Genomic DNA, 57,671 nt, shown 5'->3' with positions numbered 1-57,671 from the left:
TTGTAAACCGCCCGGAGCCGGAGCTGTAATGTGGTAAGCATCACCATTGCTGCCGTAACCGATTACTTCAGCGTAGATATGAGCACCACGCGCTTTAGCATGTTCTAATTCTTCAAGCACAACGATACCGGCGCCTTCACCCATAACGAAACCATCACGATCGGCATCAAATGGACGGGATGCTTTTTCAGGTTCATCATTGCGGGTAGACATAGCTTTCATAGCTGCGAAACCGGCCACTGCTGCTGGAGATACAGCTGCTTCAGTACCGCCGGCAAACATAATGTCTGCGTCACCGCGAGCTACGATGCGGAATGCATCACCAATGGAATTTGTACCGGATGCACAAGCTGTAATATCCGTAATAGCCGGACCACGAAGACCGAGTTCGATGGACACACGGCCGGATACCATGTTAGCAATCATCATAGGTACTGCAAAAGGACTTACACGATTAGGTCCTTTCTGGAATAATGTAACATAAACATCGTGGATGGAGTCAATCCCACCGATACCGGTACCAACTACAGTACCGCAACGGTCGCGATCTTCTTTATCCAAATCGAGATCAGAATCGCGTAAAGCAAGAACTGCTGCGGCGATTGCAAATTGAGAGGAGCGGTCCATACGACGGGACTCTTTCTTCTCTACACCATACTGCGTAATATCAAAATCCTTAACTTCACCGGCAATGCGGGTAGCATATTCAGAAGCATCAAAATGAGTAATCGGGCCAATCCCGGATTTACCCGCCAATAAAGCTTCATAAAAAGCATCTTTACCGATACCTACAGGCGTTACAGCCCCTAAACCGGTAATAACAACACGTTTTTCCAATTATTTCACCTCACATGTAAACTATGCATTGAAATACATTAATCAATCTGAGATACTTCCGCTAACAAGCGACGGAAAATCTCCTTAACCGGCAAAATCTCATCTACTTTGCGCATATTATTGCCGGAGAATACCAAACCGGTTTCCACATCACCTTGCTGCGCCCGTTCTAAGGCTTTAATCAAGCAAAATTTGTGAGAACAATGCTTTAAGCAACGGTCACATTCAGTTGGTGGCGGTACAGTACCGTCCAATACAGAAGCAGCGAATTTGTTACGAATCGCCTGCCCCGGCAATCCTACCGGACTCTCTATCAATACAACATCTTCAGGCGCTTTAGCACGTAAGTACATTTTTTTAAGCTCATCCGATGCATTGCATTCTTCACTAGCTGCAAAACGACTACCCATTTGTACGCCGTTTGCTCCTAATTTCATCATTTCGACAATGTCTTTCCCGTCGAGAACGCCACCTGCTCCTATTACCGGGATATTTTTAACGGCCTTCAACACCTCCGGTACAATCTCACGCGATGAGCGATTTGTACCTAAATGACCGCCGGCTTCACTGCCTTCAACGATGACAGCGGCCGCACCCAAGCCTTCGGAAATACGAGCCAATTTCCCGGAGGACACAATCGGAACAATGGGAGTACCCGATTCTTTCCCCATACCAAACATATCACGAGAAAAACCTGCACCGGCTACAACGAGGTCAATACCTTCTTCAATAGCCGTTCGCACTAGGCCAGCAAACTCGGAAGCTGCTACCATTGCATTTATACCAATAATACCCGTAGGTGATAATTTTCGAGCTAATTTAATTTCATAACGTAATTCATCAAATGGCATACCGGAGGCCGCAATTAGACCGATGCCACCTTCATTAGCTACAGCTGCTGCAAGACGAGCCGTAGACAATCTGATTGCCATGCCGCCTTGAATGATTGGCACCTTTGCCACCAGATTTCCGATGCGAAGTTCAGGGAGCTTCACTATAAATTCCTCCTGTTACGTATACCGACTAGGAGGCGTTGCCGCCTCCTACCGGTGCACAAGTAAGTCTTACGCTTCTTTGATAGAATCGATGTATTCTACCGTATCTTTCACTGTTTTAATTTTTTCAGCTACATCATCAGGAATTTCAACATTGAATTCTTCTTCGAAAGCCATGATCAATTCAACGATGTCTAAGGAGTCAGCTCCTAAGTCGTCAATGAATGTAGAATCAATCTTAACTTCAGCTTCGTCAACGTCTAACTGTTCCACAACGATCGCTTTAACTTTATCAAACGTGGTCATTGTGATTTCACCTCCTTTCATTGTTTGCTCTCTATATATTAGCTACATTACCATGCCGCCGTCAACATTAATGACTTGACCCGTAATATAACTCGACATATCGCTGGCTAGGAAAGCAGCTACAGCCGCTACTTCATCCGGCTCTGCCATACGGCCCAACGGAATCGTGTGAACCATGGCGTCTTTCACTTTATCAGGTAAAACATCCGTCATGTCGGTGTGAATAAAACCCGGTGCAATCGCATTCACGGTAATACCGCGAGATGCCAATTCTTTAGCACAAGTTTTAGTAAAACCGATTACGCCGGCTTTAGAGGCACTGTAGTTGGCCTGGCCTGCATTACCGGTCACACCTACAACCGATGTCATATTAACAATTTTACCGCTGCGCTGTTTCATCATAATTTTGGAAACCGCTTTGGTCATCAGATAAACACCTTTCAAGTTGATGTTGATAACATCATCCCAATCGCTGTCTTTCATACGCATGAGCAAACCGTCGCGGGTAATGCCGGCGTTATTTACTAAAATATCGATACGACCGAAAGTTGTGTGCGCTTCGTCAACCATAGCCGCTACTTCTTCGGCATTGCCTACATTGGCTTTAATTTTGATAGCCTTGCGGCCCATAGCCAAAATAGCATCTACAGTTTCTTGCGCAGCCCCTTCGCTGCCGCTGTAATTCACCACTACGTCGGCACCCTGTTTAGCCATTAACAAAGCAATGGCACGGCCAATACCGCGAGAGGCACCGGTAACTAAAGCAACTTTATCTGTTAACTGCATTTTATCGAACCCCTTCTAAAAATTCAATAGTTTTCCCTAAGGAATCTACATCTTCTACATTAGCCAATTGCATTTCTTTGTTAATTTTTTTAGTAAAGCCGGTCAAAACTTTGCCCGGACCTACTTCTACGAAGTTGCCTACGCCATAATTAATCATGGTAGCTACGCAATCTTCCCAAAGAACAGGATGAGCCGCCTGGATAACGAGGGATTCTTTAATAGCGTTCGCATCGGTCAAAATTTCACCGGTTACGTTAACTACTACAGGAATCTTGGCGTCGTTAACGGTTACTTTGTCCAATTCGTCTTTCAAACGGGCCGCAGCCGGTTCCATCAAACGACTGTGAAACGGAGCACTTACCGGTAACATAACGGCACGTTTCGCACCGGCTGCTTTCATTTCTTCAGCAGCTTTTTCTACGGCAGCCGTAGCACCGGCAATTACGATTTGACCCGGGCAGTTGAAGTTTACTGCCTGAACGGAACCGACTTCTTTGTCGATTTTTTCACAAATCGCCACTACTTCTTCACGAGGCAAAGCCAAGATAGCCGCCATGGCACCTTCGCCCAATGGAACAGCATCCTGCATGAACTCACCGCGTTTATGAACGAGGTAAACAGCATCTTTAAAATCAAGTACGCCGGCTGCCACTAAAGCGCTGTATTCGCCCAAGCTGTGACCACCTACGATATCAGGAGTAAAGCCCTTTTCTTTCAATACTTCATAACAAGCAACGCTGGCTGTCAAAATAGCCGGCTGTGTGTTAGCCGTTTTAACCAATTCTGTATCAGGACCTTCAAAGCAAAGCTTCGTAATGGAGTAACCCAATGCTTCATCAGCTTCAGCAAAACGCTGTTTTACAATGTCATAGGCATTATATAAATCTTGAAGCATACCTACTTTTTGAGAACCTTGGCCAGGAAATACAAATGCTGTTTTCACTAGTAACGCCTCCTGTATTATTTAATGATCTTTTGTAAGCCGCCGATTACGGTTTCGGTTTCGGCCATAATATCGCGAATGATTTGAGCACAAGGTTTTACATCCTGTAACATACCGGAAATCTGCCCAATCATAACGGAACCGTTTTTAACATCCCCTTCAATAGCCGCTTTACGAAGTGCACCGGCACCCAAAGCTTCTAATTCTTCTTTAGGAGCACCGCTGAATTCCAATTCCTGGTACTGATGGGATAATAAGTTTTCTAAAATACGAACCGGATGACCTGTCGTAAGACCTGTCATAACGGTGGAACGGTCTTTCGCTTTTAATACGGCTTCTTTGTAGTTAGCGTGAGCAATACATTCTTCGGATAATACGAAGCGTGTGCCCATCTGTACCGCACTGGCGCCTAAAGCGAAGGCCGCAGCCGCACCGCGACCGTCAGCAATACCACCGGCAGCGATAACCGGTACATTTACAGCATCGGCAATCTGAGGAATTAAACACATAGTTGTGATTTCCCCAACGTGACCGCCCGATTCGGTACCTTCCGCAACAACCGCATCAATACCGCCGCGCAATAAGCGTTTTGCAAGCAATACGGAAGCAACTACCGGAATAACTTTAGTACCGATTTCTTTTAATGCAGGCACGTATGTACTCGGATTACCCGCACCGGTTGTAATTACCGGAACGCGTTCTTCCAAGACAACTTGCATAACTTCTTTAACAAACGGCGACATCAACATGATGTTACAGCCGAAAGGTTTATTGGTACGTTCTTTTAATTTATGAATTTCATTACGGAATACGTCCGGTGGCATATGTCCGGCACCGATAATACCGAGACCGCCCCCTTCGGACACAGCCGCAGCAAGTTCAGCGGTACCAAGCCAAGCCATACCACCTTGGAATATAGGATACTCAATCCCTAACAAATCGCAAATATCAGTCTTAATCATGATGGTTGTCCTCCTTAGTACCATTTCATTACCAAGCCGGCCCAAGTTAATCCGGCTCCGAAGCCGGCAAAGGCGACTGTATGATCTCGTTCAACAAAGCCGGATCTCACTGCTTCATCTAAAGCAATAGCTACCGAAGCGGCCGATGTATTGCCGTATTTCGGCAAATTAACAAACACTTTCTCTGCCGGCATTTTCAACCGGTGTGCTGCGGAATCGATAATCCGTGTATTGGCTTGATGAGGAATGAAACGATCTAAATCTTCTAACTGTAAACCGGCTTTTTCTAACGCATTAAGCACGGTGCGTCCCATGATTTTAACCGCGAATTTATAAACTTCGGCGCCATCCATGTGAACATAGGTCAAGCCTTCTTCGATACGTTTATCATTAGGCACCATCGCTGTACCGCTGGATGGAATGCAAATTGCCATACCGCTGGCACCGTTGGCACCCATATCCATACCCAACATACCATAACCTTCAGGTACAGATGACACTACTGCTGCGCCGGCGCCATCGCCGAACAGGATGCAAGTACTGCGGTCCTTCCAATTAAGTACGCGGGACATAACTTCTACACCGATTACAAGCACATTTTTGAAGAAGTTATTATTCACATAACTGCCTGCCGTAATCAATCCATATACAAAGCCGGAGCAAGCAGCGCCTAAATCAAAAGCGGCCGCATTGGTAGCTCCTAAATTAGCTTGTACTAAACAAGCCGTGGAAGGAACCGACATATCACCGGTTAAAGTTGCTAAAATGATACAATCAATATCTTCCGCCTTCAAGCCGGCTGCGTCCAAGGCACGTTTAGCCGCTTCCGTTGCCATATCGGAAGCATTCATACCTTCCGGAGCAACGCGGCGCTCTTCAATGCCGGTGCGTTCACGAATCCATTGGTCATTCGTGTCTACGATTTTTTCCAAATCAGCGTTGGTTACGATATTATCCGGTACAAAACTTCCGGTACCGATGATACCTACCGGTTTAGTCCACATCGTCATATTTAATAGCTCCTTCTTCTTCTATACTGTGTTGAATGTTTTCAATAATCTTACGATCAACTATATCGCCGGCAATTTTAATAGCTGTCAAAATTTCTTTAGCCTTGGAACTACCATGCGAAATCATGAATACGCCGTTTACGCCCAATAATGGTGCGCCGCCGTTTTCCGTATGGTCAAGGCGTTTACGAATCTTCTTGAACACCGGATAAATCAGGAATGCCCCCAGTTTGGCTAATATACCGCCATCCTTGATGCCTTCCTTAACAAGTTGCGTCATGACCCCTACAAGGCCTTCCGCCAACTTAAGAACTACATTGCCCGTAAAACCGTCACATACAACAACATCGACCGTGCCTTTAGGAATGTCACGACCTTCCACATTACCTTTAAAGTTAATGGTTTTAAGTTGTTCCAACAACGGATAGCTGCTTAAACACAATTCATTACCCTTAGTAGATTCTTCGCCGATATTCAACAAACCGACGGTAGGGTTTTCATGGCCAAACATAAGTCGTGCATATTCGGAGCCCATAATAGCCCCCTGCACCATATGTTTTGGCTTGCAATTCGCGTTAGCACCCGAATCAAGCATAACGGTAACACCCTGTGGTGTAGGAATCGGCGTGGCAATCATAGGTCTGTCAATCCCCTTGATACGTCCTAAGCCGAACAAAGCTGCCGCTACGGCTGCCCCGGTACTGCCCGGCGCAATGACCGCATCGCATACTTTTTGTTTAACTAAACGCGTAGCGACAATGACCGATGCGTCTTTCTTCTTGCGCACAGCTGTGCCGGGATGTTCATTCATTTCAATTACTTCACTGGCATGGTGAATAATGAGTTGCGGATTTTTTTCCTGCCCGAATTCTTTTAATACTTCATAAATTCGTGCTTCGTCACCCACCAAAACTACTTCAATATTAGGGAAGGCTTTAACCGCATCAATTGCACCACGCACAATTTCAAACGGTGCAAAATCACCACCCATAGCATCTAATGCAATTTTCATATTTTACACCCTATTCTGAATGGGCTCCATTATGAATTTCGCCCGAAAGACTTCCTTAACTTTATCTTTGATTGTGACCCAAATAAAATACTTCTCGCCTCGTTGTCGCATGACCGAGGCTTTGGCCACCAAATTACAATCTGCTTTAACAGGATTCTTATACTTTATATTGCCGACACCGGCTAATGAAGCGGGGATACCCAGCACAGCCTTGGCCAATGAATCAGCCTGCGCATATAAATACTGAGGCTCCACATAGCCGCTGGAATCGGTCATGTCATCCGTCGTCCGCAATATACTCAGACCTTGTTCACCGGCGGTGAGATCTATAAGCTCACCAACCACTTCAATATGGCTGTGATTATTGCCACTTGGCGTCAGTCCGTCTACTCTGGATTTAATGCGCTCCCGCAATTCAGGAATGCCTAACTCCAATCGATCCAAACGAATCGTCGGCACACTGACATTAAAATAGATGGCCAACTCTTCGTCAGTAACGAAGGGCGTATTATTCAGTTTTTGTTGCAATAACTGTTGTCGCTCTTGTTTTTTTATCCGACTCATGGTACCACCTTTTATGACCAAGTAATAATACTTCGTTACAATTATATGTCACAATGGCCATTTATGCAAGTAAAATTTATGAACCCTAAAAATTCAACAAAAATACGGCGATTATGTAGCCTCAGCTACTGAAAACTATTTTCAACTTCATTATAATAAAAACATGATCATAACTCAACCGTTGGGACCATATATTACAACAAAGTATCCCTATATATATTTTAACTATTAATTGCAGTAATACGCAACCGAAAAAAGGAGAAGAACTATGACATCTATGAAAACAGCCTTAGGCTTAAACAACAACCAACGCCTCGAAAAAATGATTGAAATCAAAGACAGCTATTTAAGCGGTCAGTTAAGTTTAAAAGAAGCCCGCGCTCTGTTAAAAGATCACATCGGCACTTGCACACCGGATGAATTTGCTTACGGCGAGCAACAATTAAAAGGTTCTTACACGGACGAAGAAATCACCCACCGCATGGATGAACTTCTCGAATTATTCGACGGCATCCTCATCCGTGCCGAAAACACCTATCCTGAAAACCATCCGCTCTGGGTATATATGCAAGAAATCCAAGCAGGCCTCGCTGTTATGGATGAAGTAGACGCTTTATTAAAGGCACCTCATTTTATTAAAAATCCTTGGCTTGGTATTTATGACAAATTGTCACAATGGTCCCGCCATCTGTCCCGCAAACAAAATCAGCTCTACCCGGCTCTCGAAAAATACGGCTTCGACCGTCCTACCAAAATCATGTGGACCTTCGACGACAAAGTGCGTGATTTAATCAGCGAAAGCCGTCGCCTCTTACAAGCCGATGACAACGCAAAATTCTTGGAACTACAACCTAAAATGGTCGATGCCTTCCGTGACTTGGCTGATAAAGAACAGGAAGTCCTCTTACCGACAGCGTATAAATTGGTGAAGGATAACGAATTCAGCCATATGAGCCGCGGCGACCACGAAATCGGTTTTGCCCTCATTACACCACCGCCATTCTACGGCAATGCAACCGGCAGTACAGGCAGCTCTAACGGTACCGCTACGGATTTAACCTCCCCGTCCGGTGAGCAGAACTTCATGTCGGAACTCGCCGCTTTACTCGGCAAATACAATGTAGCCACCACCCCATCCCCTGAAACGGAACTGGATGTGGCGACCGGTAAATTATCCTTAGAACGCATTAACCTGCTCTTCAAACACATGCCCGTTGACCTCTCCTATGTGGACGAAAACGAACTGGTTAAATTCTACAGCGACACCAAACACCGTATCTTCCCGCGCAGCGCCAATGTCATCAGCCGTGAAGTGCGCAACTGTCATCCGGCTAAAAGTGTTCATTTAGTAGAAGAAATTATTGAAAAATTCCGCTCCGGCGAACAGGACAAAGCGGAATTCTGGATTAACAAACCGGAAGCCTTCATCTACATCCTCTACACGGCCGTGCGCGACGAACAAGGCAACTTCAAAGGCGTCCTCGAAATGATGCAGGACTGCACCCGTATTCGCAGCCTCGAAGGTTCCCGTACCTTATTGACTTGGGATGATGAAGTTCATGGGAATAAAGAAGGCGCTGCAACATCAACCGATACCACCGGCAATACTGAATCCGGCGCAGCCTCAAATGTTACCACAGTCCATAAGGAACCAACTGATTTAAGGACCGACAGTGTTACCGTAAAAGGAATTACCATCTCCGGCGATACACGCCTTTTCGACCTCTTCGATCAGGTTCCGGGACTTCGCCAGCACATGCCGGAAATTAATAGCAATTTTGCCATGCTCAACACGGCTTTTGGCAAAATTATGGCTAAAAAAGCGACTATCGCCAAAGCTGCCGATCGTTCCGGTATGAATCAACGTGACTTAATCAATGCTATTGTTCAATTTATTGAAAAAAAGGCTTAAAATAGTATTAGATTAAAATTCTATTAAAAAATAAGGAGATTGCAACCGCTATGGATTGTAATCTCCTTTTTTTATTTTTGGGTTATAGGCCTATTTTTTCCGGGCAGCCGCTTATACGCCCCACGCAACCAGGTCAAATGATCCTTTTCACGACAAATAGCCCGTTCCAAAATTAAAGCGTGTCCAAAATGTTGATACTCTGAATCTTCGTGAGCAAACAGCACTTGCCAACGGCCCTCTAAATAATCGAGTTTTTCCTCATGCCGCGCTATTTCCTCCTTAAATAGAGTCGACAATAACGGCTGATCCGCCGAATCCATAAAATACACTTTCATGGCAAATTCGTCGCGCGTAGGCGGCAGTGCATTCAATGACTCCCCTAACCATTCATCAAATACAGCTTTACCCGAGTCGGTAATGCTGTATTTTTTCTTAGTCAACTTACTCCCTACAATTTCCTCTTGGCCGCTTATAAGACCATCCTGCTCCATGCGATTAAGCTCCGGATAAATTTGGCTGTGATTGGAGTACCAAAAATCACCGATTTCACCTTCAAATGCTTTTTTTATATCATAGCCCGCCATGGCTTCTTTAGATAATAAGCCTAAAATTACATAGCGCAATGTATTCTTTTGAGCCATAACTACTCACCTCTTTCAAACTTTCTTTTAGGACCATTACCTAAGGATCACAATAAATTCTTGACTTTTTATAGTATTAAGTATAACATACTAAGTGTAAATAAACATGTATTTATTTACATGTTATTATTTTAATGTTTAAATACCCCACTACTCACTAAATAATAATTAAAAATAGGAGGATCTTACTATGGAATTCAAAGAATTGGACGATTTTTTAGGTACTCATTTTATTTACACCTATGATAACGGCTGGGAGTACGAATGGTATGCCAAAAATGACCACACTGTAGATTATCGTATTCACGGCGGTATGGTAGCCGGTCGCTGGGTAACCGACCAAGCAGCTAATATTGTTAAATTGACGGACGGCGTTTTTAAAATCACCTGGACCGAACCTACCGGCACCGATGTGGCTCTCGATTTTATGCCGAATGAAAAGAAAATGCACGGAACCATCTTCTTCCCTAAATGGGTAGAAGATCATCCGGAAATCACCGTTTGCTATCAGAATGAACACTTAGATTTAATGCACGAATCCCGTGAAAAATACGCTACCTATCCTAAATTATTAGTCCCTGAATTTGCTACCATTACCTACATAGGCAAAGCGGGTCAAAATAATGAAGACGTTATTGCCGAAGCCCCTTATGAAGGTATGACCGACGATATTCGCGAAGGTCGTTATTTCGACAAAGATTATAAACGTATAAAAAAATAAATGAGTAACTTTATTCAAAATACAGTCAAGCCAAAATTAATTTAACACAAATCTAACCAAGATTTTAACTGTCATTTACATTAAATACTATTTAATTCTCTATAAAGGTGATACTATGAAATTACATATAAAGGCCTTCCTCGCTGTTTCATTACTGACAACGAGCATTTTATTGACCCCATTAGGGCAAGATAAGGCTGCTAATAATATTGTGACAAACACGGGACCTGCTATGACTACCAATAATGAAATAAACAATGAATTTATTGCCCCTACCTACCAAGATGTATTGGTAGCCAACGTGCCTATCTTCGACAATAAAACAAAAGACTTGCGGCTAAACATTTACAAACCACAAAACGTGACCGAGCCGACTCCGGTATTGGTATACATTCACGGTGGCGGTTGGTCTATGGGGACCTATGCCGATCCCGGAACGGCCCCTAATAATGACGCAACGGCCAATACAGCAGCACAGCCTAATTTCATACAAGTATTAGGCCCACGGCCGGCGAACAATGGGAATACCAATGCTCAAAACGACCTCATGAGCTCCGACAATCGTTCTTCCTTAGAAATTTTTAAAGCAGTAGTTCGTCACGGTATTACTCTCGTGTCCATCGACTATCGCTTGAATAGCGAAGCCTACTACCCGGCACAAATTTATGACGTAAAGGGGGCCATTCGCTTCATCCGGGCTCATGCCGACGAATATGGCATTGACCCTAATCGTATCGCCGTCAGCGGTACTTCCGCGGGCGCACACTTAGCCGCCTTATTGGGTACCACCAATAACAACCCTAATTACGAAGGAACGGTGGGTGGCAATACGCAATATTCCAGTGCCGTGTCAGCCGTTATCGACTACTACGGACCCACCGATTTATTGACAATGGCACCGGAAATGAGCACGGCCTTACAGTCACCGGAAGATGCGGCGGAAATACACGACTCACCGCGCGCCATGGAATCCGTACTACTCGGTTTTAACAAAGCCGATCAAGGCGTAGCCGTTTTGCGTCAGCTCTATCAAGCCAATGACCGACAATCTCCGTACTGGCCATATGTTGAATTGGCTATTCAAGGCAGTCCGGTCCACCAGGTAACACCGCAAACACCGCCTATGTTCATTGCTCACGGCGGCCGGGATACACTTGTACCGATTGCCCAAAGTCATCGCTTGCGTGACGCACTCACTGCCAACGGCGTGGAAAATCTCTTCATTTCCAACTCTGAAGCACCTCATGGTAACCAAGGTCAACTAGTCAACGAAACCATGATACAATGGATTGTAGACAAATTAAATGCTCAACCAACGACTCAGTCAAACAGTACAAGTAAAAAATAATGTGTTAAATGCAACAACTCCTTCTATAGGCTGTGCTATACTAAATGATAGACAGTCATAAAAGGAGTTGTTTTATTATGCCAACTAAAAAAATTAATCAAACCTTAAATAAAAATACGGCTGCTGACACTGAAACAACCGGCACCGCTCCGATTGTGGAAAGCATGCCTTTCCCGCCTTTATTACCGGCCAACGCCACGGTCATGATGATGGGCACCTTCCCACCGGCCGCCGACAAACGAGCCATGCAGTTCCACTATCCTAATTTTCAAAACGATATGTGGCGCGTATACGGTATGATTTTCTTCAACAATCCGGATCATTTCCGTAAGGGTGAAGAAAAGGCCTTTGACGCCGATAAAATTAAAGCTTTCTTGACTGAAACCGGTATCGCTTCCTGCCCAACCGTATGGCAAGCCATTCGCGAACACGGCAACGCATCGGATGCATTCTTAAAAGTGGTCAAACCGGTACCTATCGAAGACGTGTTGGCCAAATTGCCTAACTGTCAGCACATAGGCACCACCGGTGGTAAAGCAACGGAAGTTTTGCTCAGTTTATTGCCTGAAAAAGTAAAACTTCCTAAAACCGGTGAAACCATAACCGTTACCTTCGGAAATCGCACCGTAACCTTAACACGCTTGCCTTCTACGTCACGTGCTTATCCGTTAAGCCTTGCTAAAAAAGCAGCGGCCTATGAAGGATTCTTCCGACAAATAGGAGTATTAAAATAATTAGTATTAATCGCTTGTGACGAATCCCATAGCAATATATAACACTTTGACTGAATAATAGCAGCAAAATTCAACTATATCTCAGCAACAAAATTTAACTACATCTTAGCAACAAAATTTAACTGCATCTTAGCAATAAAATTCAACTACATCTTAGCAATAAAAAGAGCGGCCTTACGCCGCTCTTTTTGTTTTATCAGTTTTATTTTTCCGACTCTATATAATTAGCCGATTATCGTAACAACGAACCACCCACAACCATTTGTTGCGCTTCATTAGTTCCTTCGTAAATCTGCGTAACCTTAGCATTGCGCATTAAACGGGCCACCGGATAATCTTCACAATAGCCATAACCGCCGAAAAGCTGCACCGCTTTAGCCGTTACTTCTACCGCAATATCGGAGCAGAATTTTTTAGCCATGGACGCGGAAATTGTATACGGTCTGCCTTCCGCTTTATCTTCAGCCGCATTATGAAGTATCAAGTTAGCTGCTTCCACCTTAATAGCCATGTCGGCCAATTGGAACTGCGTATTCTGGAACTTACTGAGAGGCTTACCGAACTGTACACGTTCCTTCGTATAGGCAATGGCATGATGTAAGGCAGCTTCCGCAAGACCGGTAGCCTGGGCCGCTACCCCGATACGACTGCTATCAAGGGCGTACATGGCGATTCTGTAGCCTTCCCCTTCATGGCCCAATAAATTAGCAGCCGGCACTTTTACATCTTTAAAAGTAAGTCCGGAACAAGTGGAGGTATGAAGCCCCATCATAGGATCCCGTTTTTCAACCGTAAAACCTTCCATCTCAGGCGTTACGATAAAGGCGGAAATCCCTTTCGCACCGGCTTCCGGATCTGTTTTGGCAAACACGATGTACATACCGGCTTCACCGGAATTGGTAATATATGTTTTTTCACCGTTTAAAACATAAGCATCGCCGTCTTTGACTGCCATTGTCTGAACGCCGGAAGCATCGGTGCCCGCTTCTTTTTCAGTCAAAGCAAAAGCGCCCAAAATTTCACCGGCTACTAAAGGTTTTAAAAACTTTTCTTTTTGTTCATCGGTGCCGTAGCGAGCCAACGGTTCACAGCATAAACCCATGCAAACGGACAAGGTAATAGCGAGGCCATCATCAAATTTAGCAAGCTCCTTAAGAGCCACTATGTAGCTGACATAATCTTCGCCTAAGCCGCCGTATTCTTTAGGCCACGCGATTTGCGGCAAACCTAAAGCCATTACCTTGTCGACCAATCGGCGGTCAAAAACTTGCGCTTTATCACGTTCGATTACGGTAGGTTCCACAAACTCACGACAAAATGCATTTACTTTTTCCTGCCAAGCTTTTTGTGTTGCTGTTAAGGGACGCATAATAACCTCCTTGAGCGATACTGACACCAATAGCTACATTCACAATGCATCGATATTGGAATTTTCGCTCGCTCTGACATCTAAACCTATACCTTTATATATGCAGCGAACTAAATCAAACTCTTTACTGCTACTATAGCACAATTCCCCTATAGCGTCCATAAATCCGGACATGGCAAAAGCGCGGTCATCCATAGGATAACCGCGCTTTGATAACGAGCTATTCACTAGCTCAGCAGGTCTTATTCAGCGATCTTATTAACAACCTGAGTTCCTTTATAATGACCGCATGTAGGGCAAACCCGATGAGGCATCATAGGTTCGTGGCATTGCGGACAAGCTACAAAACCTGGAACAGTTAATTTCCAGTTCGCACGACGACGGTCGCGACGACATTTGGATAATCTACGCTTTGGTACTGCCATTATCTGCACCTCCTTAACATAATCACTGGGACTTTAATTAATCATCATCTTTTTCATCGAGCAGTGTACGAAGCACTGCCAATCGAGGATCCACTACAAAGGATTCACAAGAACAAGGTGAAACATTTTTATTTGCTCCGCAATGAACGCACAATCCTTTGCAATCATCCTGACATAACACTTGAGTTGGCTCATTGATGATTAATGTATCCCGAATGAGATCCGTTAAATCAATGGTCTCACCATCAAAAGGAACAACCTCGGCTTCCTCAACATCGTCCCACTCTTTAAGGACGCCATAGGTTTCATTGAATGGTGTAGTCTGCGAATACGCTACTTCCGTCAAGCATCGCGTACATTCATAATCACCATTGGTTGTTACGGTTCCTTCTACGATGAAGTCCTGTCCATCGTAACGAAAATCACCACTAATGGTTATATCATGACGGCTCCAAGGAAAAGCAGTTACATCCCCCAGCACTGTAGCCGGTTCAGTAAATTGAAAAGGAAAAGATTTTCCTATGTGTTCTTTTGCTTGCTCTACTTGCAGTTTCATAATTTTACCTCGACTATAATATTATAGCTATCTAACATGTCTTTGTCAAATTGTTATCTACATTCTTACCGTATTTTTCTAAGAAAAACGAGCCTTGACTGATTCGTGTCCCATGATAAAGAGTTGAGATAAGCAAATATCCACCCGTAACAGGCCCTCTACGCCGTTAAAGGTCTTTTTAAAATGATGAGAAAAGCCCCCTTTTGCAAGGAGGCTTTATATTTTTTATTTCTGATTCAGATGTCAATCAATTACATTTTTTCGAATTGATCTTTACCAACGCCACAGATTGGGCAAACATAATCATCAGGTTGATCTTCAAATTTTACACCTTCAACGGCTTCGTCATAAACCCAACCGCATACTACGCATACGTATTTTTCCATCACTTGTTCCTCCTTTCATTTTAGAATAGACACTGTATCTACAACTTTAGTGTATCACAAATATCGATTATGTTCAATATCTTTTTTCAAAATTTATAAAATACTCGTGAAGCCTTATTTTATCTGCATTAAAGGCTATTTCAGGGAATAAATTTCTACAAAAAATCGCCGGTCGGTTATTATTATTTTTGTTGTTTTTCCCTATCGTTCCGCCATAATTTCGCAAAACGCATGTCCCTCATGAGAATATTTTTAAAATCACATAACAAGATAAAGAATTTCTACATATCTCTATTTATAGACTTTTTCATTAAATTCCTTTATAATTAGTAGTGGAAATAAAAGTGATTTTCAATTACTTCTGTTATTAAACAAATTCACAATTTTTTATAATAATAAACAATCTACATTTACAGGAGGTAGAACATGAAAACAAAATTGACTGAACTCTTAGGCATCGAATATCCGATTATCCAGGGCGCTATGGCTTGGACGTCTGAACATATTTTAGTAGCGGCTGTAGCTAACGCAGGCGCCACCGGCGTTATTGCTACCGGCGGTCGCGAAGCTGATTGGGTGCGTGAAGAAATTCGTGCGGCTAAAAATTTAACGGACAAACCGTTCGGTGTAAACCTCATGTTAATGGCTAAGAACATCGACGAAATCGTATCCGTTATTATAGAAGAAAAACCGGCTTTCGTTACCTTAGGTGCGGGCAACCCGGTTCCTTACATCGAACCGATGCATGAAGCCGGTATCAAAGTAATTCCGGTTGTACCAAACGTTAAATTGGCTAAACGTGTGGCTGCTGCCGGCGCTGATGCCCTCATCATTGAAGGCCAGGAAGCAGGCGGTCATATCGGTACCCAGACTACCATGGCCCTCATGGAAAACGTATTGCCTGAAGTAGATATTCCTGTAGTTATTGCCGGCGGTATTGCTGACGGTCGTGCCTTAGCAGCAGCCCTCACTATGGGCGCCGAAGGCGTGCAAATGGGCTCCCGCTTCATCTTGGCAGAAGAATGCCAGATGCATCAGAACTGTAAAGATGCCATCATCAATGCAACCGACACTGACTCTGCTGTTACCGGTTTAACCAGCGGTCATGGCGGCGTGCGTTCTTTGAAAAATGAATTTACGCAAAAATACTTGGAAGCTGAATTCAGCTGTGCTCCAAAAGATCAATTAACGGCTATGTCCGTCGGCACTAACCGCAAAGCGGCTGTTGAAGGCGACATCGTAAACGGTGCCGTACAATGCGGTCAAAGCTTAAATCGCTTGACTAAAGTTGAACCGGCTAAAGAAATCGTTGATTCCGTAATCGCCGAAGCTAAAGAAGCGATAAAAAAAGCACAGCGTTTTGCTTAAGCTTTAGTATTGACCTTATCATGGCCTCAACGAACCCTTGGATTGTTCCGAGGCCATGTATTATTTAGTAAAGGAGTTTTTAATATGTTACCTTTTAACGGAAAATACCCAAAATTAGACCCAAAAAGTTGCCTCATGCCCGGTGCTGAAATTGCCGGCGATGTAGAGCTTAAAGAATATGCCTCCTTATGGCAAAACGTAGCTGCTCGCGGCGACGTAAATAAAATCATCGTAGGTCGCTACACCAATGTACAGGACAACTCCGTACTCCATGTAGATGACGATAAAGCTTGCGTGTTAGGCGATTTCGTAACCATCGGTCACGGTGCCATCGTTCACGCTTCCACCTTGGAAGATAATGTCCTCGTTGGCATGGGTGCCATCGTACTTAGCGGTTGCCACATCGGTACCGGTTCCATCATCGCTGCGGGTGCGGTTGTGTTGGAAAACACCACGATTCCTCCATACTCCCTCGTTGTAGGTGTACCGGCTAAAGTAGTTCGTACCGATGAGTCTCAGGTTGAACGCATCCATAACCAGGCATTGAAATACAAAAACCTTTGGACTGAACGCTATGGCTTGTTACCTAATGCAGGCGGCGAAGAGTACAAAAAAGGCGCTAAAATCGTTTAGTCCTATAATAAAAAAAGGCCCTTCGGGGCCTTTTTCTTATATAAATAACAAGACTTCACATCAGTCCATGGCGATAACAACTTCGCCTTGAGCCAAGCTCTTTTTCACATCAATAATACGTTGATTCTTCGAGCCGCGGAACCGCAAACTTGGGTCGCGCAAGGCATCCACAAATTTGCCATCCACTAAGATATCGCATTGTTCCAATAACTGTCGTTTAGCCGGACAAGCGATGAGCTCATCCCAGGTATAACCGGAGTACGCCCAAATATCCTTTTCAGGCACCGTTTCGCGCACCTTTTTCACAACCGGCAATAAACCGTCCACATTTTGAAACGGTTCGCCGCCGAGCAAGGTAAGGCCCGATACATTCGGATCGCTCACGTAAGTAAGGACTTCTGCCGTTTCCTTATCGGTCCAAAGTTTCCCTGCCTGTGGGTTTTGGTATTCTTCGTTAAAACAATTAAAACATTTATGTGTGCAACCGGTAACAAAAATAGACGTGCGGATACCGTTTCCGTTGGCAATATCTAATTTGCGAATTTGTCCATAATTCATTACGGCTCGCCTCCTCTACCTGCTCAAATTTAAAAATAATTGTTACTTCGGCACAATCATTCTCATATCTAAATAAAATAATCTAAACAAAAAACAGGTCATGAAATCATGACCTGTTTTTGAGTGTTAAATATGCATTACTCGGTCTTTAATTTCTTTAGTACGTCCTTCATTCCAGAAGTTTTCACCTAAATAACCGCAAGTACGGCGGATTACTGTTAATTTATCGCGGTCCGTATTATGACAACGTGGGCATTCCCAATCATTGTTATCGTTGACTTTAATTTCACCGTCAAAACCGCAAACATGACAATAATCTGATTTTGTATTAAATTCCGCATAGGAAATATTATCGTAAATGTATTTAATCATAGTTAATACGGCCGGAATATTATTGGTCATATTCGGAATTTCCGCATAAGAAATGCAACCGCCGGTCGACTTTTTCTGGAATTCCGATTCGAACGCAAACTTATCAAATACATTAATTTCTTCCCGTACGTTTACATGATAGCTATTTGTGTAATAGCCTTTATCGGTAATATCTTCGATTTCACCAAAGCGGGCACGGTCCAAAGAGCTGAAACGATTGGTAAGGCTTTCAGCCGGTGTACCGTATAAAGCAAAGCCCATATTATGACGTTTCTTCCAAGTATCAATGGCTTCGTTCAAACGATCCATGACTTTCATGGCAAATACGCGGCCCTTTTCACCGGTATTAGATTCACCCGTAATGAGCTTAGTCGCTTCGTACATACCAATGTAACCCATGGAGATTGTCGCATAACCGCCTTTAAGGAATTTCGCAATGGATTCACCTTTTTTAAGACGAGCAATAGCACCATGCTGCCAATGAATCGGCGATACATCACTGGTTACGTTTTTCAATAATTCATAACGTAACAATAAAGCTTTTTCAACCAATTTCAAACGTTTATCCAAAATTTCAAAGAAACGTTTTTCACTGTGACGCGCCAAAATACCGATTTGCGGCAAGTTAAGGCTTACAACGCCCATATTAAAGCGACCATCAAATACGTATTCACCCTTTTCGTTTTTCCAAGGGGACAAGAAGGCACGACATCCCATTGGACTGAATACATTACCTTCGTAATTTTCCTTCATTTTCTTAGCAGAAATATAGTCAGGATACATGCGTTTAGCCGTACATTTAGCGGCTAATTCAGTCAAATAATAATAAGGTGCATCCGGATGAATATTGTGTTCGTCCAATACATAAATCAATTTAGGGAACGCCGGTGTAATGTACACATTCGCTTCGTTTTTAACGCCCATAATGCGCTGTTTCAAAATTTCTTCATCGATGAGCGCCGCTTCTTTAGCATATTCGCTGTTTGGGTCGAAATGCATAAACAAGGTTACAAACGGAGCCTGACCGTTCGTCGTCATCAACGTATTAATCTGGTATTGAATAGTCTGAATACCGTCTTTAACTTCTTTGCGCGTACGTTTCCAAGCAATTTCTTTCGCTTTTTCCATATTCGGTTTCATGTCATAGATTTCAACCTGTTCTTCCAAAACATTGGCTAAAATCTTATCATACGATTTACGTACAAACGGTGCCAAAATGCGGTCGATACCGTTAATACTCTGACCGCCGTACTGACCGGAAGCGACTTGCGCAATTATCTGAGTCGTTACGGTACAAGCAACCTGGAAGGACTTCGGCGTATCAATCTTCTTACCGTTAATAACGGTACCGTTGGTAAGCATATCTTCCAAATTAATTAAACAGCAGTTGAACATTGGCTGAATGATGTAATCCATATCATGGAAGTGAATAGCGCCGCTGTCATGAGCCTGTACGATATCCGCCGGAATTAATTTACGACGGGCAATGTCCTTGCTTACTTCACCGGCAATAAGGTCGCGCTGCGTGGAAACAATGGCTGCATCCTTGTTGGAGTTTTCATCAATCAATGCCGTGTTGCTGCGATCCAACAAGCCGAATACATCTTTATCGGTCGTATTTTCTTTACGTTTAAAAGCCTGAACGGCTTTGTAGTTTTCATAAGCACGTGCCGTTGCCGGATTATGGTATTCCAACAATTTGTAATATACCTGGTCTTCAATAGCATAAATTGTCAATGTTTTGCCGATTTTGTGAGCGTATTCTTCGATTTCGTCAGCGATACGCCCCGCCAATCCTTCTTCATATAAACCGGTACTGCTATTCATGGCTTTTTCGATAGCTATTTCGATTTTTGTTTTATCGAATGGCACTTTCTGGCCATCACGTTTAATTACCTCCAACACGGTAAAGCCTCCCTAACACTTACTACTAAATATAGTATGTAAATTAAAAAAAGATATTGACAAATAAGCAATGACCATTTGGCCACCTAGTTAAATACCCCAGTACTTACCTATAAATGGAAGCAACCGGTACTTTACAGTCACCAGTTGCTTTCGTCTTGCTTATTATACAACATCTTGTATTCGATTTCAATATATTATACTATATATCATTTTCATGCTTGACAACACTTTGAAGGTATAATTGCTTTAAACGCACAATATCAACCTTCGAGCAGGCTGTCAAAGGCAGCTCATCAAGCCAAATAATATCCTTCGGCCGTTCTTTGATGAGTAAACGCTCTGATATGGCACCTACTATATCTTGTATAGGGGTGTTATTGTTTTTTACTAAAAAAGCCACCGGTTGTTCCCCCCGAAGTTCGTCCGGCACACCGATAACCGCCCCCGCCGTAATGCCGTCAATGGCTAATAAACGACTCTCTAAATACGGAATAGACAGCTTATAACCGCCACGATTAATCATAGCCTGCTTCCGCCCGGTAAAAATCAATCGCCCGCTATCACTAATGTAGCCCGTATCTTCCACTGTGAAGGGCAAAGTTAACCCTTCTATCCCATATGGTGTATCTACATAGATAAAGCTGTCATCGCCTACCGTAACGGTAACGCCCGGAAACGGATAGCCCACCGTGTTAGGTTCTGCCAACCACTCTTCGCCGGAGCAATAGGTAATATAATTTAATTCACTGGCGCCGTAATAAAGAATAAATTCCGTATGCGGTTGTTTAGCTTTGAGCTTATGCAGCAGTTTAGCATCCAGCGTTTGGGATCCCGTAAAAATCATTCTGAGTGACTGTAACGTATCCTGTAAAACCGCCGTAACAAGGCGCAATTTCGTGGGCAATAAGTACCAATGAGTCACTTCATATTGTTCACTCAATGCCAGCCAAGTACGGGGCGACATATGAGCGGACGTAACCACCGTGCCCCCTTCATAGATAACGGATACAAGGGTATTGAAATTACCGGTAAAACTTAAACTGCCTTGTTGAAAAATAATCGTACCAAAGTCGATTTTAAAGATTTTATTCTGTGCTTCAAAAAAATCCACCCAACTGGCCAACGGCCGCCATAAGATTTTAGGCAAACCGGTTGTGCCCGAAGTTAGCACGCCGAAATCAGCTTTCGGATTGACACTACGGTCAATAGTAAAACCGTATTTAGCTTGCAACTGTGCCAGACGTTCATCGCTTAAATCAGGATGACATAGAATGGGTAAGCGTTTTGCTTTCATCGCTCCCAGCCACTGTACGAATTGCTGCCATACCGACTCAGAGCGGATATACTCAATGCGATTGTTATCTTCCTCGGAATTCGCCTGCCCGGAATTAGACTTCTCTAAATTAGGCAGCTCGGAATTCGCCTGCCCCCTATCTGATTGCGAAATATCCGGTTGCGCCGTATTCGCCAATTCTTGGGCAACTTCACGAATTGCCTTATTCAGCATTTCATAGGTGTACGCTGCGTCATCTACAACCAGAACCAGCTTATTCGGATAATTCTGAGCCATATAATCGAGGCGTTCCCAAAAGGAAAGACCCTTCATAGCAATTATAGAGGCATTCTGTTCAGCAGTCTGAGAAGGGGTTGTTAAAATTTTTTCACGCATCACAAACCGCCTCCATTCGTTCAATAAGCATGGCCGTCCCCATGCCACCGGCACCGGCAATAGCACAAATCCCATATCTACCGTTACAGTACTCTAAAGCAGCCATCAAATGGAGCAAAATAATCGCTCCCGAGCAGCCGAAAGGATGACCATAGGCCAAAGCTCCGCCCAATTGGTTGTAACGGTCCACATAGGCCTTATAATTGCGTTCAAAGAGCACATCAATCACCGCAAAGGCCTCATTCCATTCCACCGCATCAATATCCGCCATGGTGAGGTCCGTTTTAGCTAGCAGCTGTTCGGTTGCCTGCCACGCCCCTTCAGGACTATATAAAGGATCACCGCCAAAAGTAATGGCGTCGACCAGCTTAAAAGGGCCTACTTCATTGCTTAAGGCCACAAAAGCCGCTCCATCATGAGTAAAACAAGCATTACCGGCCGTCACCAAGGTCCCCGGCCCCAAAACAGGCTTCATGCGATCCAATAAGCGTTGTGACAGTCCGGGGCGCACACTTTCATCCACATAGTCCCACCCCATATCTAACACATAGGGCGCTAACAAGCCTTCATCACGAGCTCGCCCGGCCGCTTGTTGGCTTCGCAAACTCCAATAATCCAACTCTTCTTTGCTCACATCATACTTTTCGATGGTTCGTTGTGCTCCTTTTAACATAGCCTGAGCATCATTCTCCTGTGGTGAAAACTGAGCCACCATATATTCACCTAATCTGTCATCCCCCGCTGCATAGGTTCTAAGAGGTTGTAAGGAACTGCTTTCCGTGCCGCCGGCCAGCACGCAATCCGCCATGCCGCTTCGTATCGCGCGAAAGCCCTGAATAATCGCTGCGCCGGCCGAAGCGCACTGCATATCCACCGTATAGGCCGGTGTTTTTTCACCATAACGAGAATTTAAAGCCGTTAAACGACCAATGTTACCACCGGTGCCGACCGCATTACCACAGATGATTTCAGCCACGTCAGGATACTGTTCATATAACGCATCTAATACACGAGCCCCCAATATTTCCGGTTTTATCGATTTAAATTGCCCCTTATAAGAACCAATGGGCGTCCTAAGGCCGCCCATTATGTACACCGGAGACAATCTTTGTTGTATTTTCATAATGCCTCCAACGAGAAATTGTCTCTTAGATATTCAATTTAACCGCTTTCATGCCTAACCAAGCAGCAATGCCGCATTTAATAAGGTCGCCGGGGATAAACGGCAACACATAACCCGCTATAGCTGCTTCAAGTCCGATATTGGTTACAATCATGCCACCAATCATACCGAAAATATACGTAATCGGAATGGTAATAACGGCGGAACGCCAGAAATAACTGAAGAAAGACGGCGTTTTGCCTTTAAGCATACTGAGAATAGTATACGCAATCGGATAACTGATGTAGTAACCGCCGGCAGGGCCTAAAATTTTACCAAGACCGCTAGTACCGCCGGAAAATACCGGCACCCCGATAATCCCCAATAATAAATACACACAAATAGTAATAAAGGCTTCCTTTGGTGGTAATAAAAATCCGATTAAGCATAATACCAAAGTGGTAGCCGTTACCATGGCCGGTGAAAACGGGATCGGGAACGAAATGTAAGCGGACACGCAGGTTAACGCTACGAGTAACGCCATTTTTGTCAATTTACGAGTATCTGACATAATAAACAACCTCACAAACTAAAATAATAACCACAAACTATGAGTGTATTTGCATAACTAACGTTTAAAGTTAAGCTACTCATCAAATAAAAAATAAGCCACTCTTTAAATAAATAGTAAACCTTACAATAAAGTAAGTAAAACTCAAGCTACTTGTAGCTGCAGGTAAATACCGGTCGATGCGCGGTAAAACCTTGGATGGTGCGTCCCGATCTTTGTAAAACAATTGTCTCATCTACAAAGGTGGGCCTACGGAATCGAATCTTCACAGCTGTAACATTCGTCCCCACATTTTCAGCTAAATACGCCGCCATGGCCTCCAAAATCTGGCAGCCCGGCACAATGGCATTTTCCTGCTGATGAATGCTGTTATGATCTTCTACATCCGTTACAAATTCTAAAATTTCAGATCGATTGAATGCTCGCCAAGGCACAACATCAGTCGGTATCTGATAATCCGCCTTCGCCGGTTTCGGCTTCACCGGAATTGAATCAGGCGTTAAAACCTTTAATAGTACCGTAAGCGCTTCATTGCCTCTTACCAGCTCAGTTTCATACCACTCACCGTTCTGACGAACTTCGGTGTGCTCCGCCGGCTTTGCCAAACGTTGCCATTTTAATTGCGCAATCACCATTGAACGGGGTAATTCTTTATCAGCTTCAATCATCGCCTTAAATAACTCACGCATTTTGGAGCCCCCTCTTTCGCAAATCTACTTAAAATTATATTAAATTCATGCTTATTCGTCAACTGCACACCATTTGCGCTGTTAACAAATAAAACCTTTCCCAAAGTGTACTCAAAAACTGTGAAGTACTTACTTTGAAAAAGGCTTTTTGTTACAATGTTTTAATCAATTCCTGCAAATAGGTACGGAATAAATCTTTGCAATGTTCACTGCGCAAGCCGTATTCCACGGTGGCTTCCAAATAGCCAAGACGGTCACCGATATCATAGCGACGGCCTTCGTATTCTAAGGCATATACATCACTCTGCAAAGCGGCAAGACCATCGGTAAGCTGCAATTCACGACCGGCGCCAAGCGGAGTATTTTCCAACACTCCAAAAATCTCAGGTGTCAAAATATAACGGCCCAAGACAGCCAAATTAGATGGCGCCAAATCACGTGACGGTTTTTCAACCAAGCCATCTACTTTATAAATATGAGGCTCAATTTCATGACCCGCTACGATACCATAGGAACTTACCTTTGTTTCCGGTACGCGCTGAGTGCCAAGAATCGTGCCGCCCATACGCTCATGACAATCTATTAATTGCTTTAAACAAGGTTTTTCAGGGTTATATACCACATCATCACCCAGTAATACGGCGAACGGTTCATTGCCTACAAAAGCTTTGGCGCAAAGAATGGCATCGCCCAAACCACGCGGTGCTTTTTGACGAATAAAGTGAACCTGAATATCCGCCAGGGACCGAACCATGGCCAACTGTTTCTTCTTGCCCTGCTGCTGTAACAACTGTTCCAATTCAACACTGGTATCAAAATGATCTTCAATAGCTCGTTTATTGCGGCCCGTAATAATCAAAATCTCTTCAATACCGGAAGCCAACGCTTCTTCCACAATATATTGAATCGCCGGTGTATCAACAATCGGTAACATTTCTTTAGGCTGTGCCTTGGTAGCCGGTAAAAAACGTGTACCGAAACCGGCGGCCGGAATAATAGCTTTGCGTACTTTGCCCATGTTTGAAAGACCTCACTTTTTTTCCGTCATAATAATGATTAAGAGTAATTATGAATCTATGCCATAGGACACAGCTTCATAACCTAAAACATCCAGACTTTGTTCAATTACTAGAAATCTTTAGCAACTACAAGGTAAGACCATTTTTTCTGCTTAGACTGATATGTGAGCCATCCTTCGAAGGAGTGCATATCACGATGCCAGGTGTAATCTACATAACGCAACTCACCGGACTGTACATCACGCTGAGTCGAAATAACAAAAGTATCCAAACGAGTTAAACGTACCGAAGCACCTACACTAAAATTACGCAAAATATCTACACGGTCAAATGGATATGGTGAATTATTTCTATCATCAAAATTATTCTGGCGATAGCCCGCAAACACATTAATGCGGGAATTCATACTCCAGTTGGCATTGCCTCCCCAATAAGGCATACTGCGAATATTGTCGTTATAACCATAGTAATCGCGTTGATAACCTGTATAGAAACGTAAATTGGCATTTTTGGCCAATTTAATTGTATCATGGCTTACTTCACCAAAGTACATGTAGTGACTGCCCTTGATGTAATCTTCTTTCCAGTAACCGGCCGTAGCACCGCCACGAACAGTAAACGGAGTATCGCCAATATGGTACACATTAGTATATACGGAGAATTCCGGTTTCTTTTCTACCCAAACGGTACGGGCATTTAAAGTGGCCGATTCACGGCTCGCGCCGACCGTAGCAACGCCCCAAGGCAAGTAGTGACGATAACCGTAGCTTGGCTTAAAGCCTTCCTTCGTCATCCAATGATAGCGGAAGAATAATTCACCGTTTTCACCTATAGGATACTTAACGCCGCCCTTCAAACCAAACCCATCATCACTGGAATAAGTCGGTCTCGGAATCAAATCAAACACACTAAACTGACCTTTACGGTCATTGCGAAGGGATACCACATATTTCTTCGTACTCATGATTTTACCGTTTTTAATAAACAGTTTGGCATCATGAATAATGGCTTTATCCCCCGGATACACTTCAATGGTGCTGCCTTTAATACGATAATCGGGCACACCTTTATAGGCCATAGCATGTTTGGTAGTAACCCAGCCTTTGGTAATAAGGCCCTGATTACCGTCGAATTCTGCTTTTTCAGCTTTCACATAGTATGGCTCTACATAGCCGATAACATCAGGTGCCGTCATGGCATTAGTGCCGCTGTTAAATACTAAATCTTGGCCCCGTAAGTCCTTAGTGGCCCCTTTATTTTCCAGGTAATGAAACTCACCATCCGTCGTATACTCTTGGGATTTAGTATTACCTAACAGCTTTTCACTATGAATTTCACAACTGCCCTGATAAGTATCTACTTTACCGACAGCCACAACATTGCCGGTAGCACTGCTGTAATACATACTGTCCGCATCAACTTTAACAGGTAACTCACTGTCATTTACCGTTGTCACCGGCTTACCGCGACGGACTACACGAATAAGACCGCCATCGGACTCGCCCATATTAGCGATGGTTACCGGATTGGAATCGGTTGCAACATCTTGAGCATTTTCATAAACAAGGCCTCTATTATCGGCCGCCTGTACGGCTAATAAAGGCATAGCGACTAAAGCGGCACCCAATGCATACTTAGCCTTTTTCATTACCATCTTTTACCTACCTCATCTTCACTGGATTAGTTGCGTTTTACAACAATTATTGGTTGTGATTGTGATACATTCGTTTGGTCCGCAGTATCAGCACTTGCTTCTTCCACTTCACCATTGTCCTCAGAATCGCCATCTTCCACCGTTGCCGCTGAATCATCGGACTCTTCCACTACCTTCACCGGTGTATCTTCGTCTTCATAAGAGTCGGCCGGAACTAAGGTTACCGGTTCTGATGCATCACCTAATGTATAGTCATCATAGGAATCTTGGGAACTTGGATCGCTGGAGTTATGAGCCTGGCCATCACCGCCTACGACAATCCCCTGTACGGTTACCAACTCTTGTGGCTGTACATAAATTGTAGCCCCTACAGGCAAGTCAATATTCTTGCCCTTTACAAAGAAACCGCCTACTAAACCGACCGGTCCCAATAATACGGCACCGGCTACGGAGGCGCCGGCTGCTTTCAATTCCTGCTGCGTACGAGCTTTTGCTTCTTCCCCTTGAATAGCTGTAAATTCAGTGCCATCCAATGCCGGAACTTTATCAAACATCAAATCTAATTTACCGTTACGACCAAAAGAGGATGCTTTTTTAAGCTCAGAAATATGACCTTCCCCAACAGTGCCGGCCGGTACCAATAAGATATTACCGTCCATCAAATCTTCCGACACGGTAAAGCTGAAAGTATCACCCAGTTTGCTGGTAGCCGTATTAATCGGCGTATTCAAAGTTACGGCAAATACTTCCGTGCTTGGTGCCGAGCCTACTTGAGAAGTCAATTTCAAAGGTGCTCCGTTAATCGTTTTGGCTAAGGCATTAATTCGTGTGTCCAAGGCACCGGTACTGATACGACCGGTTACACTGCGTTCCAATTGTTCCACACGAGCAACTAAGGAACCGTTGCCCACTTTATTCTGGTAATGCCATTCCAACATGGCTAATTCTTGACTTACCGATACTTTACCGCGCGTGTTGCCATCGATGGAATTGTACAAGGAATCAACTTGTGAATTTAAAGTGCCGGAAGAGTCTCTACCATAAACGGTCTGACTAATCTGCTGCACACGATCCACTAAAGCCCCAACCTGCGTGGAACCATATACTGTATTTTCTAAGGCATCGGTTTTCTCTAATACGGTTTCCGGAGCCGCCCATACCTGACCGGTCATAAGCGCTGCTACCGCCAACGTAAGCATGTGTTTTTTCATACATCCTCCAAATAAACAAGACTTAACCTATTATTGAATGCTATTTGATTCAAAGCTTAAACAATATGATTAAATTTTGAGGTCAATAATAGCGGATACACCAACCCCTTGAATACGGGATGCATTAACAGGGTTCTTGCTGTCGATAGGCACTAAACCTTTAATACGAGCTACATTATTAAAGCTGGCTTCAAGCTGAGCTACCGCTTCAACGCGCTCTACTTCGGAAGCAGGTCCGGTAACCTGAGCCGCCCCGATGTAACCGTTCGTACCTACGCTGACAATCGGCACAACCTTAGTCGTATAGGTAGTGCTCAAGTTATTCTGAGCTAAAATTTTATTTAAAAAATCATTAATCTGGCCGCCGAAGCGATCAACTAAGATGCCCACGCCGCCCACTTTTAAAATGCTGCCTAAATTCAAGCTGAATGCTTGCGTCGTATTTACTAATGCACCGGTAGAAAGTGTAGCAATGGAAACGGCCATAACCGTTGCCAATAATTTCTTTTTCATATCTATGTCCTCCTCTATCGTATACATAATTAGCTGTTTATACTGATGTTATTATATCACAAATCAAAGCCTTTGTCCTTGTATAAGCGCCGTAAATACGCCATTCATTTTATAATTCATCATTTTTTTATATGCTAATGCACTCTGTTTTAAAGTGCATTATACCTACGTCTAAATTTTTATATGCTGCCATACACCGCTTCTAAAACGCCAACCGGAAAATGCCGTCCGCATACTCTGATCAATTAAAAGAGCTATCCATGCACCATAAAGACCGAATCCCCAGGTAAAGCAAAGGAGATATGTAATAATCGGTCTGAAAATAGCAATAACAAAGAGCGAATATTTCATAACATAGAAATTATCGCCTGCCCCTTTAAGGACGCCGGAATATACTAATTGCAAAGCCTGCGGGAAGCTGGCAAAAGCCATGAGAATCATAATATCCGCCCCCAGCTGCCAAACCAGCCTATCTTGGGTGAAAATATCAAATACTACATTGCGTAAACCAAAATACAGAACAAAGCCGATTACCGAAATAATAAGAGCGATGCGAACACCGATTTTGCCGTAAGCCTCGGCCAAGTCAGGTCGTTTTTTTCCCAACGATTGCCCCGTATAAGAAGCGCCGGAATAACTTAAACCCATGGCAAAATAGTAAAAAATATCAATCAAATTCATACAAATATGATGTGTTGCCAAAGCGACTACACCTAATGACGCCACCATTTTGGTATACGCAAACATACCGAAACGTTCAAAAGCCTGCTCACCCAAAGAGCTGCCACCGATATAATAAATGCCTTGTAAGATTTCACGATTGAATTTCCAACTGCCCCGCTGCCACGACAAATGGGAGTCTTTCGCATGAATTGCATATAACAAAAGAAAGAAGATTAAGGTATAGCTCGTCATAGTGGCGATCCCGGCTCCTTTGATGCCCAGCGCCGGAATCGGTCCCAGACCGTAAATCAAGACGAAACTCATAACTACATTAAGCACATTACCGATGGCATTTGCTTTGAAAATAGCCTTCGTATTACCCACGCCGATTAATGCCGCCCCCAGCATAACACCTAAGGCCGAAAAGAAAAGACCGATAATGATGAATTGACCATAGGCAACGGCCTCATCAATATAAGAAGCCTGCGCTCCGGCAAACGTTAAAATCGGATTTAACAGATAAAAACTGATACACAACAAAGGCACATAAAACAATACGGTCAATAATACCCCTTGTTTTAGTACGGAGTTCATCGTTTCATAATCTTCTTCCCCTTTGCGTCTCGCCACAATAGCTGTAATCGCAATCGCTGCGGAACGGACAAAAACGAGCATCACCATAAGGGGTTGACTCATAATCCCTACAGCCGCCAAAGCATCGGCCCCAAGAGCCCCTACCATGGCCAAATTGATGGCTGTCATAAGTTGCAATAACAACCCTTGCATAGTAGCCGGCCAAGCTACATCAATATATTCTTTGTAAATATCTTTAGTCGTCGGCACCGGTCCCGATCGTTTCGCCGGCGGCAAAATATAATCAATCCCAAATCGTCCCGCTAGTCCTGATAACATGGCAACTCCTATTTTTCAGCTGATTTCAATAATACACTCTATAAAAAAACACTCCTAAACAGAGGTCAAGGCCCTTGCCTAGGAGTGTTATTAACTCGCATTTAATTATACACAGGATTCGTCAATTCTCATAGACCGACTATAGGTCTAAATTCGTCTTATTGAGGCAACGAAATGATATCAGTGAAGATATCGCCTGCTTTCTTAATAATTTGTTCGTTACCCATAACGCTGATATGACTATCTTTCATAACCGAAGCTACAACTTCAGCCAAAGCTTTAATATCGCTCTGACGGGTCGCAATTACCTGTTCGCGCAAACGTTCCGCATCTTCAGGAGTTACTTCACCGAAGTATTCGCTCATAGCGCGCGGTCCGCGTAATGCCGGCGTCAACGGAATATCGAGACCACTCATGGTACCGATAATATACTTACGCATTTCACGATCGGAAATATCAAATTTCTCAAGATATTCGCTGAGCTCGCTATATACTTTTAACGTTTCCGTCAAATTAGGGTCGCGATAACTGCAAAGTACAAAGTTACCATTGTTGTAGAAGTTTACGAATGCACCATAGGCCCCACCTTGAACACGAATACGAGTCCACAAGTAGTCATAGCGCAAGATAACTTCCAACACCTTCATGGCACCGCTCGGTTTAAAACCATGGTCACGGAAATTACCGCCTTGGGCCACGTACTGAACCTTACCGGAGGTAACAATCCCTTCGTTAACATATTCCTTCGTAATTTTCAAACCCTTAGCCTCAACAGCTTCGTTTGGCCACTGTGGCAATACTTCGGTAAGCAATGTTTTGAAAACCTCAAATTCATGAGCTTCACCGACAAAATTAATGTCCACATTAGCAGGGCGGAACAATTTAGCCGCTACAACTGCCAATTTTTGCGGCAACTCTTGAAGCGCGTTTTCATCAGCAGCTAACGCTGCCAACTGTTCAAAATATCCGAGGTTAGCGGCATCACGGAATTTACCGAGTTCCGAAATCTGAGCAATTACACGATTCATTACAATGGTATGACCGCGACGGAATGCATCGGTATCCCAAATAGCTTTAGTTTCTTTAATGAGCTCGGTCAAACGATTTACATCGGTATAGTCAGTCTTTGTAACCAATTCAGACACTATACGTACCAAAGCATCCAATTTAGTGTGTAACGCTTTGGCTCGTACAATAAATAACGGCGTAAATGCATCACGTTCGTTGTATTTTGTAAAATCTGAAATGCTGGCGCTGAAACCACCGAGGTTCATATTAATTTCTTTAGCAATTTCGTCATAACCATGTTCGGTGGTAGCAACACGTGAAATAAGATCGCTCAACAAATTACCATAGAACAACTCGGACTCATCAAGACAATCTAAATGGAAATAGAAGCTTGTGTAGTTGATGCCTTTAGCCTGAGTCGGTACGAAATGCAAGTTCGCATCCCCCAGTTTGCTGTCGATACGTTCCACCCGTTCTACTTTAGGCGATAAATCGCTGAGTTCCAATAATGGAATAGTAGCCAAGGCTTCTTCCGAATCCGGTGCTGCCTGACGTGCTTTAAGCGCTTTGGTCTGAGCTACAATCGCTTCGATTTCTGCTTTCGTCATTTTAGCTTTAATCTCTTTTAGCTGAGCTCGTTCCGCTGCTTCTTTCTTTTCCTGCAAACCTTTTTCCGGATAAATAGAAACAAGGGCTTTATGCTGATTCTTAAGCAAACCGCGTTCGATTAACGCTTCAAAATAACCATTGGTAAGACCTTCACGCAATTGTTTTAACGCATCTTCATAACGCAATGCCTGAATCGGATCTTTGTCGTAATTCCATTGATCCATAACGCGAATGCCGTAGGCCAAACCAATCGGACGACCACCAAAATCAGCTTCGCGCAAAGCGAATTCCGTAATATTAAGGGATGCTTCCAACAAGCTCTTATCAAGCCCTTCCTTAACGAGACGAGTAAGTTCCGCTTCCACCAATTCCTGAACACGCGCCTGTTCCTTCATTTCAGAACCGCTAACCGTTACATTCCAAATCGGCTGACGAACGCTATCTAAGAAATAGCCGCTAATATCACTGCCCACACCGGCTTTAACGAGTTTTTCCTTAAGTGGTGCTGCCGGCGAAGTCAATAAGGCATGTGTCAAAATATCAAGCCCTAAGCTGTCCACAACAGATATTTCCGGCATTACATAGGTAAGGGCATGCATAGTCTTACCGCTTTCGCTTTCTTCCGTACCAATGCTGTAAGGATAAGCTGTTACCTTACCTGCAGCGAATGGTTTTTGTAACGTAATTTCAGAGTTAACTGTAATGGCATCAAAATTTTGCAAATATTCATCGTTGATGAACTTTAATTGTGCTTCAATATCCATTTTACCGTACAAGAAAATGTAGCTGTTGGATGGATGATAATATTTTTTGTAAAAACCTTGGAAATCTTCATAGGTCAAATCAGGAATATTATCAGGATTACCGCCGGAATCAACGCCATAGGTCGTATCCGGGAACAAATCGGCCATCATATGTGTTTCCAAAATGGAGTCAGGGGACGAATATACACCCTTCATTTCGTTGTATACAACGCCTTTATAGGTCAATTCATCGTCCGCATTATCCAGTTCATAATGCCAACCTTCCTGCATGACGATTTCTTTGTCAGTCGCTACGCGTGGGAAAAAAACAGCGTCCAAGTACACATCCATTAAGTTATGGAAATCCTTGTCATTCTTGCTGGCTACGGGATACATCGTTTTATCCGGATAGGTCATAGCATTCAAGAATGTATTAAGGGAACCTTTAACGAGCTCTACAAACGGCTCTTTTAAAGGGAATTTGCGGGATCCGCAAAGCACGGAATGCTCCATAATATGTGCCACCCCGGTACTGTCCTTAGGTGGTGTGCGGAAGGAAATGGAGAACACTTTATTCGTGTCGTCCGCATCAATGTATAATAAACGGGCGCCGGACTTCTCATGACGAAGCAAATAAGCTGTACCGCTAATTTCCTGAACAGTCTCAATGCGCTCTACTTTAAAACCGCTATAGATATTTTGTTCTTTCATAGCAAAACTCCTTTATCATTATTTTATATTAAGCAATTAATTGATTATAATTAACTTCTCAGGCACTCAAATAAACTGTGCACAACTTATATTATACTAAAGATGAGTAAGATTTTCAAAATAAAACAGACTTTCTTAGGTCACATTTAAATAACCTGAGAAAGTCTGTATGTTTGTAAGTTTAATGAGCCCTGACAGTCGTGCTAATAATTGCTATGGAACACTATTAACCACGGTTGCCAATCACTAAATTATCATGGATAGCACGAATCGCATCTTTTACACGATCTTCCGCAATCAAGCAAGTAATGCTGATTTCAGATGTACTGATAATTTCAATATTAATATTTTCTTCACCCAAAATGCCGAACATCTGAGCTGCTACGCCCGGTTCCCCAAGCATACCGGCACCGACAATAGATACTTTTGCCATTTTTTCATTAATGACATATTCTTCCATCTTCGTTTCCGCTTTAAGCGATTCCAACACTTCGCGAGCTAATACTACATCATCCAATGTAATGGTGAATACAATATCCGTCTTCTGATCTTCAACGGTACGAATGCTCTGCACAATCATATCCACATCAACATTTTTATCTGCCAAACTTTGGAAGATATGATGGGCAATGCCCGGTTTATTTTCAACGCCTACCACTGAAACTTTCGCCACATTGGTATCATCGGCTACGCCTTGAATTACATGCTCATTTTCTTTCATCGTATAGTCCTCCCGAATAATGGTCCCTTCATTGTCACTGAATGTTGAACGTACATGAATCGGTACACCGTAACGGCTGCCCATTTCTACGGCGCGAGGCTGCATAACACCCGCCCCCAAGCGAGCCATTTCCAGCATTTCACCGTACGTAATTTCATCCAATTTAACCGCATTCGGTGCAATTCGCGGATCCGTCGAATAAACACCTTCCACATCGGTGAAGATCTCGCATACATCCGCCTGCATAGCCCCCGCCAATGCAACAGCTGTCGTATCGGAACCACCACGTCCGAGAGTCGTAATATCACCACAATCGGTAATTCCCTGGAATCCGGCAACAACAACTACATTACCTTCATCAAGGGCTTTAAATACACGTTTCGGATCGATTGTCAAAATACGACCTTTCCCGTGATTATCGCTGCTCAAAATACCGGCTTGAGCACCCGTCATGGAAACGGCCGGTTGCCCTTTTTCCATAAATGCCATCGCTACTAACGCAATGGATACTTGCTCACCTGTCGATAACAGGCGGTCCATTTCCCGACCAAACGGTCTCGATGTGACAGCACGTGCTAATGACACTAAGTCATCGGTCGTATCGCCCATAGCTGATACAACAACTACAACGCGGTCTTCCGGCTGTTTGTCACGCAAAACGCGGTTGACTACATTGTAAATTTTCTCCGGTGAAGCCACAGAACTGCCACCGAACTTCTTAACAATTAACGCCACTATGCATCCCTCTTTATCTCTAAAAATACTATAAAATATATAAAGATACTCTATCATAAAAAGGCTCTTTGTGTAAAGTATAAAAGCCTTTAATCCTCATCTAAAGACAACGTCACTAAAAAAGTACTGACTCCGCACACATCACAGCCTATTTTACACCGACCGCAATGTTTAAGCCACAATGGTTAACCCGCAATGGTTAGCCCACCATTATTACGATTCTATTCTAGTCTTAATATCTTCAACCTGAGCCAACAGCTCATCGAGGCTAAAATAACCGGCGCGACGCGTAATTTCCTTGCCATCTATATACACAACGATGGCCGGTACCGTGAAAACACCTTGCTGAGCCGCCTTAGCCGGCTCTAATTCCACCGATACATAACTGTAATCGATGCCTTCATGCTCTTTTACCCAAGCACCCAGCTTCGTCTCTAAAGCGCCGCAAGGCATACAGGTATCAGAACCGTACTGCACGATTGAAATCATAGGCCTCTCCTTTCATTATATACAATATAACGTAGTATTAATAATCTAAAAACTTTCTGACTTCACATTTCAAAACCTCAGGCTGTTTACATCATTATAAATCTTAGCAAGCAATAAAAAGGGGTTGTAACCGAAACGTGAGTAAAAAACTCAATTTCGTTACAACCCCTAATAGCTTTCGTTTACGCTGTTATTTACAACGAAGTAAATCGGAAAAAGTTATTATTGAACAACGATATCTTTTTCAGATTCCCATAAGCCGTGGATATTGCAGTAAGAAGTAGCAATCAATTTACCGGATTTTTTGAAGGATGCAACAACAACACCGGCTGCTTCTGCATATACAGGGCCTTCGTTAGCGCCGGCAGCGGCTTCACCATGTACGTTGAATTCGAGGCGAGCTACTTCGTAAGGAAGCGTTGTACCTTCTTCAACATAGTATAATTTGATCCAAGAAATATGATGTTCAGTTGTGTTTGGATGAGCAATGTCTTTGCCTACTTCCAATTCAATGTGAACTTTTTCACCTGCTTTAACTGTATCAGGTGCGGTAATTACAGGAACGTGTTTTTCATTCTTGAAATCTGCGGATTTTACATAGTTTGTTACTGCCATTGATATAACCCCCTTGGTCATAAAAATTATATCCTATAAGAACTTTCTTATAGTAAAAATTAATAATAACTCTCTATAAGTTAATTATATCCATTTACCTCGATTTTTTCAAGCACGAAATACTAATTTTTTCGATTTATAAACATGCCTTTGACAAGGATTTTACTAAAACTCAATGCCCCGGGCCGCTTTAATGCCCTGTTGATAAGCATGCTTAACCACGCGCATTTCCGTAACGGTATCGGCCATGGCAACAATCTCCGGCTTCGCATCTCGCCCGGTAAGAACCACATGAAGACGCTCCGGCTTGGCTTTTAATAGATCCACAACTTGTTCCACCGGCAATAAGCCGAATTTTACGGCATAGTTGATTTCATCAAAAATTATGAGGTCCCACTTATCGGACATCACTTCTTCCGTCAACATCTGCCATGCTTTATCGGCGGCTGCACGATGGGCTTGTAAATCAGCTTCAGAAGTTTCTTTATTATGAAACACAAAGCCTTTACCCATAGGACGAATTTCGATAGGCATGCCGACCTTTTGTAACGCTTCTATTGCTTTCAGTTCACCATAGGCTTGGCCGCCTTTGATAAATTGTAAAATCAGCACGCGATAACCATTGCCAACGGCACGCAAAGCAACCCCTAAAGAGGCTGTTGTTTTGCCCTTGCCGTCACCCGTATTGACCAGAATAAGGCCTCGATTAGGCTTAGCCGTCGTAGCTTCAGTCGTCATAGTTGCAGCCGCTGTATTGGATTTTAACGCTTTATCAGTCATCCTAAACCTCCTTGGCACGATAAGCCTTGGCGGCCGCCACAAAACGTTCCGCCGCCGCTTCATTACCGGCAAAGTTTAAATGCAAGTAGCTGGCCAATACATTATCTTTGCTGTAACCGCCTTTATAAGACTGCAATTTGCGACCCCCTTCGAAGTGAAAAGCCCACGGGAATTCAGCTTCTGTAATCTGCGGTGACAATTCCATCGTAGAAAAATGGAACTCATGACCACGCAAAAATTCATCTTTAGGTGCCAATAAGGTATCCCCTAAAGCCGTAGCCGTTACATAGCCAACTTTTTGTAATTTAGCCTGCATAACAGTCTTAGCCGGCACAAGGCCGACCATAGGACGGGTAATATTTTCAAAATCCGTAACCGACTCGCAAAGATACATGAGACCACCGCACTCCGCGTAAATCGGCATGCCGTCAGCGGCTGCTTCCCGTATAGACGCCATCAGGCCTGTATTTTCGCTAAGTGCTTCGAGGAACATTTCCGGAAAGCCGCCACCAAAAAGCAAGGCATCTACGTCAGGTAACGTTTTATCGGTAAGCGGACTGAAGTACACCAAATCCGCTCCTTCCGCCGCCAAAGCCTGTAAGCTGGCCGGATAATAAAAAGAAAACGCTTCATCATAGGCTACCCCGATACGAGCTTTTGGCCCCGTCACTTCTTTTGCGGTCAATTCCGGCACCATCAAGGTCGGCGCAGCCTCAGCTAAGTTAGCCAAAGCCTCCAAGTCTACACTGACCTTAACGGCTTCACGAATCGTCGTCAAGGCCGATTGCGGATCCGTTTCCGTCACCGGCGTAAGGCCTAAATGACGCTCCGGCGAATGCATCCGTTCATCACGCCGAATGGCACCAATAACGGGAATCCCCAAGCGTTCCATAGCTGTACGAATCATATGCTCATGATTGTCGGAGCCGATGCGATTGAGCAATACGCCTGCCAAATTAACGGCCGGGTCATACTCTTTAAAGCCCTTGGCGATAGCCGCCGCACTTTCGCCCATAGCTTTACAATCAATAACCAAAATAACCGGTGCGTCAAGCGATTTAGCGATTTCAGCGGTGGAGCTCACACCTTCACGGCCACCGTCATAGAGGCCCATAACGCCTTCCACAATCACCAAATCCGCATCCCCTGCCATACCGGCAAAGAAAGGCTTCATTTTATGGGGCGGTACCAACCATGTGTCTAAATTGTAACAATCACGACCGCTGGCCAGTTTATGAAAACCGGGGTCGATATAGTCAGGGCCCACTTTAAAAGCTTGTACAGCCTTGCCCTGCTCATGATACGCCGCCAATAAACCGGCTACAATGGTCGTTTTACCTACACCGGAATTTGTTCCGGCGATGACAACTCTCGGAATAGCATATGATTTCATAGTCTTAGCGATCCTTACGCTTAGCCAATACAGTGGATAAATAGTTTAATTTCAAATCAGCCGGTAATTCATCAAGGCCGCGATATACTTCTTCACCGTCAAGACCGACACGACTGATCATTACAGCATCATCCGCCATATCGTGCTTTTTCAAAACTTCCTGAACTTCGTGGAAATTACGATATACTTTCATGATTACCGCATCATCAGCTACGGCCAATACTTTGTCGATTTTTTCTTTAGGCGCCGTAGCCGGTACGATAGCCAATACTTCTTCTTTTTCTACAATCGGATAACCCAAGTGGGAACCGATGGCACAGAAAGCGGTTACACCCGGAATTGTTTCAATTTCAAAACCGGTGTTTTCGATCAAGCGATATACATACATATACGTACTGTAGAACATTGGATCGCCCAAAGTAAGGAACACTACATTCTTACCCGCTTCTAAATAGCTGAGGATAATCTTTTTAGCTTCTTGCCAGCCTTCAGCTTGCGCATTGTCATCAAGCACCATCGGGAACACAACCGGCACGATTTCCGTATGTTCCTGGATATACGGTTTAGCAATATTGAGCGCTACGGAACCGTCTTTCTTTTCGGTTTTTGGCGTAATAATAATATCCGCTTCGCCTACAATACGAGCTGCTTTGACTGTCATTAATTCCGGATCTCCGGGACCTACGCCGATACCAAATAATTTACCTTTCATGATAAACTCCTTTTCTTAACACTTGATAACAAAACTATCTTGAAATTGAATCTTGCTTAGATAATACTTTCTTATTGTATGCGTTACTTGCCGCAAAGAGCAAGCATATTTTATGTGATTGCAAAAATCACAACATTAAATACCTAAACTACAGATTATGCAAAATTAAAAACTATACTCTAATTCTATGGCAACGCCTACTTAATCTTAGGAATACTTGGCCGATGCGAACTGCGTTTTTCATAACGCCCGGCCATGGCATCTTTTAAATGTTCAGCGAATATTTCCTGAACACCGCGATACTCACCAAGTCCCTTCAAATGACGTACTACTTCAAAACCTGCTTCTTCCAGCATGGATTGAACACTGTCATCTTCATCACCGAAGATATCGTTTAAGGCATGATCACCGGCCACTAAAAGAAGCGGATGCACCTGAATACGTCCCGGCCGTTTACCGTCTAGCCATTCCCACGGAATAACCGTATCCTCCAATTCGGGGAAGCATTCCAACGTGGTCACACGAACATTGGTATGACCGGCACGCCACAATTTCAACTGTAAAGCGGCGTACGCCGTATTGCCTACGCTCATGCCCCCATGGCCAACCAATAATAGACCTTCTTCCTCCGGTACATTGAGTTTTTTTATAAAATTCTCAATGAGCGCTTCATAGTCATCAGGTCGTTCTTCCTGACCGATAAAATACAATAAAGGGCGTCCCATCGCAATATGCTGCAAAGAACCTTGTCCTTCATAAGCCATTATATTAGCCTTCAGCTTATCAAATTCTTCGCCGCCAATCATGTGAAGCGGTTGTACCGCAATGGATTCATAACCTTCAGCAATTAAGGCCTCAATCGCACTCTGCTCCGTATCGATTTCTTCGCCCCGTTCACGCAAACGCTTAACAATAATGCGTGAAGTAAAAGCTAAACGAACTTCATACTCTTTAAACTCTTTTTTGATAAAATCCACAACCGGATCGATTTGATTGGTCCGTGCCGTTGGCACCGTAGTACCGAAAGCGACTACTAAAACAGCTTGCTTCATACACCCTCCTTTAAAAAAAACGGTCCCCAAAACGAGGACCGTTAATATGTAATTATATCGTATTAAACAGCCATACTCGAGCGGTTTACACTGTCCGCTTTAGCCTGCTGATGCGCCTGTTGTTTACGCTCAATCATGCGAATGGACTGGGCTAAATGTTTTAAGAATAACTCTTGAATAAACGGGTTTTCACCTAAGCCTTCATTCCAAATAGAAACTCCATAGCCTTCTTCAGTTAGCAAGGTAGCTACGGAATCGGAACGATCGCCACCTAAGAAATCCATCAGATGTTCTGAGCCGATAAGCGCCAATGGCACTACCAAAACTTCTTTATGATCTAAGCGTTCCAATAAAGTTAAAGCCTGTTTGAAATTAGGGAATCCATTCGATGTAAAGACCGCCACATTTTGGCCATTACCGTATAAGCATTTTAACTGCAAAGCACTGAATTCCAATTGATTTTGGCCGTTCGCCATAAGCAAGATGGATTTTTTCAAGGCGCGAATATTCACGTGCTTCATAATGGCATCAATAGTAGCCACATAATCATCGGCATAGTTTTTTACACCTAAGGAACTTAAGAGTGGTTTACCTACGTGAATGCGCATGGCGTTTCGTTCAGTATTATAGGTAAATGCGGCAATCGATTTGCGCATCTTTTGATAACATTGATCGGCTACCAAGGCAAATGGCAAAACAAATACATCGCGGACGCCGGTATTTTTGAATTCAGCCAACACGGCTTCTAAAGATTGTACCGGTTTTTCATATTTTTCATTCCACTTCTCCACCAACGCTTCCGCCAAAAAGACACGGCGAATCACTGCATCGGGATATGCTTTTTTAATCTTTGTTTCCATTATGCCTACGGATTTTTCTACGGCTTCGCCGTATATTGAACCGAATGTCGCTAAAATAATACCCTTTGTACTCATTTTATAAATCCTCCGATATCAAAAATACCTCTAAACTTATACCATAATCGAACCTCTTAATCTGACAAAAGTCTGTCATATTTCACATCATCGAATACATTCGAAATACATGTTGATTATTCTTCGTTGGTATAATGATACGTTAGATTTTATTTTTAGTCAATGAGAATTTCTCTCATTTTAAAACTTATCAATGATTATCAATGATAAACTAAAAATTTAATTATATTTTCATCAACTATATTTATCTTTACCGATTTACTTCTATTTTCATCGATTTAAAGAGAATTTATATCGCATGACTATTACAAAGAATACTACTCGCTTACAGGTATTATATTAATAATTCAGATAATACTATACCAATCACGGTCTACGATTGATACAGGTAGCATCTAATAATTAATATTCCCATTTTATGAATTTTTATACATTAAGTATCTTAATTTATTCAATCAAAAAGCAATATAATGTTTCGCCTTTAATTGATACTGATTATGGTTGCGAGAACACACGCGGTGCTGCTACCTCAAATACTTCGGCAATAAGCGGCAAAAATTTACCTTCAATCAAGGTACGTTTTCGTTCACTTTTTGTAATTAACCATAATTGCTTACCATTATACGTAATGCGTAATAAACTGTTAATATATTCGTTAAAATCTTCTTCGCCCATGGCGCTTTGTAAAGCCAATAGTTTAGAATGTAACGGTTCTCCTTGATATTCTTCCCGTTCCAATATAGGCGTAAATGCCACTTCATATACCGATTCCGATAGTTCATTAGGACCGGCAGCATTTGAAAATTGATCCATTCTATGGACCTCCTTTTTAAAATAGTTAGTATCCACCATATAGCACGATTGCCGTATGACAAATAACATTCTATATTCATAGTACCAAACTTTGCCCGCTTTGCCTATGTGTAAACAAAAAAGTGCGGTACAAATAACCAATAGTTATTACTCATGAATCATCCCCTTATTCCTAACAGTTATATGAATTAAGCGATTTCCATTCACAGCGACTATACCCTACCCGGTATTGCATTGACAGTGGACATTTATTCTGCTATGATGATTATCAAATGAATACGACCTTCAAGGTGCACGACTTAAAAGAGAAGCGCAGTAGAAGCTGCCGCGGTCCCGCCGCTGTAAGAGGGAGCACAATCAAGATACCACTGGATTTATCTGGGAAGGTGATTGTTGCGTTGAACTTGAGCCAGAAGACCTGCCTTGATGGATTGCCGATAACCCACGAAGGATGGCGAGGTTAATCAATGTCACTACCTGTACTATACACTGACCGGGAATTATTTTTTAATTCAATTCATAAACGACTTAATTAAGTTTGATATGAACTAATATACGTCAGGTGCTTAGCATAACTAGTGTATTATTCCTCTGCTCACGTGGGCAGAGGTTTTTTTGTATTTAATTTTAATTTTATGTTAGTTTTTATTTTTTATCTTCTTTTTATCACGAGGAGTGAATGAAATGAGTAAACATTTTTTCAAAAAAACGTTAGCTACAACATTAGCAGTGGCCGCTTTAACAGGCTTCGGATTCCTTGCTACAGACGTAAACGCTGCTTACCAATTAAGTGACGAAGTAACAACTGCTACCCCTGCATTATTGGAAGCAACTGAAATCGGTGTTCGCACTTATAACACAACCGACCCTGTATTGGCTAAAGCACCTAACAAAGATGCTATCGTAGTAATGAGCTTTGGTACTACATTCACTGATACTCGTGCTAAAACAATCGATGCGACTATCAACGAAATTAAAGAACAACATCCGGGCGTAAAAGTAGTTACGGCTTTCACTTCCCATATCATTATCGATCGTATCAAAGCCAAAGAAGGTATTACATACCCTACGCCTGAAGAAGCACTCGATCAATTAAAAGCTGAAGGTTACACTCGTGTTGCCCTTGCAACTCTCGACGTAATCCCGGGTATCGAATACAACTATAAAACAGCTGTTTACAACCAGTATAAACACAACTTCAAAAAAATGACATTCGGTACACCTCTCATGTACTGGATGGGCCAAGAAGGTCAAACTGACGATATTGCTAAAACTGTACAAGCTGTAGCAACTCAGTTCCCTAAAGTTGGTCCTAAAGACGCTATACTCATCATGGCTCACGGCACTCCGGATCCTTCCAACGCTTACTACTCTGTAATCCAAGACCGTTTGGAATCCGCAGGTCTTCACAACACTTACATCTACACGGTAGAAGGCTGGCCTAGCCTTGAAGACATCGTTCCTCAGTTGAAAGCTAAAGGCATCGAACATGTAACCCTTATGCCATTCATGATGGTAGCCGGCGACCATGCTAACAACGATATGTCCGGTGACGAACCTGATTCCCATAAATCCATCTTGTTGGCTGACGGCTTCAAAGTAGACACTTATATCCATGGTCTTGGTGAAAACCAGAAAATCCGTGACCTCTTTGCCGCTCATGCCCAAGAAGCTTGGGAAGCTCTTCAAAGCGACGCTAAATAAGATATAAATAAGTAATGACCTTATGACGGGCTCATTGCCTATAAAGCGTTCCCGCTAAAGGAGGCTGTAAGAAAATGTAGAAAATTCACATTTTACTTACAGCCTCTTTTGATTGTCATTTGTTATAGGCAACCACAATTCATTGTGGTATAGTACAAGTATCGTACAAATTATAAATGTACTCAACTACTTGAAGAACTTTTATAGCTAAACTGAGGTGTATTATGAGAAATTTTTCACGCTTAACCATTATCCTCATGGCGATGACAGTCATCATGACTATCCTTGCCGGCTGTGGTAAAACCGATTCCACATCATCCGCAGCTACCCGTACTTTAACCTATAAGGATCAAACCTATACTGTACCGGCCAAACCGGAGCGAATTGCCGTATTGGCTAACTCCCTCCTCTATTTCATGGATGCCATCGACGCAAAATCGATCAGCCGTGTAGAAACGCCTGATGAAATGCCGGCTAACCTTAAAGAATTGCCATCCTTAGGCCAAACAGCCAACATTAACATGGAGCAACTTATCGGTTTGAAACCGGACCTCGTAATCGGGCTCAGCAACCAGCATGGCAAATTCGAAGGCCAGTTACAAAGTAATAAATTACCGTACATTCTTATCTCCTATGATGGCATTAAAGACAATATACCGCTCTTGGAATTCTTGGGACAGTTAACCAATCACGAAGACAAAGCCAAAGAAGTTATTGCCAAGTACAACAGCAACATCGATAAAGTCAAAGACGCCGTTAAAGGCGTAACCCCTGCCCGTGTCGCCGTCTTGCGGGCTACCGGTAAAGCGGTAACCGCGGAAACTACCTTAGCCGTAACAGCTGCGATGGTTCAAGAGTTAGGCATGCAGAATGTAGTCCTCCAACATGGTGATTTTGATAAATCCGCCAAAACCATTCCATATTCCTTAGAAACACTCGCTTCCGACGATCCGGATATCATCTTTGTGTCCACCATGGGTAAAAAAGATGAAATTACCAAAACTATGGAAAAAGAAATGACCGGCAATCCGGCATGGCAGAATTTAAAAGCTGTAAAAAACGGCAAAGTATTCTACTTACCATCCAACTGGTTCTTATTGAATCCGGGCTTACATACACCGGAAGCCATGGCTGAACTCGTTAAAATGGCCTATGGCATTGATGTAAGCTTCTAAAATAAGACGTTAACAAAAATTATTAACATCAGTGCTAAATCGCATGTAATTTAACACTGAAAATATAAAGAGGGATTAACGAACAGACGATATTTTATCGTTATTCGTTAATCCCTCTTTTAATTCATTTGATTTATCGAGTTATAGGACATGTTTCATTCTGCCTGCCCTACAAGGCCTTCAATCTTAATATACGGACTATCGTCAGAGCCGTCTTCAATAATGGCATCGACGGAAAATACGTCTTTTAAAAGCTCCGCTGTCATGACCGTTTTAGGCGAACCTACGGATACCAAGTGCCCCTCATGAAGCACCGCTACCTGATCTGAATAACGAGCGGCCTGATTCAGTTCATGAAGTACCATGACTACCGTAAGCCCCTGCTCACGATTCAAGCGCCGCAATAACTCCATCACTTCGAACTGATGGTTAATGTCCAAATAAGTCGTCGGTTCATCCAAGAGCAAAATATCCGGTTCCTGCGCCAAAGCCATAGCAATCCACACACGTTGTCGTTCCCCACCGGATAAAGAAGATACCGGCTGATTACGCAAGTGCGTCGTCTTCGTTACCGCCATAGCACTTTCAACGGCTTTACGATCTTCACCGGCTGTATTGCGCCACCAATTCTGATGCGGAAAGCGCCCACAATAAATGAGCTCTTCCACCACCATATCGCGCGGCACTTCCGGCGATTGCGGTAAAAATGCCATGCGCTGTGCCAAGGTACGCGGTGAATAGGACGACGCTTTTTGACCGCTAATACAAATCGTGCCACTTATCGGCTTCACACTGCCCGTAATACACTTTAAGAGCGTACTTTTACCGCATCCGTTAGGTCCGATAAGCGTTGTAATAGCACCGGTCGGCACCTCCCATGTGATACCTTTTAAAACATCTTTTTGCTCAAAAGAGACCACTATATCCTTCACCGTAATAGCCGGCACCCCTACTGTTGTCGCAGAGGCTTGTACTTGATTACTCATAGTCATCATGCATCCCTCCGCAACAAATATAAGAAGAACGGCGCCCCGAAGAAGGCCATAATAATACCTACCGGTACTTCTACCGGGCTAAAGAGCACACGCCCCAAGGTATCGCTGATAACAAGGATAGCTGCGCCTAAAAAGGCCGAGCCCGGCAATAAGAACTTATAATCGGTACCGATGAGCATGCGCGCTATATGAGGAATAACAAGCCCTACGAAACCGATAAGACCGGCCACACTAACTGCGCTGGCAGCCAAGAAAGCGGCTACCGCCGTCATGGTAAAACGAGTTTGTTCCACCGGTAAGCCAAGACCTTTGGCCGTTTCATCACCAAGACTCAAAATTGTGAGTCGCTGCGAGCCCAAGAAAGCCGTCAGTAAGCCGATGACCGTGTACGGTGCCAACAAGTATACCTGTGGCCAACTACGCGCCGAGAGGCCCCCTACCATCCACAGTAAGGCGCCTTGCACGCGGTCACCGTAGAATACGAGCAACGCGGAAATACCGGAGCCCAAAAAGGCTGCCACCGCTACCCCGGCCAAAATAATACGAGTCGGTCGAATCCCGTTTTTCCAAGCTAAGGCATACACCATGAGAGCCGCCGCCAAAGCGCCAACGAAGGCAACTAAAGGCACTAAATACTCCCAGCTCGGGAAAAGAATCAAAATGATAACCCCGGCCAAACCGGCCCCCGAAGAAACCCCTACAATCTGCGGATCCGCCAAGGGATTTTTCATAACAGCCTGCAAAATAGCACCGGCTACGGCCAAATTGGCGCCCACCAAAGCGGCTACAATATTGCGAGGGAAACGGATATTCCAAATCACCATATCCTGCGTGTCTTTCAGCTCAGAGCTCCACAAGGTATGCCAAATTTTAGCCATCGTAATATCGGCGGAACCGAAAATAAGGGAGATAATCATGGCCGCAATAGCCAACGCCAAAAAGCTGAGTACAATAAAACTGCGCTTTACATTGCGATGACGTTCATTGGACTTACCGCCTTTATTCACGCCATTTACTGTTTGCGAATTATTATGCTGACTAGTCATTTTTCTTCGACTCGTTGTCTTGTACAAACAACATGCCGTCACGTTTTACGCCCGTATAAAGAAGCGCATTTACCACGGAAGCGGCAATCGGACTGCCACCTTTATTACCTTTAACCGTAATGTACGGTACCGGGGACACTTCCATTAAATAATCTTTCGATTCAGCAGCGCCTACGAAACCTACCGGAATACCGATGATAAGCGCCGGTTTAACCCCTTCTTCCAAAGCAAGACGCAATACTTCGTAAAGAGCCGTCGGAGCGTTACCGATAGCCACGATTTGACCGTCCAATTGTTTACCAAAAGTACGCATAGCGGCGATAGAACGGGTTACGCCCAATTCTTTTGCCAATTCAGCCACTTTTTCATCTTTAATGAGGCAATGAACTTCACTGCCGCGAAGAGCCAACGCCGGTTTGTTGATGCCCGTGCGAACCATTTCTACGTCACAATACACGTGAGCGCCGTTCTGCAACGCTTCAATGCCTTTTTTAACCGCATCAGGGCTGGTGCGTACTAGCTGAGCGTATTCTACGTCACCCGATGCATGAATAGTACGGGAATATACACGCACTTCATCATCGGTAAGATTTAAATCTTTAACATATGGATAAATGATTTCCATACTTTTATCTTCAATGGCTTTAGGATTTTTAATGTAGTCCACTTGTCTTGTCCTCCCATAAATCACAGAACTCCTGAGCCGTGGAAATGGTCATAGCCCCTTTGGCAGGCTCCGGACGATCAATAACAATGATATGTAAACCTAAATCAATAGCAGCTTGCAGTTTTGTATCAGATCCGCCTACAAGACCGGAATTCTTCATGACCACCACGTCCGCCTTCGTATCGGCAAACATGACCTTGTTCATATCATAACTGAATGGTCCCTGCATGGCGATAATCCGTTTTGGCGATACGCCGAGGTCTTCCATAATACCGAGCACCTCCGCCGTTGGCAATACACGTGTCCAAACGTCAATATCCTGAAGGGCTTCCGCTTTGGCAAAAATCCCCATCGTCTTGCTCCCCGTGGTCAAATAGACACGCTTATGTAAGCTGCTTGCCAATTTACCGGCCAGTGCTGCCGCTTCCGCCTCGTTGCTCACATGATGTAATTTATCGTAGTCAGGTAACGGCACTTCCTTACGTTCAAACCGCAGGAACGGAATGTTCATGTCCGCCGCCGCATCCCGCGCCGTAGCGGTAACTACGGCGGCGTACGGATGACTGGCATCGATTAAAAGACGAATCTTTTTATCGGCAATAATTTCTTTCATCGCCTCTTTGTCGAGGCGCCCCGTATGCACTTCGATGCCCTCATGAGCCGCCAATTGCGCCCCATATTGACTGACCACCGATACGAATACGGGTTCTTTGGTGGTTTCACGAACGGTAACCGCCAAATTGCGACCATCTAATGTGCCCGCAATGACCCAAATCATAATTTGTAGCCTCGAGGCGTAATCATGCGACCGTTTTCAACATAGGTCTGGCTGTTGCCGATAATAACCAAAGTCTGCATATCGATTTCTTCTTTAGTAAAGTTTTCCAAGTCGGAAATCACCATATGCTGGCCAGGACGACCGGCTTTTTGTACGATGCCGACAGGAGTTTTAGGGTCGCGATGTTTAATCACCAATTCGCGCACTTCGTCCAAATGCTTAACACGTTTTTTACTACGTGGATTGTAGAGGGCAATAACCATGTCCCCTTCAGCACTCAAATCGGCACGTTTTTTAATTAAATCCCAAGGCGTCATAAGGTCGCTCAAGGAAATAACGGCGAAGTCGTGCATCAAAGGCGCGCCCAATACGGCAGCTGCTACGTTAACAGCGCTGAGGCCCGGCACAATGTCAACTTGCGGACGTTGTTCAGCGGGCACTTTATTGGCAAGTTCCATAACGAGACCGGCCATACCGTAGATACCGGAGTCACCGCTGGAGATAACCACTACTTCGTGGCCTTCAATGGCTAAATCTACAGCTTGTTGACAACGGTCAACTTCCTGCATCATAGCAGTGCCCACTTTTTCTTTGTCCGCAATTAAATCGGCAATGAGGTCGAGGTATGTCAAATAACCTACCACGCGGTCAGCCGCCAAAATCGCTTCACGAGCTTGCGGTGTCATGAATTCTTCGTTGCCCGGTCCGATACCGATTACTTTGATTGTACCTGGGCGATGGCTACCGTTGTTCGTGGATACACCGTTTTCTTTTGTAGTAATGTTTGGCTCTTGGCCTGTAATAGTGCTGTTGTTTCGCATACGTTGCCTACTCCTATCGTCTGTTTAACAAAATTAGATTCTTCAATATGACTTGCTTCTATAAAAGGCGCCATTTCTTCTTGTGTAAAAAAGTGAATGGGCCATTGTAACTCTTCTACGGCAGCCAACAAACCGACTTCATCGGATTTCACAATCACCGAAGCGGCGGCAGCCACACTCTTGGGCGAACGATTCACATTATTGAGGGAATCGGTAATCGCCGCCAAAATTAATTCTTTCGGGGTTTCACGACGACAGCCCACCCCCACTACCATAGTGGGCGGTCGTAATACTAACGTCCGCGGTCCTACAGGCAATAATAAGTCCGTAATAATAACGCGCGGTGCATTTTCACCGCCTTCTTCACATAAGAACTTACCCGTCACCGTATGAGGGTTAAAGCGAATGAGCGTAATGCCCTGTGCCTTTGCTTCTGCTTCATACTGATGTAAAAAATACAGCGTATCATCTACGTAATATTTCACCGTTTCACCGGCTACGAGGGCCGAATTAACTTCCCGCAAAGCATTAAAATCTTCCACCTTGCACTCAAGTTTACGTGCCAATACATCGGGTGCCGGAATACCGTTTACATCGGTAGCCGTCGTGATCACCGGCGTGGCCCCCACGACCTGAGCAATGTCCGCCGTCCATTCATTAGCACCGCCCAAGTGGCCCGACAATAAACTGATAGCAAAATGCCCCTGCTCATCCATGACCACCACCGCCGGGTCTTCCGACTTGTGCTTAATATACGGTGCAATCATGCGCACCACAATGCCCGTAGCCATGATGAAAAGTAGCTTATCATAAGTCTTAAACCACGTTTCCATATGTGGCTTCATGGAGCTGAACGGCGTAGCCTCGTCGCCACTTTGACGGCCTTCTTTTTCAAAACATTCAACCGTATGATTCGTGGTGTCCAAGAAATGCTTACGTAAACGCTGCCCCAACTTAGCGCCGTGAGCGGTTACGGAAATAATGGCCATCCGTTCGGACGTACTATTTATACCCGCCGCCGATGCTGCCACAGCTTTTTCAACCGACGTCGTTACGGCCGATTCTTTATCCTGTATATCCAAAGTCTTCACGCTCCGCTATTAGTCCTTAGCACTGCGGTACATGTGACTGAAGCCCTTGTCATACAACTTGGACAACTCATAGTCACTGTCGAGAACTTTACTTACCACGATCATGGCCTGACGTAACACGCCTTCCTGACTCACGATATCCGCAATCGTTTCCAAAGTACCGCGAATAATGCGTTGATCCGGCCAGGATGCTTTTACCACAATCGCAACCGGCGTCTTAGGACTGTAACCGCCGTTAACAAGCTCTTCTACCACTTTATCAATCATCTGCACACTGAGGAAAATACACATAGTCGCTTCATGCGCAGCGAGCATGCCCAATTTTTCCTTCGGCGGCATTGGCGTGCGGCCTTCCATACGGGTAATAATAACCGTCTGGGATACATTCGGTAAAGTGTATTCCTGTTTTAAAGCGGCCGCTGTCGCGAGGAATGAACTTACGCCCGGAATTACGGCATACGTGATGTTTAACTCTTTTAAACGGTCCATCTGTTCCTGAATGGCCCCGTAAATCGCAGGGTCACCGGTGTGCAAACGAACGATTGCTTTGCCTTCAGCGGCGCCGCGTTTCATAACTTCGATAACTTCGTCGAGGTTCATAGTAGCGCTGTTAAAAATCTCACAGCCTTTTTTACAAGCCGCCAAAATATCCGGATTAACCAATGAACCGGCATAAATTACGATGTCCGCTTCACTCACTAAGCGATAGCCTTTACGGGTAATGAGCTCCGGATCCCCCGGGCCGGCCCCCACAAAATGAACTACCGGTACTTCCTGATTTGTCATGGCAGTGTCGCCTGCCATTGTTTTATCTGTACTCATGTGACAGTTTACCTCCCCGGCCTTACGGCCTCAAGTATTCTATATATTTAAGCCTGTTTAATCGCCGTTACGATGAAAATTGGACTTAACGGGTTTAGTAAATGATACGGCCCCGCTTTGCGGAAACGACTTACCTGCATCTGATAGCCTTCGTAGGTGAAAGGACGACCTTTTAAAGCTTTCAAAATCGTATAGCCTGTTTCCATGGTTACCGCCGTTACAACAAGACGGCCACCCGGTTTTAAGAGGCGCTGTGATTCATCGAGAATCGCGTCCATACCGCCGGCACTGCCGCCGATGATAATGGCATCAAGAGCCGGCAAATCAGCCATCCCTTCCGGTGCTTTCGCTTCAATCACCGTCAAATTATTAACATTAAATTTTGCCATATTCGCTTTAATGAGCTCAATGCCCTTGGCAAAGCGTTCGATAGCATACACATGCCCTTGGGGAGCACCCAATGCCGCTTCAATAGAAATGGAACCGGTACCGGCGCCCACATCGAGAACGTAACTATCCTCCTGCACGCGCGCTTCATTGAGTACGGCCATACGAATTTCGCGTTTCGTCATAGGCACATCGCCGCGAATAAATTCTTCATCGTCAATGCCGAAAAAGTGCCGCATGGATACCTCCTTATATGTTCAATAGTATTTCAAGAATTGTTAGGCGCTGCTGCCTTCAGTGAACTTATTATTCACCATATATCGCCCTAGCCCAACACGATAAATACGGAATGTTCAAAACCGGGGAGTTTAGCAATCTCCGCCAACGAACCGGGCTCAATTCGTTCATCTTCATAGCTGAGCCGCTCTAAGGCCACCGACTTCGTGTCAGCCGGCCAGCCGTGGTCCATCAGAATTTGCGCAATAGCCGCCGGATTATGTTCTTTATCCGTCAAAAAGCCAAGCTTACGCCCCGCTTCATAGCGAAGGGCTTCTTCCTTCGGCACACGACCGTGAAAACTCAGTAAATCCGCATCCTGCCACACTTCGCCGATGCGCGCAAAGGCAAAGGTCATGGAACTGATGCCCGGCACCACATCAATCGGTGTATCGGGGAATTTCTTTTTCAAATACGGCAACAAGCTGTAATAGCCCGTGTCACCGCTCACCATAACAACCACATCATGGCTTTTGAGCTGTTCTTCAATCCAAAGAGCCAATTCCGTAAGCTTACCCGTAACTGAATGGGTGAGCTGACCTTCATGAGCAAAATCCAATAAAGAGCGCTCGCTCCCGACGAGTACCTTGGCCGCTTCAATCAACTTAAGACCGCGTGGTACCACATAATCCGGATTTCCCGGTCCGATACCTACAACGTAGAGGGTATTTGCCAATGCTCTTCACCTCCGATACGCTTAGCCGTTTCATCAACCGCCAAAATTTCGCCGTCCAACGTAGCAATAATAATGCCCACTTCCGCTTCATTCGCAATATAGCGCTCCGAGCGCATGGATGCTCTATCCGCAACACGCTGGTAAACACTCGTCAAATGCTCACGCGCTAAAATCGGCATAGCTGCTTCTGTGGTGCGACACTCCATAATTTCATTGGCCACGGCCGTAGACGCACCATCTAATGCCGCATAAGCAACGAGTGTTTCCATACGGCCGTCACTCATACGATTATGCGTGTGAAAACTGCCGGACGCGAGTTTTATAATCTTACCGATATGACCGATAATAACAATCTTTTTAAAACCGGCTTTTACGCATTGTTCCAGCATAAAGCCGATAAAGTTGGATGTTTCCGCCATCTGATTAATAGCGATACCCAGCACATTCTTAGCCAATTCCTGACCGATGCGCCCCGGCACCAACACCGCCGTTTCATAACCGGCCGCCTTCATAACCGTAAGCTGCGGCACCAAAGAGTTTTTAAAACCTTCTTCACTCATAGGCTTCACAATCCCGGTCGTACCGATAATGGAAATCCCGCCTTCAATGCCGAGCGTACTGTTCAAGGTCTTCTTAGCCAACACTTCGCCGTTTGGCACCGATACCGTCACAATGACGCCCTGACCGGCCGTACAAAACTCTTTAAACACAGTGGTCATCATGGTGCGCGGTCCCGGATTGATAGCCGGTTCCCCCGGTGGCATCGCCAAGCCCGGTTTCGTCACCGTCCCTACGCCAAAACCGGCGCGGAACTTCAATTCTCCGTCAGTCGTCAGCTGCACCGTCGTCACCACATCAGTGCCGTGCGTTACATCCGGATCATCGCCACCGTCTTTTACAACCGTCGCCCGAGCTTCCGTATCAGATAGAACCTCTACCGACTTAATGGGCACATCAATGGGTGTGTCTTGCGGATTAATCACCGTCACACGGGTGGGATACTCTTCCTGCAATAGTGCCATCAAAGCCGCCTTCATGCCGGCCGTGGCACAGGAGCCGGTCGTATAACCGCCACGCATAGCCTCTATATCCATTCATACCTCCTTCGGTGAAAGAATCTTTCACAACTTGATATCATGGTAAAGAGCAGCGACATTACGCTGCTCTTTAGGGCTCTACTTAGGAGCGGAAATTTACAAATTGCAATTCTACCGGCAAATCCTGTTGTTTCAACATTTGGATAACTTCCTGTAAGGAGTCTTTATCTTTGCCCGTAACGCGCACTTGGTCTTCCATAATCTGCGCCGTTACTTTAAGTTTCATATTTTTGATTAATTTAACCACATCTTTGGCGGTTTCTTTGGAAATACCTTTTTTAATGGTAATCACCTGACGAACGGTTGCCCCCGATGCAGGTTCCACTTTACCGTAATCAAGATTTTTAAGCGCCACATTACGCTTAACCATCTTGCCTTTAATCACGTCGATTACGGCGTTTAATTTATATTCATCATCAGAAATCACCTTAATAGTTTCCCCTTCAAGACTGATTTCAGATTTGCTGCCGCGAAAATCATAACGGGTACCGATTTCTTTTTTAGCTTGGTTTACCGCGTTATCAACTTCTTGCATATTTACTTCCGACACTACGTCAAACGAACAATCTTTGGCCATATATGTGCCTCCTTTGCTTTTAAATAGTACTATTATTATATCATATAGGCCCCGTTCCTCACATAGAAAGGTTTGGAAAATTGAACTTTGTATGAAATTTTTTTATACCTGACAAAACAAATAGACTAAAATAGGTTACAATATACATATAACTACGACTAAATCGTATTAGAGAAATCAAAATATTGTAATAAACAATCAAGAAAGCAAGCCTATTATGCCAGATACTACAGCTCCTACTGAAAAAAAGAATATAGTAAACGGTGAGCCGCTGTTGTCCTTAGTCGTAGCGGATTCAACACCCACTCCTTCAAATAAGGGCAAAACAAGACGGCTCTCTATTAATCACTTAGTGCGTCAGGCCGGCGTCTCCCAAGCCATGCGGCGTCGCCTGCGTACGGACGGCATCGTCTATGTGAATCAGAAAGCCGCTTCATGGCACAGCCTCGTCGTACCAGGCGATAAGGTAACCATTTACTTACCAAAAGAAGATCCGGGCTTTACCCCTTGGGCGTATGATATTCCCATCATTTACGAGGACGAGCACCTGCTTATCATCAACAAACCGACGGGACTCCTCATGCATCCCACCTCGACCGAGCGCTTTCACACCGTCGCGAATGCGCTTATCCATTATTTTGAAAAAACGAATCAAACGCAGGCCGCTTTTCACCCGGTACACCGCCTTGATAAAGACACATCAGGCCTTGTCATCATCGCTAAGAACGCCTTGGTGCAGCACAGTTTTACCAATACGCACACGCCCATTCGCAAAATCTACGAAGCTCTGTGTGACGGCTTTTTTCCGGCCAATTTTGCCACCATCCACTGGCCTATAGCCCGCAAAGAAGGGAGTATCATCGAGCGCACCGTAAGTCCTGACGGCAAACCGGCTCATACGGACATTACCTGCCTCGCCCGCCACAAACGGCTCTCCCACGTTCGCTTTGTATTACACACCGGTCGCACGCACCAAATTCGCGTGCATATGTCGCATTTGGGCTTCCCCCTCGTCGGCGATGACCTCTACGGCGGCTCCCTTGATTTACTTCAAAATCAAGCACTCCATGCCATTGGGCTACAATTTGTCCACCCTATGACGCATACGTTCATGAACGTGACCGCACCGCTGCCGACAGCCTGGGAACCCTTGATTTCACAGTACTTAGAGCACAACAAGATTTCTTTTTGACAAAAATTCGCTCGTCCCCCATGTTAGCGCCGCCATAGAGCCCTTCTATTATGCATAAATAGCAGTAGCCCTTTCAGGTTCTTCTTGCTATACTTAACTTGATGTATGACATTCCTTATCAGTTATCAGTATTCCATTACAAGGAGGAAATACTATGCCATTAGTTTCAACAACAGACATGTTTAAAAAAGCCTATGAAGGCGGTTATGCTATTGGTGCATTCAACGTTAACAACATGGAAATTGTACAAGGTATCGTTGATGCGGCTAAAGAAGAACAATCTCCGCTGATTCTTCAAGTATCCGCCGGTGCCCGCAAATATGCAAAACACATTTATCTTGTAAAATTGGTAGAAGCCGCTCTCGAAGACACGGGCTTACCAATCGCATTACATCTTGACCACGGTGATGATTTTGAAATCTGTAAATCCTGTATCGACGGCGGTTTCACCTCCGTTATGATTGACGGCTCCAAACACGATTTCGAAACTAACGTGGCCTTAACTAAAAAGGTTGTTGAATATGCTCACGCACACGGCGTAGTAGTAGAAGGCGAATTAGGTCGTTTGGCCGGCGTTGAAGACGACGTAAACGTAAGTGAAAAAGACGCGCTCTTCACCGATCCCGATCAGGCTGCCGAATTCGTAGAACGTACCGGCGTTGACTCCTTAGCTATCGCCATCGGTACCAGCCACGGCGCTTACAAATTCAAAGGCGAACCGTACCTCGACTTCGAACGTTTGGAAAAAGTAGGCAAATTATTACCCGGTTTCCCTATCGTTTTACACGGTGCGTCCACCGTACTTCCTGAATTCGTTGAAAAATGTAACAAATTCGGCGGCAGCATTCCGGGCGCTCAAGGCGTTCCTGAAGAAATGCTTCGTAAAGCAGCGTCCATGTCCGTATGTAAAATCAACATCGACACCGACCTTCGCTTAGCTATGACCGCATCCATTCGCGAATTCTTCGTGAATAATCCATCTGAATTCGACCCTCGTAAATACTTGGGACCTGCTCGCGATGCTATTAAAGGCATGGTACAGCACAAAATTAAAGATGTATTGGGTTCTTCCGGCAAATTATAATCATAAACTCTCAGGCAACAGTTATTTAACAATCCACTGCACATATAACTACCGAGCAGCCTGAAAATTTTGCGATATAATAAACTTTGCTGCTAGTGCTTGTCCTGAGTTTCTTGCGATAAGTACGGCATATAATCCATTAAAAATTAAGGAGCAGTTCATCTATAATTTTAGATTGACTGCTCCCTTTTTTATTGTTATAATGACCTCACAATAAAGAACAACATACAATGCTGACGGATTAGTGGAATTAACCACGTGTATTGTATGCGAAGAAACGCCGACCGTCTGGGCAGAAGATTGCTCAGGCGGTCTTTTGCATATTTTGAAAGCCTTCAAGGATCTTTCAATCATCAAAAGACTACTAATTTAAGCCTTCTTTTTAAAAGCCATTCTAAACTTTCAAAAAAGACTTTGAGCAGCTTCTTTCAGTTACAGAAAGGATGATTGTATGCGAAATCGTTGGTTAATTGCCTTGGCGGCTATCGGAATTCACATTTCTATCGGCAGTGTTTATGCTTGGAGCGTGTTGACGCGCCCTATTATGGCGGCCATGGGCTGGTCCCTTAAAGAAACAACTTGGACTTTTTCTTTAGCTATTTTATTCCTCGGTCTTTCCGCCGGTTTATTGGGCAGTTTTGCTGAAAAAATCGGTCCTAAAAAGAGTGGCTTGTTGAGTACCCTCTTCTTCGGTATCGGCATGTTAGGTACGGCTTACGCCTTAGAGCAAAGCAGCTTAACCTTGCTTTACATCTTCTATGGCGTCATCGGCGGTGTGGGCCTCGGCGTCGGTTACATCACCCCGGTTTCGACCCTCGTTAAATACTTCCCGCGCAATCGCGGTTTTGCCACCGGCCTTGCCATCATGGGCTTCGGCTTTGCAGCCTTAATCGCCGGTCCGTTAATGCAATACTTAACGGCCGCCTACAGCTTGGTTCAAACATTCCAGATTCTCGGCGTGGCGTACATCATCATCATGACATTGTCTTCGTTGTACTTAAAACCACCGACAACGGCTACTGCAGCAACTACAACAGCTAATACTACTGATGCAAACAATGCTGAAAAAGCTCAGACCAATGTGGCAACTCGTCCGGCTAATGCTTTATTCAATCGTGGCATGACAGCTCATGAGGCTATGCGTACATGGCAGTTCAGCGCTTTATGGTGGATCTTCTTCATCAACATCACGTGCGGTATCGGCTTATTGGCGGTCGCTTCCCCAATGGCGCAGGAAATCGTTGGCATGAACGCTACGGAAGCGGCTTCCATGGTTGGTATCATCGGCCTTTTAAACGGTCTTGGCCGCATCGGCTGGTCCACCATCTCCGATTACATCGGTCGACCTTTCACTTATATGTTGTTCTTCCTCATCGAAATCTTGGCATTCTTTGCCCTCGGCCATACGAGCAACTCTTTCTTCTTCCAGTTCCTCGTATTCGCTATCATTACCTGCTACGGTGGCGGTTTTGCCTGCATGCCCGCTTATCTTAGTGACTTATTCGGCACCAAAGCACTCAGCGCTATCCATGGCCGTGTCTTAGGGTTATAGGACATTTTGAGTTGGTAATTTAATCCCAGAGATAGTTAGGATATGGATCAGAGAAATGAAAATCAC

General features: G+C 44.2%; 57 protein-coding genes and 2 riboswitches (1 of these 59 running past the window's edge). Of the genes, 11 read left to right on the top strand and 46 right to left on the bottom strand.

Annotated features, from left to right (window positions below; genetic code table 11):
* The 9 genes from fabF to fapR form a co-directional block, all read right to left on the bottom strand.
* A protein-coding gene (fabF, locus tag EO124_RS02765) for a beta-ketoacyl-ACP synthase II (protein ID WP_127058233.1) crosses the window boundary here: on the bottom strand, positions 1–837 show its 5' portion. The gene continues 408 nt to the left of window position 1, outside the view; 837 of the gene's 1,245 nt are visible here — the first part of the coding sequence; the start codon lies at positions 835–837; its stop codon lies beyond the left edge, outside the window.
* A gap of 38 nt (positions 838–875) precedes the next feature.
* On the bottom strand, positions 876–1,832 hold the full coding sequence (locus tag EO124_RS02760) for an NAD(P)H-dependent flavin oxidoreductase (RefSeq protein ID WP_021841450.1): 957 nt from the start codon (positions 1,830–1,832) through the stop codon (positions 876–878).
* Positions 1,833–1,901: 69 nt separating this feature from the next.
* Positions 1,902–2,138 (bottom strand): acyl carrier protein, encoded by a 237-nt coding sequence (locus tag EO124_RS02755; protein WP_127058232.1) that lies wholly within the window; start codon positions 2,136–2,138, stop codon positions 1,902–1,904.
* Between the two features lie 42 nt (positions 2,139–2,180).
* Positions 2,181–2,924 carry a 3-oxoacyl-[acyl-carrier-protein] reductase gene (fabG, locus tag EO124_RS02750; protein ID WP_127058231.1) on the bottom strand — a complete coding sequence of 248 codons (744 nt, stop codon included), beginning with the start codon at positions 2,922–2,924 and terminating at the stop codon, positions 2,181–2,183.
* Between the two features lies 1 nt (position 2,925).
* Positions 2,926–3,867 (bottom strand): ACP S-malonyltransferase, encoded by a 942-nt coding sequence (gene fabD / locus EO124_RS02745; RefSeq protein WP_127058230.1) that lies wholly within the window; start codon positions 3,865–3,867, stop codon positions 2,926–2,928.
* 17 nt (positions 3,868–3,884) lie between these two features.
* Complete coding sequence (fabK, locus tag EO124_RS02740) at positions 3,885–4,829, bottom strand: enoyl-[acyl-carrier-protein] reductase FabK (RefSeq protein ID WP_006554978.1); 945 nt, start codon at positions 4,827–4,829, stop codon at positions 3,885–3,887.
* Between the two features lie 14 nt (positions 4,830–4,843).
* A complete protein-coding gene (locus EO124_RS02735; RefSeq protein ID WP_127058229.1) occupies positions 4,844–5,839 on the bottom strand; it encodes a beta-ketoacyl-ACP synthase III in 996 nt (331 codons plus the stop codon).
* On the bottom strand, positions 5,823–6,851 hold the full coding sequence (gene plsX / locus EO124_RS02730) for a phosphate acyltransferase PlsX (protein WP_127058228.1): 1,029 nt from the start codon (positions 6,849–6,851) through the stop codon (positions 5,823–5,825). Before plsX ends, EO124_RS02735 begins: the two co-directional genes overlap by 17 nt.
* Before the next feature lie 3 nt (positions 6,852–6,854).
* Positions 6,855–7,415 carry a transcription factor FapR gene (fapR, locus tag EO124_RS02725; RefSeq protein ID WP_127058227.1) on the bottom strand — a complete coding sequence of 187 codons (561 nt, stop codon included), beginning with the start codon at positions 7,413–7,415 and terminating at the stop codon, positions 6,855–6,857.
* A gap of 268 nt (positions 7,416–7,683) precedes the next feature.
* On the opposite strand from fapR, the gene EO124_RS02720 reads away from it, so the two are divergent.
* Positions 7,684–9,327: a DUF438 domain-containing protein gene (locus EO124_RS02720; RefSeq protein ID WP_127058226.1), complete on the top strand. Its 1,644-nt coding sequence runs from the start codon at positions 7,684–7,686 to the stop codon at positions 9,325–9,327.
* A gap of 71 nt (positions 9,328–9,398) precedes the next feature.
* Here the strand turns inward: EO124_RS02720 and EO124_RS02715 are convergent, their stop codons facing one another.
* The gene (locus tag EO124_RS02715) at positions 9,399–9,968 is read right to left on the bottom strand and encodes a PadR family transcriptional regulator (protein ID WP_127058225.1); all 570 of its coding nucleotides are present in this window, start codon (positions 9,966–9,968) and stop codon (positions 9,399–9,401) included.
* Positions 9,969–10,158: 190 nt separating this feature from the next.
* Between EO124_RS02715 and padC the strand changes: the two genes are divergently transcribed.
* From padC to EO124_RS02700, 3 genes are all read left to right on the top strand, one after another.
* On the top strand, positions 10,159–10,689 hold the full coding sequence (padC, locus tag EO124_RS02710; protein ID WP_127058224.1) for a phenolic acid decarboxylase: 531 nt from the start codon (positions 10,159–10,161) through the stop codon (positions 10,687–10,689).
* A gap of 115 nt (positions 10,690–10,804) precedes the next feature.
* Positions 10,805–12,037 carry an alpha/beta hydrolase gene (locus EO124_RS02705; RefSeq protein ID WP_127058223.1) on the top strand — a complete coding sequence of 411 codons (1,233 nt, stop codon included), beginning with the start codon at positions 10,805–10,807 and terminating at the stop codon, positions 12,035–12,037.
* 164 nt (positions 12,038–12,201) lie between these two features.
* Entirely contained in the window at positions 12,202–12,771 is a 570-nt protein-coding gene (locus EO124_RS02700; protein WP_127058289.1) for a DNA glycosylase, read from the top strand.
* Between the two features lie 232 nt (positions 12,772–13,003).
* On the opposite strand, the gene EO124_RS02695 is transcribed toward EO124_RS02700, so the two are convergent.
* From EO124_RS02695 to EO124_RS02680, 4 genes are all read right to left on the bottom strand, one after another.
* Positions 13,004–14,140 carry an acyl-CoA dehydrogenase family protein gene (locus EO124_RS02695; RefSeq protein ID WP_127058222.1) on the bottom strand — a complete coding sequence of 379 codons (1,137 nt, stop codon included), beginning with the start codon at positions 14,138–14,140 and terminating at the stop codon, positions 13,004–13,006.
* A gap of 242 nt (positions 14,141–14,382) precedes the next feature.
* On the bottom strand, positions 14,383–14,565 hold the full coding sequence (rpmF, locus tag EO124_RS02690) for a 50S ribosomal protein L32 (protein ID WP_127058221.1): 183 nt from the start codon (positions 14,563–14,565) through the stop codon (positions 14,383–14,385).
* Positions 14,566–14,602: 37 nt separating this feature from the next.
* Positions 14,603–15,121, bottom strand: a complete 519-nt coding sequence (locus EO124_RS02685; RefSeq protein ID WP_127058220.1) for a YceD family protein — start codon at positions 15,119–15,121, stop codon at positions 14,603–14,605.
* Between the two features lie 251 nt (positions 15,122–15,372).
* A complete protein-coding gene (locus tag EO124_RS02680; protein WP_006554990.1) occupies positions 15,373–15,507 on the bottom strand; it encodes a rubredoxin in 135 nt (44 codons plus the stop codon).
* A 426-nt stretch (positions 15,508–15,933) separates the two neighbouring features.
* Here EO124_RS02680 and EO124_RS02675 point away from each other — a divergent pair, with 426 nt between their 5' ends.
* Together EO124_RS02675 and EO124_RS02670 are read left to right on the top strand one after the other, a co-directional pair.
* Positions 15,934–16,875, top strand: coding sequence for a nitronate monooxygenase (locus EO124_RS02675; protein WP_127058219.1), 942 nt, complete (start codon positions 15,934–15,936; stop codon positions 16,873–16,875).
* Between the two features lie 84 nt (positions 16,876–16,959).
* Entirely contained in the window at positions 16,960–17,508 is a 549-nt protein-coding gene (locus tag EO124_RS02670) for a gamma carbonic anhydrase family protein (protein WP_021841437.1), read from the top strand.
* A 60-nt stretch (positions 17,509–17,568) separates the two neighbouring features.
* Here EO124_RS02670 and nrdG read toward each other — a convergent pair whose 3' ends face one another.
* The 21 genes from nrdG to EO124_RS02565 all read right to left on the bottom strand — a co-directional run bounded on the left by nrdG (position 17,569) and on the right by EO124_RS02565 (position 41,665).
* Positions 17,569–18,066 (bottom strand): anaerobic ribonucleoside-triphosphate reductase activating protein, encoded by a 498-nt coding sequence (gene nrdG, locus EO124_RS02665; RefSeq protein ID WP_021841007.1) that lies wholly within the window; start codon positions 18,064–18,066, stop codon positions 17,569–17,571.
* Between the two features lie 126 nt (positions 18,067–18,192).
* Positions 18,193–20,343, bottom strand: coding sequence for an anaerobic ribonucleoside-triphosphate reductase (nrdD, locus tag EO124_RS02660; protein WP_127058218.1), 2,151 nt, complete (start codon positions 20,341–20,343; stop codon positions 18,193–18,195).
* A gap of 202 nt (positions 20,344–20,545) precedes the next feature.
* On the bottom strand, positions 20,546–22,015 hold the full coding sequence (locus tag EO124_RS02655) for an AMP-binding protein (RefSeq protein ID WP_164726537.1): 1,470 nt from the start codon (positions 22,013–22,015) through the stop codon (positions 20,546–20,548).
* On the bottom strand, positions 22,008–23,138 hold the full coding sequence (locus tag EO124_RS02650; RefSeq protein WP_127058216.1) for a thiolase family protein: 1,131 nt from the start codon (positions 23,136–23,138) through the stop codon (positions 22,008–22,010). Before EO124_RS02650 ends, EO124_RS02655 begins: the two co-directional genes overlap by 8 nt.
* 25 nt (positions 23,139–23,163) lie before the next feature.
* Positions 23,164–23,688 (bottom strand): biotin transporter BioY, encoded by a 525-nt coding sequence (locus EO124_RS02645; protein ID WP_021841003.1) that lies wholly within the window; start codon positions 23,686–23,688, stop codon positions 23,164–23,166.
* 149 nt (positions 23,689–23,837) lie between these two features.
* Positions 23,838–24,377, bottom strand: a complete 540-nt coding sequence (locus EO124_RS02640; protein ID WP_127058215.1) for a hotdog family protein — start codon at positions 24,375–24,377, stop codon at positions 23,838–23,840.
* A 151-nt stretch (positions 24,378–24,528) separates the two neighbouring features.
* On the bottom strand, positions 24,529–25,395 hold the full coding sequence (galU, locus tag EO124_RS02635) for a UTP--glucose-1-phosphate uridylyltransferase GalU (protein WP_127058214.1): 867 nt from the start codon (positions 25,393–25,395) through the stop codon (positions 24,529–24,531).
* Positions 25,396–25,505: 110 nt separating this feature from the next.
* Positions 25,506–27,050: an LPS-assembly protein LptD gene (locus EO124_RS02630; RefSeq protein WP_127058213.1), complete on the bottom strand. Its 1,545-nt coding sequence runs from the start codon at positions 27,048–27,050 to the stop codon at positions 25,506–25,508.
* A 26-nt stretch (positions 27,051–27,076) separates the two neighbouring features.
* On the bottom strand, positions 27,077–28,261 hold the full coding sequence (locus EO124_RS02625) for a hypothetical protein (protein ID WP_127058212.1): 1,185 nt from the start codon (positions 28,259–28,261) through the stop codon (positions 27,077–27,079).
* 69 nt (positions 28,262–28,330) lie between these two features.
* A complete protein-coding gene (locus EO124_RS02620; protein ID WP_127058211.1) occupies positions 28,331–28,774 on the bottom strand; it encodes a hypothetical protein in 444 nt (147 codons plus the stop codon).
* 171 nt (positions 28,775–28,945) lie between these two features.
* Positions 28,946–30,349: an MATE family efflux transporter gene (locus tag EO124_RS02615; protein ID WP_127058210.1), complete on the bottom strand. Its 1,404-nt coding sequence runs from the start codon at positions 30,347–30,349 to the stop codon at positions 28,946–28,948.
* 158 nt (positions 30,350–30,507) lie between these two features.
* The gene (locus tag EO124_RS02610) at positions 30,508–33,420 is read right to left on the bottom strand and encodes an insulinase family protein (protein ID WP_127058209.1); all 2,913 of its coding nucleotides are present in this window, start codon (positions 33,418–33,420) and stop codon (positions 30,508–30,510) included.
* A gap of 226 nt (positions 33,421–33,646) precedes the next feature.
* Positions 33,647–34,876 (bottom strand): aspartate kinase, encoded by a 1,230-nt coding sequence (locus EO124_RS02605; protein WP_127058208.1) that lies wholly within the window; start codon positions 34,874–34,876, stop codon positions 33,647–33,649.
* Between the two features lie 213 nt (positions 34,877–35,089).
* Positions 35,090–35,365, bottom strand: coding sequence for a thioredoxin family protein (locus EO124_RS02600; protein WP_127058207.1), 276 nt, complete (start codon positions 35,363–35,365; stop codon positions 35,090–35,092).
* 222 nt (positions 35,366–35,587) lie between these two features.
* On the bottom strand, positions 35,588–35,980 hold the full coding sequence (locus EO124_RS02595; RefSeq protein WP_040770711.1) for a class II SORL domain-containing protein: 393 nt from the start codon (positions 35,978–35,980) through the stop codon (positions 35,588–35,590).
* A 165-nt stretch (positions 35,981–36,145) separates the two neighbouring features.
* Positions 36,146–36,760 (bottom strand): cob(I)yrinic acid a,c-diamide adenosyltransferase, encoded by a 615-nt coding sequence (gene cobO, locus EO124_RS02590; protein WP_127058206.1) that lies wholly within the window; start codon positions 36,758–36,760, stop codon positions 36,146–36,148.
* 1 nt (position 36,761) lies between these two features.
* The gene (locus EO124_RS02585) at positions 36,762–38,153 is read right to left on the bottom strand and encodes a cobyrinic acid a,c-diamide synthase CobB (RefSeq protein WP_127058205.1); all 1,392 of its coding nucleotides are present in this window, start codon (positions 38,151–38,153) and stop codon (positions 36,762–36,764) included.
* A 4-nt stretch (positions 38,154–38,157) separates the two neighbouring features.
* The gene (cobI, locus tag EO124_RS02580) at positions 38,158–38,865 is read right to left on the bottom strand and encodes a precorrin-2 C(20)-methyltransferase (RefSeq protein ID WP_021840990.1); all 708 of its coding nucleotides are present in this window, start codon (positions 38,863–38,865) and stop codon (positions 38,158–38,160) included.
* Positions 38,866–39,062: 197 nt separating this feature from the next.
* Positions 39,063–39,917: a sirohydrochlorin cobaltochelatase gene (locus EO124_RS02575; protein ID WP_127058204.1), complete on the bottom strand. Its 855-nt coding sequence runs from the start codon at positions 39,915–39,917 to the stop codon at positions 39,063–39,065.
* Positions 39,918–39,979: 62 nt separating this feature from the next.
* Complete coding sequence (locus EO124_RS02570) at positions 39,980–40,852, bottom strand: sirohydrochlorin cobaltochelatase (protein WP_127058203.1); 873 nt, start codon at positions 40,850–40,852, stop codon at positions 39,980–39,982.
* A gap of 495 nt (positions 40,853–41,347) precedes the next feature.
* Positions 41,348–41,665, bottom strand: coding sequence for a hypothetical protein (locus EO124_RS02565; protein WP_127058202.1), 318 nt, complete (start codon positions 41,663–41,665; stop codon positions 41,348–41,350).
* Between the two features lie 271 nt (positions 41,666–41,936).
* Positions 41,937–42,105, top strand: a riboswitch (cobalamin riboswitch).
* Between the two features lie 244 nt (positions 42,106–42,349).
* Here EO124_RS02565 and EO124_RS02560 point away from each other — a divergent pair.
* The gene (locus EO124_RS02560; RefSeq protein ID WP_127058201.1) at positions 42,350–43,369 is read left to right on the top strand and encodes a sirohydrochlorin cobaltochelatase; all 1,020 of its coding nucleotides are present in this window, start codon (positions 42,350–42,352) and stop codon (positions 43,367–43,369) included.
* Positions 43,370–43,593: 224 nt separating this feature from the next.
* Positions 43,594–44,544, top strand: a complete 951-nt coding sequence (locus tag EO124_RS02555; RefSeq protein ID WP_127058200.1) for an ABC transporter substrate-binding protein — start codon at positions 43,594–43,596, stop codon at positions 44,542–44,544.
* A gap of 155 nt (positions 44,545–44,699) precedes the next feature.
* Here the strand turns inward: EO124_RS02555 and EO124_RS02550 are convergent, their stop codons facing one another.
* The 11 genes from EO124_RS02550 to EO124_RS02500 all read right to left on the bottom strand — a co-directional run bounded on the left by EO124_RS02550 (position 44,700) and on the right by EO124_RS02500 (position 53,777).
* Complete coding sequence (locus EO124_RS02550; RefSeq protein WP_127058288.1) at positions 44,700–45,536, bottom strand: ABC transporter ATP-binding protein; 837 nt, start codon at positions 45,534–45,536, stop codon at positions 44,700–44,702.
* Positions 45,536–46,585, bottom strand: a complete 1,050-nt coding sequence (locus tag EO124_RS02545) for a FecCD family ABC transporter permease (RefSeq protein WP_206512524.1) — start codon at positions 46,583–46,585, stop codon at positions 45,536–45,538. The genes EO124_RS02550 and EO124_RS02545 overlap by 1 nt, the downstream gene beginning before the upstream one ends.
* Complete coding sequence (locus EO124_RS02540; protein WP_021840981.1) at positions 46,578–47,252, bottom strand: precorrin-8X methylmutase; 675 nt, start codon at positions 47,250–47,252, stop codon at positions 46,578–46,580. The genes EO124_RS02545 and EO124_RS02540 overlap by 8 nt, the downstream gene beginning before the upstream one ends.
* Positions 47,239–48,030 carry a precorrin-6A reductase gene (gene cobK / locus EO124_RS02535; protein WP_127058199.1) on the bottom strand — a complete coding sequence of 264 codons (792 nt, stop codon included), beginning with the start codon at positions 48,028–48,030 and terminating at the stop codon, positions 47,239–47,241. Before cobK ends, EO124_RS02540 begins: the two co-directional genes overlap by 14 nt.
* Complete coding sequence (cobJ, locus tag EO124_RS02530; protein ID WP_338142089.1) at positions 48,027–48,716, bottom strand: precorrin-3B C(17)-methyltransferase; 690 nt, start codon at positions 48,714–48,716, stop codon at positions 48,027–48,029. Before cobJ ends, cobK begins: the two co-directional genes overlap by 4 nt.
* Positions 48,717–48,745: 29 nt before the next feature.
* On the bottom strand, positions 48,746–49,840 hold the full coding sequence (locus EO124_RS02525) for a cobalt-precorrin 5A hydrolase (protein WP_127058286.1): 1,095 nt from the start codon (positions 49,838–49,840) through the stop codon (positions 48,746–48,748).
* Positions 49,841–49,951: 111 nt separating this feature from the next.
* A complete protein-coding gene (gene cobM, locus EO124_RS02520; RefSeq protein WP_206512523.1) occupies positions 49,952–50,764 on the bottom strand; it encodes a precorrin-4 C(11)-methyltransferase in 813 nt (270 codons plus the stop codon).
* A gap of 47 nt (positions 50,765–50,811) precedes the next feature.
* Positions 50,812–51,390, bottom strand: a complete 579-nt coding sequence (cbiT, locus tag EO124_RS02515; protein ID WP_127058198.1) for a precorrin-6Y C5,15-methyltransferase (decarboxylating) subunit CbiT — start codon at positions 51,388–51,390, stop codon at positions 50,812–50,814.
* 86 nt (positions 51,391–51,476) lie between these two features.
* Positions 51,477–52,103 (bottom strand): precorrin-6y C5,15-methyltransferase (decarboxylating) subunit CbiE, encoded by a 627-nt coding sequence (gene cbiE / locus EO124_RS02510; RefSeq protein WP_127058197.1) that lies wholly within the window; start codon positions 52,101–52,103, stop codon positions 51,477–51,479.
* A complete protein-coding gene (gene cbiD / locus EO124_RS02505) occupies positions 52,079–53,197 on the bottom strand; it encodes a cobalt-precorrin-5B (C(1))-methyltransferase CbiD (RefSeq protein WP_127058196.1) in 1,119 nt (372 codons plus the stop codon). The genes cbiE and cbiD overlap by 25 nt, the downstream gene beginning before the upstream one ends.
* 85 nt (positions 53,198–53,282) lie before the next feature.
* Entirely contained in the window at positions 53,283–53,777 is a 495-nt protein-coding gene (locus tag EO124_RS02500; protein ID WP_006555026.1) for a YajQ family cyclic di-GMP-binding protein, read from the bottom strand.
* A 217-nt stretch (positions 53,778–53,994) separates the two neighbouring features.
* Here EO124_RS02500 and EO124_RS02495 point away from each other — a divergent pair, with 217 nt between their 5' ends.
* From EO124_RS02495 to EO124_RS02485, 3 genes are all read left to right on the top strand, one after another.
* Positions 53,995–54,969, top strand: a complete 975-nt coding sequence (locus EO124_RS02495) for an RluA family pseudouridine synthase (protein ID WP_127058195.1) — start codon at positions 53,995–53,997, stop codon at positions 54,967–54,969.
* Positions 54,970–55,123: 154 nt separating this feature from the next.
* Complete coding sequence (fba, locus tag EO124_RS02490) at positions 55,124–56,053, top strand: class II fructose-1,6-bisphosphate aldolase (protein WP_127058194.1); 930 nt, start codon at positions 55,124–55,126, stop codon at positions 56,051–56,053.
* Positions 56,054–56,272: 219 nt separating this feature from the next.
* A riboswitch (ZMP/ZTP riboswitch) is annotated at positions 56,273–56,354 on the top strand.
* A 150-nt stretch (positions 56,355–56,504) separates the two neighbouring features.
* Positions 56,505–57,605, top strand: a complete 1,101-nt coding sequence (locus tag EO124_RS02485) for an L-lactate MFS transporter (RefSeq protein WP_127058193.1) — start codon at positions 56,505–56,507, stop codon at positions 57,603–57,605.
* The last annotated feature ends 66 nt before the right edge of the window (positions 57,606–57,671 follow it).

It is taken from the genome of Veillonella ratti (assembly GCF_003992115.1).
GTDB classification, from domain to species: domain Bacteria; phylum Bacillota; class Negativicutes; order Veillonellales; family Veillonellaceae; genus Veillonella_A; species Veillonella_A ratti.
This window is presented reverse-complemented; position numbering and strand designations above follow the sequence as displayed.

Bases quoted from the DNA above. Each gene is read 5' to 3' on its own strand.
- EO124_RS02755 (WP_127058232.1), bottom strand. From the start codon at position 2,138: ATGACCACGTTTGATAAAGTTAAAGCGATCGTTGTGGAACAGTTAGAC.
- fabG (WP_127058231.1), bottom strand. From the start codon at position 2,924: ATGCAGTTAACAGATAAAGTTGCTTTAGTTACCGGTGCCTCTCGCGGT.
- fabK (WP_006554978.1), bottom strand. From the start codon at position 4,829: ATGATTAAGACTGATATTTGCGATTTGTTAGGGATTGAGTATCCTATA.
- EO124_RS02735 (WP_127058229.1), bottom strand. From the start codon at position 5,839: ATGACGATGTGGACTAAACCGGTAGGTATCATCGGTACCGGAAGTTTT.
- plsX (WP_127058228.1), bottom strand. From the start codon at position 6,851: ATGAAAATTGCATTAGATGCTATGGGTGGTGATTTTGCACCGTTTGAA.
- fapR (WP_127058227.1), bottom strand. From the start codon at position 7,415: ATGAGTCGGATAAAAAAACAAGAGCGACAACAGTTATTGCAACAAAAA.
- EO124_RS02720 (WP_127058226.1), top strand. From the start codon at position 7,684: ATGACATCTATGAAAACAGCCTTAGGCTTAAACAACAACCAACGCCTC.
- EO124_RS02715 (WP_127058225.1), bottom strand. From the start codon at position 9,968: ATGGCTCAAAAGAATACATTGCGCTATGTAATTTTAGGCTTATTATCT.
- padC (WP_127058224.1), top strand. From the start codon at position 10,159: ATGGAATTCAAAGAATTGGACGATTTTTTAGGTACTCATTTTATTTAC.
- EO124_RS02705 (WP_127058223.1), top strand. From the start codon at position 10,805: ATGAAATTACATATAAAGGCCTTCCTCGCTGTTTCATTACTGACAACG.
- EO124_RS02700 (WP_127058289.1), top strand. From the start codon at position 12,202: ATGCCTTTCCCGCCTTTATTACCGGCCAACGCCACGGTCATGATGATG.
- EO124_RS02695 (WP_127058222.1), bottom strand. From the start codon at position 14,140: ATGCGTCCCTTAACAGCAACACAAAAAGCTTGGCAGGAAAAAGTAAAT.
- rpmF (WP_127058221.1), bottom strand. From the start codon at position 14,565: ATGGCAGTACCAAAGCGTAGATTATCCAAATGTCGTCGCGACCGTCGT.
- EO124_RS02685 (WP_127058220.1), bottom strand. From the start codon at position 15,121: ATGAAACTGCAAGTAGAGCAAGCAAAAGAACACATAGGAAAATCTTTT.
- EO124_RS02680 (WP_006554990.1), bottom strand. From the start codon at position 15,507: ATGGAAAAATACGTATGCGTAGTATGCGGTTGGGTTTATGACGAAGCC.
- EO124_RS02675 (WP_127058219.1), top strand. From the start codon at position 15,934: ATGAAAACAAAATTGACTGAACTCTTAGGCATCGAATATCCGATTATC.
- EO124_RS02670 (WP_021841437.1), top strand. From the start codon at position 16,960: ATGTTACCTTTTAACGGAAAATACCCAAAATTAGACCCAAAAAGTTGC.
- nrdG (WP_021841007.1), bottom strand. From the start codon at position 18,066: ATGAATTATGGACAAATTCGCAAATTAGATATTGCCAACGGAAACGGT.
- EO124_RS02655 (WP_164726537.1), bottom strand. From the start codon at position 22,015: ATGCGTGAAAAAATTTTAACAACCCCTTCTCAGACTGCTGAACAGAAT.
- EO124_RS02650 (WP_127058216.1), bottom strand. From the start codon at position 23,138: ATGAAAATACAACAAAGATTGTCTCCGGTGTACATAATGGGCGGCCTT.
- EO124_RS02645 (WP_021841003.1), bottom strand. From the start codon at position 23,688: ATGTCAGATACTCGTAAATTGACAAAAATGGCGTTACTCGTAGCGTTA.
- EO124_RS02640 (WP_127058215.1), bottom strand. From the start codon at position 24,377: ATGCGTGAGTTATTTAAGGCGATGATTGAAGCTGATAAAGAATTACCC.
- galU (WP_127058214.1), bottom strand. From the start codon at position 25,395: ATGGGCAAAGTACGCAAAGCTATTATTCCGGCCGCCGGTTTCGGTACA.
- EO124_RS02630 (WP_127058213.1), bottom strand. From the start codon at position 27,050: ATGGTAATGAAAAAGGCTAAGTATGCATTGGGTGCCGCTTTAGTCGCT.
- EO124_RS02625 (WP_127058212.1), bottom strand. From the start codon at position 28,261: ATGAAAAAACACATGCTTACGTTGGCGGTAGCAGCGCTTATGACCGGT.
- EO124_RS02620 (WP_127058211.1), bottom strand. From the start codon at position 28,774: ATGAAAAAGAAATTATTGGCAACGGTTATGGCCGTTTCCATTGCTACA.
- EO124_RS02615 (WP_127058210.1), bottom strand. From the start codon at position 30,349: ATGTTATCAGGACTAGCGGGACGATTTGGGATTGATTATATTTTGCCG.
- EO124_RS02610 (WP_127058209.1), bottom strand. From the start codon at position 33,420: ATGAAAGAACAAAATATCTATAGCGGTTTTAAAGTAGAGCGCATTGAG.
- EO124_RS02600 (WP_127058207.1), bottom strand. From the start codon at position 35,365: ATGATTTCAATCGTGCAGTACGGTTCTGATACCTGTATGCCTTGCGGC.
- EO124_RS02595 (WP_040770711.1), bottom strand. From the start codon at position 35,980: ATGGCAGTAACAAACTATGTAAAATCCGCAGATTTCAAGAATGAAAAA.
- cobO (WP_127058206.1), bottom strand. From the start codon at position 36,760: ATGACTGATAAAGCGTTAAAATCCAATACAGCGGCTGCAACTATGACG.
- EO124_RS02585 (WP_127058205.1), bottom strand. From the start codon at position 38,153: ATGAAATCATATGCTATTCCGAGAGTTGTCATCGCCGGAACAAATTCC.
- cobI (WP_021840990.1), bottom strand. From the start codon at position 38,865: ATGAAAGGTAAATTATTTGGTATCGGCGTAGGTCCCGGAGATCCGGAA.
- EO124_RS02575 (WP_127058204.1), bottom strand. From the start codon at position 39,917: ATGAAGCAAGCTGTTTTAGTAGTCGCTTTCGGTACTACGGTGCCAACG.
- EO124_RS02570 (WP_127058203.1), bottom strand. From the start codon at position 40,852: ATGAGTACAAAGGGTATTATTTTAGCGACATTCGGTTCAATATACGGC.
- EO124_RS02565 (WP_127058202.1), bottom strand. From the start codon at position 41,665: ATGGATCAATTTTCAAATGCTGCCGGTCCTAATGAACTATCGGAATCG.
- EO124_RS02560 (WP_127058201.1), top strand. From the start codon at position 42,350: ATGAGTAAACATTTTTTCAAAAAAACGTTAGCTACAACATTAGCAGTG.
- EO124_RS02555 (WP_127058200.1), top strand. From the start codon at position 43,594: ATGAGAAATTTTTCACGCTTAACCATTATCCTCATGGCGATGACAGTC.
- EO124_RS02550 (WP_127058288.1), bottom strand. From the start codon at position 45,536: ATGACTATGAGTAATCAAGTACAAGCCTCTGCGACAACAGTAGGGGTG.
- EO124_RS02545 (WP_206512524.1), bottom strand. From the start codon at position 46,585: ATGACTAGTCAGCATAATAATTCGCAAACAGTAAATGGCGTGAATAAA.
- cobK (WP_127058199.1), bottom strand. From the start codon at position 48,030: ATGATTTGGGTCATTGCGGGCACATTAGATGGTCGCAATTTGGCGGTT.
- cobJ (WP_338142089.1), bottom strand. From the start codon at position 48,716: ATGACACCGCAAGCTCGTGAAGCGATTTTGGCGGCTGACCGCGTGGTA.
- EO124_RS02525 (WP_127058286.1), bottom strand. From the start codon at position 49,840: ATGGCCATTATTTCCGTAACCGCTCACGGCGCTAAGTTGGGGCAGCGT.
- cobM (WP_206512523.1), bottom strand. From the start codon at position 50,764: ATGAGTACAGATAAAACAATGGCAGGCGACACTGCCATGACAAATCAG.
- cbiT (WP_127058198.1), bottom strand. From the start codon at position 51,390: ATGCGGCACTTTTTCGGCATTGACGATGAAGAATTTATTCGCGGCGAT.
- cbiD (WP_127058196.1), bottom strand. From the start codon at position 53,197: ATGGATATAGAGGCTATGCGTGGCGGTTATACGACCGGCTCCTGTGCC.
- EO124_RS02500 (WP_006555026.1), bottom strand. From the start codon at position 53,777: ATGGCCAAAGATTGTTCGTTTGACGTAGTGTCGGAAGTAAATATGCAA.
- EO124_RS02495 (WP_127058195.1), top strand. From the start codon at position 53,995: ATGCCAGATACTACAGCTCCTACTGAAAAAAAGAATATAGTAAACGGT.
- fba (WP_127058194.1), top strand. From the start codon at position 55,124: ATGCCATTAGTTTCAACAACAGACATGTTTAAAAAAGCCTATGAAGGC.
- EO124_RS02485 (WP_127058193.1), top strand. From the start codon at position 56,505: ATGCGAAATCGTTGGTTAATTGCCTTGGCGGCTATCGGAATTCACATT.